Origin of the sequence: Pedobacter sp. MC2016-05 (assembly GCF_026239735.1) — a bacterium.
Classification (GTDB): Bacteria; Bacteroidota; Bacteroidia; order Sphingobacteriales; family Sphingobacteriaceae; genus Pedobacter.
The window spans coordinates 1-49,527 of the sequence record NZ_JAPIVT010000028.1; the positions used below are offsets into that span (position 1 = coordinate 1).

Genomic DNA, 49,527 nt, shown 5'->3' on the forward strand with positions numbered 1-49,527 from the left:
TATCGCGTTTTTACTGTTCAGTTCAGTTGATAGTCTTGCAAGGTCTTTGTCTTTTGGAAGGTCCTTATCAAAGAAATTACCAGCCCTGAACAAAGTGATATCGTCACCAATATTTTCTATACCTCTGATTTTTTTCTCTATAGCCCGTTTTTGCAGAATATCATTTTCAATAATCTTGATACTCTCTCTGTTACGACGGTCTAACATCTCCAACCTGAGATTTAAATAGGCTCCATCTCTTCTCACCTTTACATTTAAAGTCTCACCCTTTAAATTGCTAAATGCAAAAGTATCACCCCTGTCATTATTGGATGTACTTAACTCCCTGTACTTAACGGCATCATTGGAGGCAGGTAGCAATGCTCCTCTCTCTTTAAGCCAACCTTCCGTTTTTATTCCATTTATGGCGACAATCTCATCACCTGTTTTCAATGCGCTACTTTTTGCCAGAGAATCGTTTAAGAAATTTTTAACGATAATGCCTTTGCCCTCCGCTTTATAATCAAAGGGCGGATAATATCTGACTTTGAAAATATCACTGATCATTTTCAAATTGCCGTTTTCCATAAACTCTCCTCCGTGGGTATCATTAATTGCAACCTCTAAAATTAAAACACTCTTCTCATAGTCGGACCTGTTCTTGATCTCCCTGAATACAGGTACCATTGATGTCAAAACCTTTCTCCAGTCCTTATCCATAATATATTTATAGGGAAAAAGATATTCAATGGCATTCCAGGCCTTTGCAAGGGTCAGTAAATTCATTTTCTCCTCGTTAAACGCATAAGTGCTATAGGCAGCTTCATTTGGCAGATCGCTTTCATACCAAACTGCAGGAATATATTGATGTTTGGCACTCAGATTCACCTGATTGGACAATGCCCTTAATTGTTTTCTCAAAGCAGCCGCATACCTCTTGTCTTGAATCCAATTGTAGTCAACATTTTTAAGCAAATGCTGGTAGCTGTTTAATGCATCGTGGTCATAATGGTGTGCTTTTGCCGAGAACGCAGGATCAACTGATCCTATCATCGTTGATACCAACCGGCTGAACTGCTTTTCATCAGCATTTTTAACCGAATCAATCAGTGATAGAAACACTTTATCTGCATCAAATTTGCCAACAATGCTTTTTTGAGATTTGTACTTCACCAACCCCCATATCTGGATGAACTGCTTTATATTCTGATTTTGAATCTTCATGTTTTTTTCTTGTGCCTGTACATTAACTATCTGGAAAAACAGGCTAACGGATATGAAGCAATATTTAAGAGTTTTCATCTGCTTATTTTTGGTTTGACTCCTCAAATGTCTATAACTGAGCCTGCAGAAAGAAAAGCGATTGACCAACGCCAAATTTTTGCTGACAAGCAAGAAATGATGCGTAAATCAATCTTGTGTATGCGTTGACCCATCTTGTCAATGAAATTGACCCTGTAGTGTATTTACCTTCCTTACAATCTTAATTTAACATACTTTTAAACCATGAACAAACGATTATTTTTCTATCTGCATATCGGTTATTGGCTATTGGTACTGCTGCAGGTGTTGTTAGTAGCCCTGGGTACCGGGGTTCTGGGTACACATTTCGACTTGCGATTATTTCTATCCATTGTATTACCTGTTAAAGCCTTACAAACTGCCTGTTCAGCTTTGTTCTTTTATATAAACTACCTTTTCCTGATTCCGTATGTACTAAAAAAAGGAACCATCCTTAGATATATAGTTTCACTGGCATGCGTTATCATTTTATTAAGCCCGCTATACTACTTAATGGAACAGATTGTATATCCTTTAATCGGCTGGAAGAGCTATAACATGGATCTCGACTTATTTTTCGCTTTCATTATTACCTTGGGTGCCAATTTTCTGAATATCTTTTTGGGCCTGCTGTTGAGTTACCTAATGGATTGGCGCACCATCCGTGCCGAAAAAGAAGTAGTAGAGAAGGAACATTTAAAAACCGAACTGGCCTTTTTAAAATCACAGGTAAATCCACACTATCTGTTCAACACCATTAACGATATCTATTCGCTTACCCAACAACAATCTGAAGAAGCACCGGAAGCCCTACTTAAGCTTTCTGAGGTGTTGCGTTATATGTTGAGGGAAAGTGATGACCCTTATGTGCCATTGGCAAATGAAATAGATTATCTGAACAATGTGATCGACCTACAAAAAATTGGACAAAAAGGCAATTCACATATCAATTTCAAAGTAGTGGGCAAAATAGAACATCAGAAAATTGCGCCACTGATTCTGATCAATTTTATAGAGAATGCCTTTAAACATGGTGTTTTTAAAAATAGAGAAGAACCCATTCAAATTTTAGTTACTATTGATCAGCAGGCTTTTCATTTGCATCTTCGCAATAAAATAAATGTTGCCAAAAAAGACAGAACTGGCGGGATTGGCTTGGTCAATGTTCAAAGGCGCCTCGCGTTGATCTATCCAAACCGCCATAAGCTTTTGATTGACCCTCAAACTGATACCTTTATTGTTGATTTAAAAATTGACCTTTATGATTAGATGCATCGTTGTAGATGACAAACCTTTGGCCATTGATGTTTTAGAACATTATATCTCTAAAGTTCCATCTCTGAGTTTAACTTTTACTACTGTCAACCCTTTGGATGCATTAAATAAAGTAATTGAGGGTGAAGTAGATCTGGTTTTTCTCGACATACAGATGCCCGAGCTCAGTGGACTTCAGTTCATGAAGATCGTAAAAGGGAAATGTTTAGTTATCTTAACCACCGCTTATGCCGAGTATGCCCTGGAAGGTTTTGATAACGATGCTGTTGATTATTTATTAAAGCCCGTCTCATTTGAACGTTTTTATAAAGCTGTAGAAAAAGCCCGGCTCATCTTAAAAGGGTTGGCAGAGATAGCCAGACCAAGCGCCTCATTTTCTGTGAAGGAAAAAGAAATCAGCCATATTTTTGTAAAAACCGAATACAAGCTGGTTAGGGTTAACATAGCTGATATCCTATACATTGAGGGTTTGCAAAACTATGTGATGATTTATACAGCCAACGAAAAGATCACCAGTCTGCAAACCATGAAAAAAACCGAAGAGCAGTTACCTTCCATTCAGTTTATCCGAATTCATAAGTCTTTTATTATAGCCATTGATAAGATTACCAGTATCGAAAGAAACCGTGTGAGCATTGGAGAAAAAACAATACCATTGGGCGAAGTTTATCGCGAAGCTTTTTATAAGGCGATTGCGAATAATTAGCATTTGCTTAATATTATTATTTACTCATGTGGAATTAATAAAATTCAATAAGAAAGACTCTTTATAAGTTGTATAGGTGTATTTTTCCCACTCCGAAATTCTATTTTCTTTAAAGATTGCCCACGTCTTCTTGCAACTTTTATTTTTTTTTAAAACCTTTCTACCATTAGTAAACAAGATAGGTGTTTTAAGAATTCAACATTGTCTGTATTGAATGAATCAAGAAAAGAATGAAATAATGGAAAGTATATCATAAGTAAAAAGCAAAATCGATGATTGATAATTTAGCGTACTATTTGGAGTATATAGCTGATTACCCGATCAGAATTGTGAATTTTATCCTTCATGGATGGTTCAATCAGTATATCAGGAATTACTGCATGGCTGGTATTTGGATCACAATCTACACCTAGGTCAAAGGTAGTAGTGGTTTGAATTTTTAATTTACTGCTGGGCAGTTCCACTAGATAACCTTCACCAAAATCATTGGTATTTTCCCCGGTAGGCTGTCCTATAACTGTTGCCATGTGATATTCTTTTACCCCGTCAGCCAACATATTTGCACTTGAAAATGTCAACGGCCCTGTTATAAGATATACCTTTCCGGTAAATAAGAGTTTATTATCTACAAACATAGGGTCGTGTGGGCCACACTTCCTATAATCCAATACTGTATTATTTTCTTTCTTAAGATAAGATTGGGTTGAATCACCGTGACCAGTTAGAAAGTCTTTATATCGTTGGCTAACACGCCAAAATCGACCTCCGGAAAGTGAATATGGTTTAACATTGAAATAACTGATCAATAAATCAGCAATCTGCGAATTGCCACCCAAATTTTTACGCAGATCAATAACCATGGTATTAATATTTTTAGTTTTTAAAGCCGTAAAGCAAGAATCAAAAAATGCAGTGTATGCTTTAAAATCCGGCTCCATGGTATTTAAGGCCAGATAACCTATCTTGTTTTCCTTTACTTCAAACTTGAACCTCTGGTTATTTATCTGCGGTAATGCTTTTGCTAAACATTCTTTTAAGGGAATTCCCCCCTGAATAGTGATGAAGTTTTCCTTTCCCTTATATCGGTATCGCACCTTGAAAGGAGGCTTTACATCAGAGAGATACAAGAAGTTTCCGATAAGATTTATTGCCATTTCCTTTTGGTAAGAGGGCAATCCACCAATCATTGAGCTTGTTTTTTTATAGAAGCTTTTCATATCTAAATCATTTATAGAAGTGATTGATGCTCCGGTTGGGATGTTGAACTGCTTTTTCTGGACAGGCAAATAGACATTATAATTTTTATCAGCAACTAATTCAAATGGAAAGTATATATTTTTCTTAAAATCAGATTTAAAAATCTGCTGAACTATGGTGGGCATGGTGTGTCCATCCTTTATGCTTGATGTAAGATGACTCATGACCATTGTGAACGATTTCACTGATATGGAGTCACCAATTGAGTTTTTTAAGCTATCTGTTACCTTTCTGTATGACTCCTGACTTATATATAAGTACGGATTGTAATGAACTTCAAATAGCGCTTGGTTATAGTAATCAATATCTGCTATAGCCTGGGATTTTAAAATATATTGTGCGTTAAGCTTTTGTGTGAGTATCAGGCAAATCGTAAAAAGATATAAGCACTTCATTTATGTAATTTTTAATAAGATGTTGTTTCATATGCTAAGGTTGCAAGTGTTACGAAATAAACTTAATTGTACTGGATTTCGGTTTGGTGAATAACAATCAAGTGATAAGCATTCTATTAAAAAGCGGTGAATTTTTGATAGGCCTAAGATCTTTACTCTGCAGTATTTTTCAACTTCATTAACAGCGAATATGCGCCACGTAAAACGATCTTTTTCCCATTCAAACTGTTTCCAACCACAGTTTGATTATTTTCCGACACCCCTTTTTGCAAAGCAGTCATACGGAAGGTGGAATCGCTTTCTTTGATAAATACATAGTCCTTTTTTTCAAAATTGACGATGGCCTCATTAGGTATCGCTTTCTCCCTTTTGGCATTCAGCTGAATCTCAGCATTCATGTACATGCCAGGTGTTAAGCTTTTATCTTCCTGATCGAAGTGACAGTGCACCTCGGCACTTCTGTTTTCGTTTAAGGAATGGCTGACTAGAATAATGCTGGAGCTAAACTTCCTATCCGGGGTGTTATTGGTGTAGGAGGTCACCTTCTGTCCGATGGAAACTTTGTCCAGATCTTTCTCGTAAACCGTTAAGTTTAGATGAATATCCTCAGGGTTGATAAGCTCAAAAATCACATCTGATGCAGTTACATATTTACCGATGTTCATATTCACCTTGCTTACATAACCATTAATGGGCGAATAAACTCTGATTGTACGCGAGATGTTTCTGGCCGTCAGATTCCTGCTGTTGATTCCGATCATGCTGAGTTTAGCTGCCAACGCACTGGTTTCCACATTCAGGTTTTTCAACTCACTTTCTGCTTGCTCAAGCACCTTATCGCTACTGGCTTTGGTACTGTTCAGTTCGCGCTGGCGTTCATATTCTTTGATGGCAAAACCTTGTCTGTTGCTCGCTCGTAAATAATCTTGTTGAAGTTGTATGTATTGCGTATCTTCCATTATCGCCAATACCTGGCCTTTGCGAACCCTCGTTCCCGGCAACATTTCTGTCGATTTTAAATAGCCACCCAAAGGGATGCTTACCGAAACCAGATTCTGAGGTGGGACGTCTATCTGTCCGCTTAATTTTAGTACCTTGCCCAAATCCTGAAGTTTCGTTTCGCCAATTTCCAGGTTGATGTTTTTAGCTTCTTTCGCATTCAAATACACCAAATCACTATTCGTCGTTTTGGGTTCTTCCGTTGTTTTTTCTTCCTTCCTACTGCAAGCAACTAAGCATACTGACAAGGCTGCAAAGGCTAAGAACTGTTGATATAACTTAAAATTCATTGTTATTTTGATAAAAGATAATTTAAATTAATAATGCTGTTGTTCAGGTTTTTTACCGCATCAAAATAATCGAGCTGAACCTGTAAAGATTGTTGATTGAGGATGGTCCATTCCAGATAGTTGATCTCTCCGTTTTTAAGCTGTTTATCTAAAGTCAGCGTTACGGCAACTGCATTTTTTAATGCAGTGTTCTCATACTCTTCGACTACATCTTCATATTGATCTACCTGCATGAGTACGCTTTCAAATTCTGTATGCAATTGTTTGCTCCGGTAATCCGTATCGTTTTTCGCAATCAGCTCCTGCGTTTTGGCAGATTTTATCCTCGCCCTCTGGGCACCTGCAAACACCGGAATTTCTATGCCAAGCTGAACAGATTGGAACCTGCTTCCCCTGTTGTAACTAATGCCATCCTGCAAGCTCATATTATTGTAAGCCAAGGAAATATCAGGCAAAAGCTTTGCCCTTTCCGTTCTGATAGATGCTTCTGCAACCCGCTCCTGCTGGCGCTGCCAGTTCAAATAAATATGTGATGCAAGTGCTGAACTATCAGCTTGTGGTACATCTAGTTTTAACTTGCCTGAAATGGGCACAAGCTTTTCATTGGTATTCATCAAGAGCATCAATTCGCGTAAGCGCAAATCTTTTTGATGAACAAGGTTTTTCTCCTGAATTTTCAATTGCGACAACTGATTTTCGGCAGATGCCTTTTCGAGCATATTGGTTTCCCCAGCTTTTAGGCGCAATATAGCAACCCTTAGAAATGCAGTATAGGCCGAGTCCATTCTTTTCAACAGCTTGTCCTTTTCATCAATTACCAGCAGTTCATAAAATACAGACCTCGTGATTTTTTTAATCTCTGCTTCTTTCACATTCACCTCCATCAAAATAGCCTTCCACTCCTCGCTCAGCTGTTTGATTTGTCTGTTGTATACAGTTGGCAAGCTGAAACTTTGCGAGATACTGAACTTATCATCGGTAAGCGGACTATTGAAATTTCCATACTCTGCCCCAACGATAGTTTTCGGAAGATTACTTCCTGTCTTAATGAGTAGCTTGGCTTGTTCTGCTCTCAATTGACGGTTTTTGATCAATAAATTATTGGAAACGGCGGTTTCAATGGCTTCGTTAACAGAAATTCTTCGTTGAGCGCTGGCTGGCAAGAAAGCCATCAATACTAAAATTGTGGCAATAACGGGTTTCGCAACTTTTGCCTTGATGCCTTTTTCAAAGACAATGTAAAGAACAGGCAGAACAAATAAAGTAAGTAGAGTGGCAATCATTAAGCCGCCGATTACTACTGTAGCCAAAGGTCGTTGGACGGATGCACCTGCACCGTTGCTTAAGGCCATAGGCAAAAAACCAAGTGATGCTACGAAAGCAGTCATCAGTACTGGCCTTAAACGGGTTACCGTTCCGCTGGTTACAATTTTTCTTAAATCTGTTTCTCCGGAATTTTTGATCCGGTTGAATTCTGCCACCAATACAATTCCGTTGAGTACGGCAATTCCAAAAAGTGCAATGAAGCCTACACCGGCACTGATGCTAAAAGGCATCCCACGGATGGAGAGTAGAAAAATCCCTCCTATGGCCGAAAGTGGAATAGCAGTGTAGATCAGCAGGCCATATTTGATGGAATTAAAAGCAAAATATAAGAGTAAAAATATCAGCACCAATGAAACCGGTACCGCAACAGACAAACGTGATTTCGCCTCATTCAGGTTTTCAAATGAGCCACCAAAGCTTACGGTGTAGCCTGTGGGCAACTTAATTTGTGCTGCTACTTTCTCCTGAAGTTCTTCTACAATACTTTCCACATCCCTGCCGTTCACATTAAAACCAACCAGTATTCTTCGCCGTGTATCTTCACGCTGAATCTGGCTTGGACTATCGACCAATGTCACTGATGCCACCTGGTTTAAAGGAATTTGTATCCCCGCAGGTGTCGGGATCAGTAAATTCTGAACATCCTGAATTTCTTTCCGCTGATCGTGTTGCAACCTCACCACTAAATCGAACCGTTTTTCTCCCTCAAATACCACCCCGGTACTCTGACCAGCAAATGCTGCGTTAATATTTCTGTTGATTTCCGAGATATTCAAACCGTGCTGTGCGATAGCCGCCCGGTTGTATTTAATCACGATCTGAGGTGTACCCGTAATCTGCTCCACATACAATTCAGTGGTGCCATCTACAGTTTTGACCAGGTTCCCCAACTGCTTGGCAAAAATCCCCAGCGTATCCAGGTTTTCTCCAAAAATCTTACACACCACATCCTGCCTGGCGCCAGTCATGAGCTCATTAAACCTCATCTGAACAGGAAACTGAAAACTAGTGGTTACCCCTGGAACTTCGGCTGCGGCAGCTCCCATCTTTTCAGAGAGTTCATCGAAAGATTTAGCTGTTGTCCATTCCGATTTGGGTTTCAGATTGATGATCATATCACCCATATCCATTGGCAAGGGTTCGGTGGGTACTTCACTGCTTCCTATTTTGGTCACTACATTGATTACCTCCGGAAACCTCGATTTTAAAATACCTGCAACTTTTTTTACATTTTCCATCGTGGTATTCAGGCTACTGCCCGAAAGCATCCTGGTTTCAACCGCGTAGTCACCTTCCTCGATTGATGGAATAAATTCGCCGCCCATCCTGCTCAGCAGAAAAACAGCAATCACGAATAGAAAAACAACGAAGCCGATGATGACCTTAGGGATTCGCAATGCCCTTTTTAGTAAGGATTGATATCGATATTCGATTTTAGCCATTATCTGATCTGAAAAGTTTTGCTTGGTTTTAATCTTTTTGCTCAGGAAAACACTGCTCAGCATCGGAATGTAAGTTAATGAGAGAATAAATGCCCCAAGCAGGGCGAAGGCCACTGTTTGCGCCATAGGTTTAAACATCTTACCTTCAATTCCCTGTAAGGCAAAAATGGGCAGATAAACAATCAGGATAATAATTTGTCCAAAGACCGCACTGTTCATCATTTTTGAAGAAGCACTTTTTACTTGCTTATCCATTTCCTGCTGAGAAAGCATGGTTAGACCTGCAAACCGTTCGTTGTGGCTAAGCTGATGCATGACTGCCTCTACTATAATGACGGCTCCGTCTACAATCAAACCAAAATCCAAAGCGCCAAGGCTCATTAAGTTTCCGCTAACCCCAAAAAGGTTCATCATGATGACAGCAAAAAGCATCGATAGAGGGATAACAGATGCCACAAGCAAACCAGCTCTGAAATTTCCCAAAAATAGTACAAGCACGAAAACCACGATCAGTGCACCCTCCAATAAATTGGTCTGTACAGTACTGATTGCATTGGTTACCATATTGGTACGATCCAGGAAAGGTTCAATAACTACACCTTTGGGCAGGGTTTTCTGGATTTCGGCAATCTTTTCTTTGATACTTTTAATTACCACATTACTATTGGCTCCTTTTAGCATCATCACAATTGCACCAGAAACTTCTATCTGATCGTTATAGGTAAGTGCGCCATATCTGGTTGCAGAACCAATCACTACTTCTGCAACGTCTCTGATCAGTAAAGGCGCACCACCCTTGTTGCTCCTGATTACCACATTCTCGATATCTTCCTTATTGCCAATCAATCCCTCACTCCTGATGTAAAGCACGGTAGATTGCTTCTCAATATAAGCCCCGCCGGTATTCTGGTTATTGCTTTCCAGCGCATCAAAAATATCGGCGATGGTAATTCCATACGACTGCAACTTACCAGGACTGATAGCAACTTGATATTGTTTCAGTTTACCACCATAACTGCTCACTTCGGCAACACCTTTCACCCCAAGCAACTGACGGCGAACTACCCAGTCTTGAATAGTTCGAAGTTCGGTAATGTCGTACTTTCCCTCATAACCTTTTTCCGGCCTGACCACATATTGGTAGATTTCTCCCAAGCCAGTCGATATGGGCCCCATTTCAGGTTTTCCAATTCCATCAGGAATGGATTCCTGAACAACAATAAGGCGTTCTGAAACCTGCTGTCTCGCCCAGTAAACATCTACATCATCACTGAAAACCAGTGTAACAAGTGATAAACCGAACCGGCTATAACTCCTAATTTCTTTGATCCCGGCAATATTGCTGCTGGCCTGTTCTACAGGAAAAGTGACCAAGCGCTCAATATCAGTTGCGCCGTAAGAGGGTGCTACGGTAATGATTTGCACTTGATTATTGGTAATATCGGGCACAGCATCTATCGGCAATTTAAAGAGTTCAAAAACTCCATATATAATTAGGGCGATGGTAAACAACGCCACGATGAGTTTGTTCTTTACAGAAAACCCAATGATTCTATTAAGCATAAAAAATGAATATGATCTTTCTCAATTAAAAAAGGAATGACCACAAAAAGAGGGCATTTCCTGAACCTAGATTACGGAAATGCTTTTGGGAGGTTGCCAGATTTTAATTGTATCCGGACTTGGAATATAGCCTTCCGTATAATGGAAAGCATCATTCTTAACAATTATTTTAACAGCCTTTTCAAAATTGTTTAAATGCGAAACGGGAATTGCGGGTGTTAAAAAGCTACTCATATCAATGGTTTTGAACGGTAGCTGATCATCTCTTTCCTGATCATTATCGGTATGTGGTACAGAATTATAATGATCGTAAATGAAACCGAAGAAACTTAGATTACAGTTGAACTGCTTGTGCTCATTAAAATGTTGAAAAAGCACAGGAAGTTTCAGTATCTCCCTGAACTCCGTAGTAGAGAATAAATACAGCACCAGAATAGTAAAAGTAATGCGCTTTTTCAATGCGCTAAAGTTAGCCAAAAAGAGTTGATGACAAAAAATTTTGTGTAACAATATTCATTTCGATATTTCGAAAGTTATCAATCATGCTATTTATCATATCTCGGCTATTGGGTTATTTATATAATTACATCAAAGAGAAAACTATCTCAGAAAACGAATGAATAATAATTAATCTATGTTTGTTATGCATTTAACCTAAATATGAAAATAATAATAATTTTGGCGTATGGATGTAATCAGATCATTGGCAATATTTATTTTAGCAGGTTTCTGTGAAATTGGGGGTGGCTACCTTATATGGTTATGGCTGAAAGAGAGTAAACCTCTATATTTCGGAATAATAGGAGCAATAATTTTAATTGCCTATGGAGTTATTGCTACGTGGCAAACAGCAAATTTTGGTAGAGTTTATGCAACTTATGGCGGAGTGTTTATTGTTATGGCATTATTGTGGGCATGGAAGGTCGATGGATTTAAACCCGACAAATTTGATATAATTGGTGCAACCATTGCTTTGATAGGTGTCTGTATAATCATCTATGCACCAAGAGTATCCTAAAAATATTTTCTTATGACTTTTTAAAGAAAAGATGAAAAGCATATCTTTCTTACAAAAAACAGTGGATTTGCACTATTGCTATCCAATTTAAGTTACGAATGCTCTGATAAATTTGTTATTTAACGAGAACAATCGTAATATTGCAATATAAATTATGGGACTTACAAAAACCGAAATGTTTACCTCCGAGCAGAATCAGCTTGCGCAGCTATTAAAAGCAATGGCCCACCCTGCCCGTATTGCTATTCTGCAAAGAATACTAGTTTCCAATACTTGTATTTGTGGTGATCTTGTAGAAGAGCTGGGTCTTGCCCAAGCTACAATATCTCAGCATTTAAGGGAATTAAAGTCTGTCGGGATTATCCAGGGTACCATTGAAGGGGTTAGCGTTTGTTATTGCATAAACCCGGTAACATGGAAATTACTGGAAACCCAAATAGGTGCTTTCCTTGGATCATATAAGCTAAAAGCCGACTGCTGCTAGCTTTTTTTTAATCAATTCAATCGTTTAATTGCAATATAATAATACCTAGATATTTGATTATGAAACTATCAGAAATAAAAGCCCACTTGGCGCAAGCTGAAAGCGTAAACTTTCAGTTAGAAAACGGTACACCAGTTCCTGAACATTTCCATGTGACCGAAGTTGGTGTTGTTACAAAAGACTTTATTGATTGTGGCGGTACAGTACGTCATGAAAAAGTGGCCAACTTTCAACTTTGGGATGCCAACGATTTTGAACATCGTTTGAAAGCAGGCAAGCTGCTAAACATTATATCACTTTCTGAAAAAGTATTAGGGATGGAAGATCTAGAAATCGAAGTAGAATACCAGGCTCAGACAATTGGTAAATACGACCTTGGTTACGATGGTAAAAACTTCTTGCTTATTGCTAAGACAACAGCATGCCTTGCCCCGGATCTATGTGGTGTTCCTGAAGTAAAACAGAAAGTACAATTGCAGAATCTTGCTGTTTCCGGATCAGTGTGTACACCAGGTGGCGGTTGCTGCTAAATAAATTATAACATGTCTGCAAACAACTGCGCACCTATAACCGAAAGAAGAAAATTAAGCTTTTTAGACCGATACCTTACACTATGGATTTTCCTAGCAATGGGTATCGGTGTAGCAACCGGTTATTTTTTTCCGTCTTCCTCTGGATTCATCAATTCGTTTTCCAGCGGAACCACAAATATCCCCTTAGCTATCGGACTGATCTTAATGATGTATCCGCCACTGGCCAAGGTGAAATATGAAAAGATGGGAGAAGTGTTTAAAGACACTAAAGTCTTAAGCGTCTCGCTTGTCCTGAATTGGGTAATTGGCCCACTTCTAATGTTTTTTTTAGCAATCACTTTTTTAAGAGATTATCCGGAATATATGGTTGGACTGATCCTTATTGGCCTGGCAAGGTGTATTGCTATGGTGGTGGTTTGGAACGAGCTGGCGGAGGGTAACAGGGAATATGCAGCGGGTTTGATTGCACTGAACAGCATTTTTCAGGTATTGCTCTACAGTGTGTTTGCTTATATCTTTATTACCGTTTTGCCTCCTTTTTTTGGTCTGGAGAGTCTTGAAGTAAACATCACCATTTCTGAGATTGCTAAAAGCGTAGGAATCTACCTGGGGCTTCCCTTTGCAATGGGTATAATCAGTCGGTACGGACTTATAAAGCTGAAAGGTGAAGACTGGTTTCAAAACAAGTTTATCCCTCTGATTTCCCCGATTACACTTATCGCTTTACTATTTACAATTGTAATTATGTTTAGCCTGAAAGGAGAGCTCATTGTACAGATTCCTATGGATGTTGTGAGAATTGCTATACCCCTGGTTATTTATTTCTCGATCATGTTTGTGATCAGCTTTTTTGCTGGCCGTTACTTCGGAGCAGACTATCCAAGAAGTACCTCAATTGCTTTTACGGCCACGGGAAACAATTTTGAACTGGCCATAGCAGTTGCTATTGGTGTTTTTGGAATCAATTCGGGACAGGCATTCGCTGGTGTTATTGGCCCTTTGGTTGAAGTCCCGGCACTGATCGCTCTGGTCAACCTTGCTTTTTACTTCCGCAAAAAATACTATCCTCGGGAAACCTTAAACACCATACAATAATGAGAATTGCACTTTTTTCCGATATCCATGCAAATCTTCCTGCCCTGGAAGCCTTTTTTAAAGACGTTGAAACCAGAAATACGGACGCAATTTACTGCCTTGGAGATTTAGTTGGATATAACATCTGGCCAAACGAGGTAATAGATGAAATCCGCAAACGAGGCATACCAACTATCGCAGGAAATTATGACTGGGGTATTGGCAGGTCTAGTGATGATTGCGGTTGTGCCTATAAAACAGATGAAGAAAAAGCATTAGGTAAGGTTTCTATCTCCTACACCAATGAAGTGGTAAAGGACGAGCAGCGTGCTTATTTAAGAACCCTCCCTGCTCACATTAGACTGGAATACCAGTTGAACCACGATAAGCGCAATATTCTTTTTGTACATGGCAGTCCCCGTAAGGTGAATGAATACCTTTTTGAAGACCGTGATGAAAAAAGCATGCTCCGGATCATGGAACAGGCAGATGCTGATATTATGTGTTTTGGCCATACCCATAAGCCTTATCATAGAATATTAAACTCAGGCGCTGAAGGTGGAGATCATTTCAGGCATGCCATTAATATAGGCTCAGTAGGTAAGCCAAAGGACAGCGATCCAAGGGGTGGTTATGTTATTTTAACTATCAACCCTGATAGTGCAGTAACAGATAAAGAAAGCATTAAAGTTGAATTTATTCGCTTTGAGTACGACATAGAAAAGGCAGCTAAAGCCGTAGAGGATAGTCCCCTTCCGAATGAGTATGCAGTCATGTTACGTAAAGGATAAGGTATAAAAATAGCGCTATTTTCAGATATCCACGCCAATTTACCGGCATTTAAAGCAATGCTAAATGATATGGATGACCAAAAACCCGACGCTGCTTATTGCCTTGGTGATTTGGTGGGATACCACATTTATCCAAACGAAGTTATCCAGGAGATCCGTAGACGTGGAATCGGAACTTTGAAAGGCAATCATGATGAAAAGGTTGAAAAATTAATTACAACCTCGAATAGTCTACAGGAGCCAGGTAAGAATTATGCGTATCATTTAATCAGCCAGGATAACAGAGATTATCTGAAGACACTGCCTGCGCACATTAAATTGGAATACAAGCTACAATCCGAAACACTCAATCTTGTTTTTGCGCACGGCAGTACCAAAAGCATTGATGAATATATTTTAATAGATACGGATGAAAAGTATGTTTTAGATATGATGCTGAAAGCAGGTGCAGACATGCTCTTTGTTGGCCATTCTCATAAGCCTTACCATCGTATTTTAAAGGACAGTGATAATAAGTTCAAGCATGTTGTCAACCTTGGGTCGGTAGGAAAGCCTAAAGACGGAGATCCCAGGGGCTGCTATGTGATAATTACCATTACTCCGGACAGCTCCATATCAGATAAAAACAACATACAGGTAGAATTTAGAAAATTTGATTATGATGTCGAATCCTCAGCAAAAATGATTGAGAATAGCCTGTTGCCAGGTGAATTTGCAGTTGCACTGCGACTAGCCAAATAATACCAAAGCAAATGGAAGTCAATGCCAGAGACTATGAGCCAATAGAAAAGCAACTTGCAAAGTTCATGCGGACACTAGCGCACCCAGCCCGGATGACCATAATGATCCGGCTTGCCAGGCAGGAAGGTTGTATTGAGGGTATAATAAGCGATTTGCCAATTGCAAAGCACTTGAAGCGCTGGAAGTTGCTGGTCTTATAAAGGGGAATACCTCAAATTTTAGATCACGTTATTGCATTAACTGGTACGCCTTTTCGGATTTTTCTTAACAATTCAATTTGATATTTAAAAATTTTCCGGAGACAATACCCGCTGAAGGGTGCAAAACGAAGGTGTCTGTTTAAAAGTGTAATCTTTCATTCATCCGCAAGTTTACATGCGCCGACTATAGCATCGACCAAAAATATCTATTAAAGTCATCCATCTATTCAACGTTTCTCCGTTGCATGATCTTAAAACCACTTGAGCGAGTTATCACTGTAATAACTTCACTCAAACAGTCTAAAGTTAAGATTTATCTATTGCCACACGATATGTCGGATCTTCATATATGTTAACATCAATAACACCTTCAGCGTTTTTAAGTAGTAGCCTACAATCTTCGCTTAAATGTTTTAAATGAAGCTTTTTACCGGCGAGATGGTATCGTTCTGTTAACTTGTTTAATGCTTCAATAGCAGACATATCCGACACTCGGCTGTCTTTAAAATCAACAATTACTTCAGATGGGTCTTTATTGACTTCGAACTTTTCTGTGAACGCGGTAACTGAACCAAAAAACAAAGGCCCGTAAATTTCATAGTGCTTGGCACCATTTTCATCCACGAATTTCCTTGCACGAATCCTTTTTGCACTCTCCCAGGCAAAAACAAGTGCCGATATAATTACACCAATTAAAACTGCAAGGGCGAGGTTATGAAGCCAAACGGTGATAACAGCCACCAGTATGCCAATAAAAATATCCTGTTTTGGCATTTTATTGATGATCCGTAAACTGATCCATTCAAAGGTTCCCACTGCCACCATGATCATCACGCCTGTCAGGGCAGCCATTGGAACTAAGCCGATTATCGGTGCGCCAAACAGAATGATAAGCAAAATGGTGAGTGCCGCCACTATGCCCGACAGCCGGGCTCTCGCCCCTGCTGAAAGATTTACCAAAGTCTGAGCGATCATTGGACATCCTCCCATACCATAGAAAAATCCATTCAAAATATTGGCAATGCCCTGAGCTATTGATTCACGGTTACCATTTCCCCTTGTTGCCGTAATTTCGTCAACCAGGTTAAGTGTTAACAGCCCCTCTGTAAGCCCAACTCCTGCCATGATCGCGGCATAGGGCAATATAATTTGAAAGGTTTCCATTGTTAATGGAATCTGAGGAATATGAAATGGTGGAAACCCTCCGCTGACAGATGCAATATCGCTTACTGTTTTAGTATCGATGCCGAACCCAAGGACGACTAGGAAAACAACAATGATGGCAACCAGTGATGGTGGAACCGCCTTTGTTATCTTTGGAAAGAATAGTACGATAGCAATGGTGAGCGCAACCAACCCGACCATGATTAAAAGTGGGCTACCTGTCAACCAGGCCTCTTTCCCATTGATGATAGTTTTGAACTGTTCAACCTGGGCCATAAATATAATAACCGCCAGTCCATTAACAAAGCCGTACATTACCGGTTGAGGAACAAGTCTGATAAATTTCCCGAGTTTGAAAAGACCCACCAGGATCTGAAAGGCGCCGGCGAGGGCTACAGCGGCGAATACATATTCAATTCCATGCGCCTGCATCAAAGCAATCAGCACAACTACGACTGCTCCTGCACCGCCTGAGATCAGCCCAGGCCGGCCACCCAGAATTGAGGTAACAAGCCCCATAATAAAGGCTGCATAAAGACCAACTAATGGTGGAAAGCCTGCTAAGATTGCAAATGAAAGAGATTCAGGCATCATGGTCATGGCCACAGTGATGCCAGCCAAAATCTCGGTTTTGTAGTTGACTTTTTGAGAAAAATCAAAAAAACGTGTACGTAAGAACATACCAATAAAATTAAAGGTCAAAATTATAAAAAAAAGAGGCATTGCCTTAGCGATGGAATTAGCTAAGGAAGAAAAGAGTCACTGAAAGAACTCAGGGCTTTGTCACAGGGTTATATGAAACTTGTTTAACTTTTCTCATTTCGATTGATGCAAAAGTAAAAAAAAAATTAAACTATCTATATATGCCGTCTGTAAAAGCAATAAGTCATCCTAATTGAATTCTATCATATAACGGTGGCTTTGTGGTCGACGTAAAAAAATATGGATTAATTGTCTCAAAAAACGAAGAATAGTAAAAAAATATACTTTTAACCTGAGGAGTTCGATTAATAAATGAGGTAAAAAATTAGTCAATCAAAAGAAAAAACCTTATATTTAAGTGTCTTAAAAACAAATACTTAGATATAATTCTTTATGATTGACTACTCTAGAATTAGTGATATTTTTTGTCTTGTAGATGAGTTTTGCAAAGATTTCGATATAACTACTCGCTCTTTTCTTCTGGGCAAGCCCTCAAAACGACCTGCGGTAATGTCTAAGAACGAAATAATTTCTGTTTGCCTACTCTTTCATTTGAGTAGTTTGAGATGCTTTAAGCATTTCTATTTATTCTATAAATGATACGTCTCAAAAAAGGACATTTTATAGATATGCCAAAATACTTGATGCTCATATTAACTAGGAAATACAAAAAATGCAGAACAGTAAAAAATCATAAAAAATGAAACAAAATAATACTTTGTGTATATAATGTATATTTTATATATTTACTTAATGAAATTGCCGAAATGAAAAAGAATATAGATATTGACGAAAGCCTACTAACTAAATTAAAAATATTGTCTGTTTTTGAAGAGGTAAGTGTTAAAGCTGTTATGGAAAAGGCTGTTTCTTTTTACGTCGAATATAAAGAAAAAGAACGCTTGAAGACATTGTCTGAAGAAGATAAAGAGGACTTGGGTTTACTATTACTTATGCAACAAGCAGATAGAAATAATGTAGTAAGTCGTGAGGAATTAATGAAGGCTTTGGACTAATGGAAATTATTGTTTTACCAAGTTTTCTAAATGATATTAAGAAACTCAACGATAGAAAATTAAAAGATAAAATCAAAGAATTTATTTTAGAGATTGAAAATGCTGAAAGCTTAGAAGAGCTTGCAAATATTAAAAAAATGAAAGGTTTCTCTACAGCTTATCGTTGGCGAGTTGGGGATTATCGATTGGGATTTTATAAAGATGAAAACACAATTGAGTTAGCCCGTTTTGTAACAAGAAATGACATATACAAGATATTTCCTTGATCACAATTAAATGATATAAAATCTCAATAAGGATCAATTGGTCAACAGGCTGGACCGATTAAAAGATAAGAGATTTTGATCTTTGTAGCCCGATCTGGAGTCCCTGGGGTATGTAAAACAAACTGTGTCAATCTAAAATAATGCTCCTCAAAAAATCTGGTTCAAATCTAATATCATTCTATCAGGAAACCAAATGGCAAGCTTCTAAGCAATTGTAGCCCAATTGCTCAGAGGCATTAAATAGATGAATAAGGCTTCTTTTTCCAATATTAGGCTCGGTAATCAGACATAAAGTAGAGAGAAAACAACTTTATAATTTTTTATTATCTGTATTCAACGGTTAGCATTACATCGAAATCCGTTTATCCTTTTCGCAAACCTAGTTCGGATAGTAGTTCTTTTACATTTATAAGTCTAAAGCTACGTATCCATCCATCCGTTTGCAACTTAAAGATAACACAGCTAGTACAGTGTTTTTCAGGCTGAAAAGTGTTTTGAAATCATTTCTGGTAATTTTATTTTTATCAACGAGACTCAAAAAACGAATTGTTTTTGAGTCTTTTTGTAAATAAGTTACGTCTTTTAACAATGCTATCGATAAAATAAGATTTAGCCATTCTATTCAATCCCACGACATAATGTGCCTCATAATTTTGCAAACTGGTTACCTGTGCTTCAACCCGGTTTACATTCGGGTCGAGATTTCATAATATAATATTTCATTCCCATTAATTGGAAAACATTAGCTTAATTATATGAAATATCGCAAGGGAAAATTCCTGCCCCAGAACACCCATGAAAACTCGAATAGTAAATTATTGAGGATTTCATTTTTATATAATCATCATCTGTAGTAAATGATGATGACCTAACCTGTAGTCTAATTAACATTGTAATTCATTAGGCGATTGCAGCTGAGAAGTCATGGTTTAATTTCATTAATCATATTTTTTCCAGCGACAAATGCATCTGCATTCAAAAAAGTTGTCTCTGCGATTTGCTGCATTGCCTCACGAGTAAAAAAGCCCTGATGTGAGGTAATAAGTACGTTTGGAAATGATATCAATCTGGCAATCAGATCATCCTGAATTACCTCCCCCGAAAGGTCTTGGAAGAAAAGCGCAGCTTCCTGTTCATAGACATCCAGGCCAAGATAACCTAACTGACCAGACTTCAATGAATTGATTACTGCTGCTGTATCTACCAGGGCTCCCCTACTCGTATTGATTAACATTGCCCCTTTTGTGAAATATTTTAACGTGTTTTCATTAATCATATGGAATGACTCATCTGTTAGTGGGCAGTGCAACGATACCATTTCAGCATCGCTCAATGCTTCACGTAAATCCATATATTCCAGACCGTCTGCCACAAGCTCAGCATCTGGATAGGGATCATAGGCAGAAATCCTGCAGCCAAATCCTTTGAGAATTTTATATAACGCTTTCCCGATATTACCCGTTCCGATAAGGGCAACCTTAGCGCCGTGCATATTGAACCCCATTAAAGATTCCAGGGAGAAGTTTCCTTCCCTGACTCTGTTATATGCCTTGTGGGTTTTACGGTTAAGGGTCAGCATCATTGCCAGGGTGTGCTCCGCTACAGCCTCCGGTGAATAGGCCGGAACCCGGAGGATTTTTATACCCACCTCCTCCGCAAAGTCAAGGTCCACGTTGTTAAATCCGGCACAACGGAGAAGTATCACCTTAATCCCGTATTCAGCAAGCGATGAGAGAACTTCGGCATCAGCCCTGTCATTAACGAAAAGACAAACAGCTTGAAAGCCTTGCGCCATTGGCGCACTGTCAAGATTCAATGTCTGTTCAAAAAAGACAAGCTGATGCGAGGTGTTGTATTTTTCTAAAAATTCCTGATCATAATTGCAGGTGCTAAAAACAGCGATTTTCATAATGCCTATAGTTTTCGGTAAGGTAGTCATAATAAGCGTGATGCTTTTGTTTATTAAATAATCCGCTTCGCAAAATGTGCATCCAAGGCACTAAAAATTACCCTGTTAATTTTCATCTTCATTTACCATAATTTAAAATGAATCAAAGAACTTTTAAAGTCGAGTACCAGCCCACCATTCTATTCCAATCTGCTGTCGTTATGGTAATATGTAAATGATTCTACGAGCAGAAATCAAGAATTGAATCCTGAGTTTAAAAATTTATTGACGCCTTGACACCTACCAAATTTAAAAAGATTTCCTTTTAAATTATTGTCTCAAAAAACGAAGGCTATATACCATTTTACTATTTATTTCAATTATAAATACACTTTGGCAATTCCAGAAAACAAACGTATAATGAAACGAAGATTGAAATTACACATAAATAACTGATCAACAATGTACCTAGATCCAATTTTTTGGAAGCAAGTTTCCAATCTTATTATTCAGATATAAAAGCTTGCTTAATTTCTGCTTATGATGAAATCTCTTATTTGAAATTCCTTCCACCATGGAAAGCTTTTTTAGGCGCTTCATTCCTTACCTGGGCCCGCTTATTCTGCGAGGGATAGGGCGCAGTCTTTTCATCGCCTCTCGCCAAAGTCAATACCGGCAATTCATCCACTTCACGCTGTACCAACTTGCCCAGCATTTTTGTAAAATCGAAACACTTACTAACGATTACATGCACCACATTCCCCTCCCGCTGCAAACGCCCTTCTACCATTAGAAGTCTCGAATGCAGAATTTCCTTGCGGTAGGTTTCGAACAATTTTTCAAAAACCACCAGATTCGAATATCCCGTTTCATCCTCAATGGTGATAAAACAAACACCACCTGCAGTTCCGGGGCGCTGGCGCACCAGGACCAGTCCAGCAACTTTCACCAGTTGCCCATCTGTAGAATCGTTGTTGATATGATTGCAACTGCGGATATTTAGCATATCCAGTTGCGGCCGCACAAAACTCACCGGATGTGCCTTTAGCGAAAGGCCGACTGTTGCGTAATCCTGAACGACATGTTCTCCTTTTCCCATAAGGGGTAACTCTACCTGCATTTCAAGTATGCTTTCAGAAGCCTGTCCCTTGAACAGTTCGACGGGCATATCCTTTAAGGCCGAAATTTCCCAAAGTGCCTTACGCCGATCCATTCCCATGGAACGAAAAGCATCAGCATCGGCCAGTCTTTCAAGCGCTGCAATAGATATTCCCGCATCGCGAAGCGCAGTGATGCTTTTATATTTATCACCGCGTGCGTTAATCAAAATCTCTATCTCATCAACCCGAATACCACTGATTTGACGGAATCCCAGACGCAGGGTATGATATTTTCCCGATTTTTCTTCGAGTTTATTATCCCACAACGAATGGTTTACATCCACTTCACGTACTTCAACGGTATGCTTTTGGGCATCAATGACAATTTGCGCGGGCTGGTAAAAACCCATAGGCATACTGTTCAAAAGCGCTGTAGCAAAAACATCGGGATAGTAGTGTTTTAGCCAGCAGGATACATAGACCAGTAGCGCAAAACTTGCCGCATGGGATTCCGGAAAACCATAACTTCCAAATCCTTCCAGTTGCCTGAATATCCGCTTTGCAAATTCCAGTGTATACCCTTTGGCCATCATTCCATCGATAAGCTTCTGCTCATATTGATTCACTAATCCCTTGAACTTAAATGTTGCCATGCTACGGCGTAATCCATCTGCCTCAGCGGGCGTGAACCCAGCTGCAACAATTGCTATTTTCATCGCCTGCTCCTGGAAGAGCGGTACGCCTAAAGTTCTCCCCAAAATCTCTTCTAGTTCGGGTGAAGGATAATCTACAGGTTCTTCTCCATTTCGCCTGCGCAGATAGGGATGCACCATATCTCCCTGTATTGGTCCTGGGCGGACGATTGCCACCTCGATTACCAGATCATAAAACTCCCTTGGCTTTAGCCTTGGCAGCATCGACATCTGTGCCCGACTTTCAATCTGGAATACGCCCAAAGTATCAGCCAGACAGATCATATCATAAACATCAGGATCATCCTGGGGAATATTGGCCAAAGTAAACTGTTTTCCGTAATGATCCCGGCAAAGATCAAAAGCCTTGCGTATACAGGTGAGCATCCCAAGCGCCAGCACATCCACCTTTAAAAATCCCAGCGCATCGATATCATCCTTGTTCCACTCGATATTTGTGCGATCCTCCATCCGGGCATTTAAAATTGGGCACAGATCTGCAAGCTTTCCTTGAGTAACTACAAATCCCCCGGTATGCTGACCCAGCTGCCGGGGAAAGCCTATCATCTGCGAGGTAAGCTCTAACGTTTTTTTAAGATGCGGGTCGTTTGGATTTAACCCCTGTTCGGTAACCCTTTTACCCTCGAACCATTCATCGGTAAACTCCCAAATGGAACTCGATAAACGGTTAATTGTATCCACTGAAAGCCCCATTGCTTTTCCCACATCACGGATTGCACCTTTCTGGTGCTGCTGGGTAACCGTTGCGACGATTGCCGCCCGGTCACGGCCGTATTTGTTATAGATATACTGGATGATTTCTTCCCGGCGCTCATGCTCAAAATCCACATCTATATCCGGGGGCTCGTTCCTGGCCGGAGAAATAAAGCGTTCAAAAAGCAGGTCAAATTTCATCGGGTTAACTGAAGTAATTCCCAGCACAAAACAGATGGCCGAATTCGCCGCAGAACCTCGCCCTTGGCAAAGGATTCCCCGTGACCTGGCCTCACGCACGATATCTTCAACAAAAAGGAAATAATTCGCATAATCCATCTGCTTCACAAATTCCATCTCATGGTGGATCATCTTGATCACTTTCTCTGGGATCTTTTCACCGTAAAACTCTTGCGCTCCTTTCCAAGTGAGGTATTCCAGTTCTTCCAGTGGCGAGCGGCCACTTTTATTGATCTCTTCGGGATAAACATATTTGAGCTCATCCAGAGAAAAATTACAAGCCTCGGCTATCACCATCGTATTTTTGATAGCGCTTGGATATTTTCTGAACAAACGCTCCATCTCTGCCACCTCTTTCATATAGCGCTCGGCATTCTGGTGCAAGCGAAACCCAGCTTCCTGGATGGTGCATTTTTCCCTAACGCAGGTAAGCACATCCTGCAATTCCCTGCGCAAAGGCGAATGGTAATGGATATCACCTGTTGCCACCACCGGGATTCCATAAACCTTGGAAAGCTGGGAAGTGCGGAAAATCAGCTTATCATCATTTCCCATATAGGACCTGGTTGCCGCAAGGTACAACTGACCGCCTAATGCTTCGCGGTATTCCGCCAGTGCAGCTACAAAACCGGGGTCATACTCAAACCTGCGATTGAGCTCACCGGGCATCACCAGGTTAAAAATGATCCCCTTGCTATGTGCGTAAACATCTGCCCTGGAAATATGGCATGAACCTTTTTCCGCTCGCATATTGCCAAGAGTCAGCAGCGCGGATAATCTGCAGTATGCTTCCTTGTCAGTAGGATATGCAAGCAGACTAGGCCCATCCAATAAATCCAGCCTGCATGCGGGGATCAACTTTACGTTTTTTTCCCTGCATGCTGCATGTGCACGAACGATTCCCGCAAGCGTATTTCTATCGGTAATAGCTATTTTCTGATACCCAAAAATCTCAGCCTGTTCAACCAGCTCATGGGCGTGCGATGCTCCCCGCAAGAAGCTGAAATTTGAAGTAACCTGTAATTCACTGTATCCCATAACCCCTCTCCTCTATGCAAAAAATCCATGTATAAACCATTTGTACTTTTGTTCGCCGCCATAATGTCCTGAGCGAAACAGCCAATAGCGGCCGCCCAGCTCATCCTCTACCTGGTAATAATCCCTATGCTCACCCTGATCCAGCCACCATTCGCGCTCAATGCGCTCAGGTCCATCGGCCTTTGCCACCACATGCCGCACGCCTTTATAAATAAAAAACTTTGGCGGGTGATCGGGAATGATAGCCATTACCTCAATTGGCACTGGTGTCTTGAGCAGTTCAGTAGGCCTGGGCTTATCGATCCGCCAACTGGCCTGCGGTTTTTCTGTTACCGAAACCGCCCTTAGCACCGATCTCTCCGGCCAATATTTGGTTGCCGGAAGGTAGCGGTGGATTACCTGAAATCCTACTTTCCCTGCAACACGGTCCAACAATCGGATTACGCTTTTATCATCAAGCCCGGGGGTAGATGTCCACATTTCCTCCTGAGGCACTTCCACATCATCCACCTTTGGGGCATCCAGAACAAAAAGCTCAATGCCCAGGGCAGGGCGGATCTGATCCACTTTAAGCTGAAAAAGCTTGAACAAATGACTTGCGTTATGGGTAGCCCCACTGGTACCGATAGTCACCTGTACCATTTTTCCATCGATCCGGTAGCCCGTGAGCACGCCCGTCCGCAATCCTTTTCCCTCCGACTGCATCCGCTTACATAAACTTTCGAGCAGTTTATTAATAGCGATTTCAATTCCAACCTTGGTTTTTATAGGCTCCAAACAGGCCAGCCTTTCGCTAAATGCAACGGGAACCTGCAAGGGAACCAGCACCTCGTTCTCTGTTCCGATCGCCTGTGCCAAGCGTAACAGAAAATCCTCGCCAAAACGCCTGCGCAAGACCGACCTGGGCATCCCGATAAAGCTCTTAATCTGGTAAAACCCCAGTTTTCTAAGCTTTGCAAGCGTCTGCTCGTCCAGCCTAAGCGCGTCAGGTGGAAGATTTAGCAATGCCTCCACCTGTTCACCAGCAGGAATTAATGGAGTAATCTTGCCGTAATGCGAAACCGCCCAGGCAGCTCCCGGAGTATCGGCAATGCCCAACCTTACGGTATATCCCTTACTTTTTAGTCTAGAAAATATCTCTTTTAAATATCCTCGCTCTCCGCCCCAGAGATGCGTGCATCCAGAAACGTCGAGCAACAGAGCATCCATTCCAAACTCATCGATGGCAACTATCGGTGAATAGCGAATGCACCACTCGCCAAGGCCGCGCAACAGATTTCTTGGACGGCCAGGCTTATCATCCAGTACCTCAAGTCCCGGGCATATTGCCTTAGCATCAGCGGCACGCATTCCGACCTCTATTCCAAAACCAAATGCCAATGGACTAACGGCTGTGATCATCATTCGGCCATGATCAGGCGCAGCGAAAACAAAGGGCAGATCAGAAAGCTCAGGCCTGCGAATAATCTGCCAGTCAGCCAGTAGCTGGCTAAACCATATGGAAACAAAACGCCTTTGCATGATATCTACCCAATTTGCCTGCGCTCCAGATCAGACCAAATCGTTTGCTTATTCAATTTCTTGACTTCCTTAAATTTTTCTCCTGCCCACTCCAGCACAAAACTTCCAGGGTTGCCATTGCGCACCTTAAGCAGCTCTACCTGCCAGCGGGGAAATCCCAGCCCTGGCATTCCATCATGGCTTTCACTTGGCAACGGACTGATTTTCCATCTTGCGGTAGCTACCGTGCTTGCTGCTTTATTCCCGTCTTTGCGTAAGATAAATCCCGTAACCCCGCTGGACTCTACGGCAAGCTGCAACCTGCGCGATTCGATAAGGCTGACCTTATTTAATTCTGCTACCACCGCAGCGAGCCCTTCGCATTTAAGCGCTTCTTCTGCAATCCATAGCACATCCCTTTCGCTCTGCACATCTATAAAGATGATGCGCTCGGGCTCTACGTTGAATAGGCTAAGCGAGGCTGGGAATAATCTGCGTGAGGTACTAACCCACACGCATGCCGCACCGTTTTCCATTAGTACTGCCAGCAGGCCAGCAATAAATCCGTCGCTTGCCGCGGCATCTTCGGGGGCTATGGTTATAAATTCGTGGATGGCTTTTTTGGGGAATACACCGCCGGGAAAAGAATCTTCGATTCCACCAAGGCCTATGCGTTCAGCCTTGCCCGAGGATGTGGACTTAAAGCCCTGCCACAACAGGATATCCTGTTGCAGCTTTTGAAACAACTCCTTTTTAGCATCCATGATTGAAACAATTTAAATACTATTATTTTTAGTAACAAAAATTAAACAACAAACATAAAGCTAAAATTATTAGTAAATAGTGAAATGTGGAAAAGATTGTGTTTTTGGTGGATAAGTTGATCGCCGAGGCAAGTTTTGATTTCCATGAAAATCGAACTGATTATGTCAAAAAAATCGCCATATCAAGATGGAAATTACATATACCTCTGAAGAAAAAACATCAACATCCCTGAACAGGAAAAATAAATAGAATGAAAATTCACACTTTGGACACCACGAGTATCTTTCAGGAGTCCTTAAAGATAATCCCACGAGTTGAAACTACAAAAGTTGCATTTTCATATGTATAATTCATAACCATCCAGACCTGATCTTGGATATTAAAGGATTTTGTGGTACCAAGATCAGTATCCACCAAAACACCAGTAAATGCTATTTGCTTAAATTCGACATTTTCTTTGCGGCCTCAGATTAGCCTCCCTTCGATTGGATAGGATTTGGAATAGGTCTCCAGCAGCTTTTCCTGGTGTAGCTTATTTTAAAATGCGCTCATGTAGTTTCCAAATGAAACTCAGGCGCCAGAAGTATCTATTTTACGGCTATCCTTTTCACTTTTGGCACAAAGTTCAGCAAAAACAATACAAATTTCCTCAATTCGTCTTATCTGCCATCACTTCGTTAATTCGACCTTTATATTATAATTTAAAATCAAAAAAATGAGAAGGACAATCTTAATAACAGGAGCAAGCAGTGGGTTAGGAAAAGAGACAGCAAAACTATTTCAGCAGAAAGGCTGGAACGTTATTGCCACCATGCGTAAACCAGAGAGTGAAACTGAATTAAATCTCCTGGAAAATGTTATGGTAGCCAGGCTGGACGTCTTGGATTTAAATTCTATTGAAACCGCGGTAAATAAGGGGATCGAAACATTTGGAAAGATTGATGTACTACTTAATAATGCGGGTTATGGTGCCTATGGTCCTTTAGAATCTTTTTCTAGAGAGAAAATCATCCGTCAGTTTGATACAAATGTGATTGGCCTTTTAGATGTTACCAAAGCATTGTTACCACATTTTCGTGGAAATAGAAGCGGCACGATTATTAATATTTCTTCTATTGGAGGCAAAATGGCGTTTCCCTTGGGAGCGCTGTACCACGGAACCAAATTTGCTGTGGAAGGTATTTCTGAATCCCTGAAATACGAAGTTTCAGAATTTGGAGGTAAAGTAAAGATTATTGAGCCAGGTGCTATTACTACTGACTTTACGGGGCGTTCCCTTGATTTTAGCAACAATGAATCTTACACAGAATACCAACCCTTTATCGAAAAAATCATGTCAGCAATGCAGTTCTTGTTTCAACATGCTTCATCCGCAAGTGTTGTTGCTAATGTAATTTACCAAGCAGCCACCGATGATACTGCGCAATTGAGATACATAGCAGGCGAAGATGCGGAATTTATGATCGGAAATCTTAAGCAGAGTGACGATGAAACTTTTGAGGCAGGAATAAAAGCCCAATTTGGAATTTAATCCCTTTAACCCGATTACTGGAGCCATTGCATTGTAATGGTTTCAATAATCAGCATATTTACAAAAAAACCTATGATGAGGAGTAAAATTATTCATTTACAAACGATCTCAGAGATGTTTTTACTCTTCGGGCTGGCTCACGATATCCATCATCCTTTAGTTGGTGTGGTAGACTTTAGCAAAGTGGATCAGCAGATAGACTGTGAAATAAAATTGTCTGCAGATTATTACTCCATTATGTTTAAGAGCTACCCTGATAATAAAATCAAGTATGGGCGAAAAATCATTGATTTTCAGGACGGTAGTCTAATCTGCATGGCACCCAATCAGATTATCGAAATTGACAATAATGAGCAAGCGTCCGAAAACATAATGGGTTGGGGATTATTTTTTCATCCTGATCTAATCCGGGCAACGTCCTTAAATGATAAAATGAAGGAATACAGCTTTTTTTCCTATCAAACTTCGGAAGCACTTCATTTCTCCGAAAAGGAAAAACGTGTTTTATATGACTGCGTATCCAAAATTAACACTGAACTGGAAGAAAACATAGACGTGCATAGCCAAAGTATAATAGTTTCCACAATCGAATTATTGCTCAATTATTGCAGCCGTTTTTACGGGCGGCAATTTATAACAAGGAGGAGTTCCAATAATTCAGTGCTCGTTCAGTTTGAGAAAATTCTCACCAATTATTACTCGCAGGAAAATAAGCAGGAAAAGGGCTTGCCTACTGTGAAATATTTATCCGAACAGGTGAATTTATCACCTGGATATTTAAGTGACTTACTTAAAAAAGAAACTGGTAAAAATACTCAGGACCATATTCATCTATATTTAATTGAGGAAGCTAAAAACAAGCTGATAGGTACAAATAAATCTGTTAGTGAGATCGCATATGAGTTAGGCTTTGACTATCCTCAATACTTTAATAAACTTTTCAAGCAAAAAACAGGGCAAACTCCTGTCGAGTACAGGAATATGAATTGACGCCAAAAAATAAAAGAGAAATGATATGTTAAAAAGTAAGTATCTGGACTACTATATGAATAAGCTATATTTTAACGTAAATAATTTACTGGAATAGCCAATAGAATTGTTATCACGAATGCGGGTTTTCATAGGATGAGAAAATTCAATTCAGTTATTGTCTCAAAAAGCGAACAATTTTTATTACAAAAGAGAACTCTGGAAACAACTCTCATCATCATTTAAATTAATAGTGCTCACTCAAAGATTATGAGTCTTCTAGCCTAACCGCCCTTATATGAGGTAAAATGTGCTTTTCTGACTTACAGAAGCAATTTACGAACTATTTTTGAAACTGCAAAATTTTGCTCCGTTACGTATTTGTTACGGTTTTATTTAAAGTCTATTGCATTGAACTTTCTGAATTTGTTATGCCATTTCACTTTGAGCTACGCTATAGAACCACAGCAAAGGCCACAGAGTGTGATCTGTGGCCTTGACTTAAAGTGGCTATTGCTGATTTATTTCGGCAGGTTTTGATGAACCCACAGTCATTAATGATTCCGTCTAATGTCTTAATTTTTTGGCTGCCATTTAAAAACCATACATACCGCCTGAAACTGATATTTGCTCACCAGTAATCCAGGCTGCATCATCAGATGCGAGAAACACTGCGGCTTTCGCAATATCCCCGGGCTGGCCTCTTCGGCCAAGTGGTGTATTGGCAATAAACATTTTTTCATAATCACTCCCCTTGGTTACACCCGCACTGGTTGCTCCTTCTGTTTCTGTAGCACCAGGCAAAATAGAATTGATCCGAACTTTTTTTGCACCCAGTTCTTTTGACAAAGCGATGGTGAACGCATCTAGTGCGGCCTTAGTTGAAGAATATAATGAGGCATTCGGTAATGGATACTTGCTTGCACCCGAACTGATATTAATTATGTTGCCTCCCTCATCACCGAAAAGCTTCAATGCTGCCTGGATAGTTAATACAGGTCCTAATACATTCACATTAAAACTTTGGTGAAATGCCTCTACCGAAATCTGCTCAATAGGTGCATAGCCTTGAGATACTGCATTGTTAACTAAAACATCTAATGTTCCGTAAGCTTTTTCCGTTTCTTCAAACAGCCTGATCACATCAGCTTCTTTAGATACATCTGCTTGCACGGCCATGGCTGTGCCACCATTATCCATTATGGTTTTCACCACTTTTTCTGCGTCTTCTTTACTCGATGCATAATTCACTACAACTTTTGCACCTTCTGCAGCAAAATGTTTGGCTATAGCTGCACCTATTCCTTTTGAAGCACCGGTAACAACCGCAACTTTATTTTTTAATCTTTCCATTTCGAATTATTTTTTTACTTAGATAAATAAGTCATGCCACCATCAACAAGGAGTTCGGCACCCAACATGAATGAAGAGTCATCAGAGGCCAGGAATACCGCTGTTTTACCGATATCAGATGGTTGTCCTATTCTGCCAATCGGCATTACACTGGCAAAGTGTGTTTTCAAAGCTTCAATTTGTTCCGCAGGTACGAATTTGTCAAATGCTGGCGTATCAGTTGTTCCCGGTGTAATTACGTTTACTCTTATTTTTCTATCTGTAAGGTCATTTGAAAACGCTTTTGCCAGAAAGATCACAGCCGCTTTTGCGGCACCATAAAGCCCAAATGAAGGGTAGGCACGATGTGCTGCATTTGATCCGATCAGAATAACAGAACCTCCATCATTCATATACGGCAGCGCTTTTTGCAGAGTGAAGTAAACACTCTTTAAGTTCAGGTCTATGGCTTTGTCAAAGTCGGCTTCGGTCGTATCTGCCACGGTTCCGGTAGTTCCGGCACCAGCGTTTGCTACAACCACGTCTATCTTACCAAATTTCTCAGCGGTTTCTTTAAATACGCGCTCCAGATCGGCCAGGTTGGTTACATCTGCATTGATGGCTATAAAATCATCACCGAGCTGTACCGCAGCATTAGCTAGGGTTTCCTTGTTTCTGCCAACAATGGTTCCAACTGCGTCTTCATTTTTAAATGCTTCCGCAATACCAAATCCAATACCGCTATTACCCCCTGTGATTACGGCGACTTTATTTTTTAACTTATTCATGATTTTTGCGATTTAATTAATACCCAAAGATGCAGCCTCATAAGGGGCTGGATCTTGACTTTAGTCATTAAATGCACATGATAAAAATCAATTTATTTTAAGGCGTTCTTCCTTATCCTGCTTAAAGTCTCGGGGGATAATCCCAGGTAAGATGCAATCATGTTTTGTGGAAACCGCTGTAAAAAGTGTGGATATTCATTAACCAATTCCTGGAAACGCTCTTCCCCTGATTGGCTTATAGCAGACTGCATCCTTTTCTGTGCTGCAATGGTGTAATTTTGATTAATAATGTTCTGCATTGCTGCAAAAGCTGGAATAGGCTTTATAAACTCATCCACAAGCGCATTCGTTATCTGAAGAAGTTCCATGTCCTCCAGTGCCTGGATATTAAACCGACTTGGTGTTAATTGGTAAAAGCTTTCAAAGTCGTTCAGCCACCAATTCTCGACACTTAATTTTAGAATATGTTCGTGCCCTTTTTCATCAACTGTAAACGTTCTAGCCGAGCCTTTTACAATAAACCCTGTATACTTACATACATCTCCTTCTTGTAAAAAATATTGTCGCTTTTTTAGTTTCTTTGACTTGAAGTGCCTAATAAAAACTTGTTTCTCGTCAGCTGAAAGTACCTTGCCAGAAAGTCTCTCAACATAATCAAAAAGCGGTGTAAAATCGGACATCATATAAATACCTATAGAAAATGAGATCAAAAATAGCCTTTTTTGATCTCATTTCTATAGCCTTCTGTCAGGTGTTAAACAGTACCCCGAAAAATTCACTTTTGAAAACTTGAAACATCGAACCCCTAAAGTGAGTTTCTTGCCCGCTCTTATCTTCTAGATTAACAGCAATTTACGGAATAAAAAAGAAGGCAAACGAACGTTTTACAGTACTTGCCAGTTGTGGCTCCCGAGACTGTGTACTTTTCTGAAATTTGCTTGATGATTTGAAGAGAATTGCAAAGATTGGGGAAAGATCCTTTAGAATAATCTAATCATTTCAAAATAACAGCAAAAAAAGATTCTAAGTCTTCTAGTCTCAAGCACTCTCATATCCACAAATACGTATCTATCGAGTTATTTCACAAAATTTCGTAGCATTGAGAATTTACTTCATCACCTATATATTACGGTTTACATTTTCATTAAAATCAAATTTTTAATTCAGTTATTAGTTTAAATGTTTGATACAGCTTATTCTGTTGAACCGTTTCAAAAAACGAAAATTATAGGAAACTCATCGAATATGCTAGTAACTGAGACATTATCATAAATCAAACTCTTCCCCTCCTTTTACTTTCCTTAAATTCCGATAAAAGGTCACTCTTATAAAACTTATCTCCTCCGGGAAGCTTCATAGGCTTTAGCCTACCCTGTCTAACCATGCGTTTATAAGTACTCTCACTAATCCCAAGGTAATCCATAACCTCCTGTCGGTTCATTTGTGGATCCTCATCAAAAGCAAGGTTACCGTGGTATTTACTGTTGTAAACCAGTACCAAAATCTGATATATCTTAGATAAGATATCCAGAAGAGCATCAATCTTATTCATGAATCAAAGATTTAAATGTTAACATTTAAGCTTAATTCGTTCCCATATATTCTTTAAGCGGAACATGCCACAATGCAGTCAATCAGACCTCCGTCAAACAACAACACTGTAAAGGCAACAGAAGCATCCATTACTGCAAATAAAATATATTAATCTACACCAGTCAAGTGGCTGCAGGGTTGCTAAAACAAGCAACCCTTAAGTTCAATCTGAAAAGGAATACACCAAGCCGCAGCTGCAACAAAAATTTCTTCGCACAAATCATCCTTTCGCCACGGAAAAAAACCAATTGGCCAAGGAGAAGAAAAAAGGAAATCACTTAATTTTATCTTAAGTGAGCAAAAAGGATTGAAAATGAATTACGAACTCCTGCATTTTATGCACATTTTGGAAGCAACAGTTGCTGAAAAAAATCCAAAAAATATCAATAAAGAAGAACTGAAAATTGAAATCAGGCAGGAATCACTGAGAATTATCAGCGTATTAAAAAACGCAGTCTGCCATCTTAAGCCTCAAAGAGCCAAACATTACATTGCCCAACATCAGCACTCACTAGAGGTACTTTTGCAAGAAACTCAAATCATCACAGCAAATGAGTCCACAAATGAAAAGGAGAATACTCCTGGATTAATTCAAATAACTACCCTGGGAATAATCAATATCCTTCAGGATATCAAACGCTACTTCCCTGAATATTTTAACTATGAAAGCTTTCTCCCAGAAAAACAATGGCAAACAGAAATTGAAAATCTCAATAAGCAAACTAACGAGCTCATTGAAACACTAACTACGCAACAGAACGGCAAAGAAATCATCAAATTCTTGGAAAGCTTACTAAAATCAGCCTTCCAGCCGGATAAACCACTTACCTACAAACAGCTCAGTTACTGGCAAATTGTTCTAAAAGAGCTTTGCTGCAAATTGAAGCAGCAGAACGAAAAGAGCACTATCTTAGAGCTCATATCGACCCTGATTTCCCTCAATCTAAACCACAAAGACTTTTTTCAATTCTGTTGCAACTATATCAACACGGAATTACAAACCTGCGAAGAAATGTCAGCCCAGCACAAAACGCTATCACTGATCAGAAAAAGCATTCTACAAATTTATCCTCTTACAAATACCCACTACGATCCGGGCCTCATTCCCATCAAGCAGTCCCTACTAAAATTCGTAACGTCTGAAATGCAATACCTGCAGTCCATGGAACACATTGCAAACGACCTCTATCAACATAGCCTGTTGGACAGCAAATATAAAGTAACCTTCACCGTAAAGCAACTCGCAATATTCATTCACCTGCAAGTAACCGCAAAAATCATCATGCCAGGTAGCCCAAAAATACTTCATGAATACATCGCCAAACATTACAGCACCAGCGAAACCAGCCGCATCTCGGTAAAGAGTTTCAAAAACGCCTACTATAGTGCCTCCACAGAAGACCTTGAAAAAGTAATCGACAAAATCGTCACCATGCTGGCCATCGCCCAGGAAAAACTTTGATTCTCCAGAAATAGTGGAAAGCGTATTGACAAACCACTTAGGGATTTTGAATCTAATGCTTAGTAAAACGGTGTGATCGGTTAAAATAGAACCAATATCAGATCCTTCATTTATAGTATCATTAAATGTAGAATCCTTTACAGGAAGCGGCGAAGAACCGCCCAAAATACATAGACTAACTGCAAACGGGAAATTTCCCACTCCAAAAACGACCAATTTTCCGTATAATCAGACTGAACATGATTCTAAATTTGGAAAGACATCCAAGGCAGGTTATTGCTTTTTAAAAGTAAATTTTTCCTCAGAAATTATTTATCATAAAAATCAAAGACAATGTACAATTCATGTTCTTATCGTGTATGGCAGCCCTGCTGCTGATTTCGGTCCTGTTTTTAATCTTGGGCGAATACACCATTTCTACAATACCGGATATATATATATATCCATTTGTATGATTATATTTATATTCTTTTGCTAGAGTCAGATTAATAACTGGCTGCTATCGTTTAAAACCATTATAAAAGCATCCACTCTCGACAAAGTCAGTAGCACATTACTACCTGTTGCTAAATACAGCGTTTGATTGGATATTCCACTCTAAAATTTGCGCCTAACAATCACTTTAAGAGCCTATAGTCAAATGGGTCAGCTCCAAAAAACATCAACCATCCTTATTCCTTTTGTCCCACTAGATTTTACAATCTCTTTTTTTGTAGTTTTTAAATGGCCTTTTTTAACAGCATACCTTAATCCTTTCGAAAGTTCTTCACTGGAAAATTCTTTCTTGTAAACCTCTCTACTGTGAATTCTTATTTCAGAAACAGAACGTTTATCTTCCATGAATTCAGAGGGTATGAGCACATTAACTAAGAAGAAGTCAATACTTTGCTCATTTCTTTTACTAATAAAATACTCTAAGTTATTACTATATTTTCTTCTAAAATCTATCAACTTATCACTCTCAAGCAAAGAAGGTAGTGGTCTATTAAGATTAAAAATAACTCCGGAATCAAAATTTAAAATAGCCCCAATTTGATTTGCAAATGAATTGCTTAGCGGACGTGAACCGTTGACAACTCCATAAATGTGAGATTCTGATTTCCCTACTAATTGAGAGAAACCCGAAACTTCCAAATCACAAAGTTTTAGGATCATTTTAAATCTCTTTGCTAATAATGAACTGTACTCCTTATTTCCATAATCGATCATGAATAAAATAAATCATACAGTTATGCTATAAATTATCATTTTTTCACTACTTTTGAATTACAAACAGGTATTAATAAGAGTCTTGCAGTTACAGAATCTCACGCCGTTGATGCAGGACAGCAGATTAATCCCATATCTATATGTAGTTGTGCTATATTTGTACATCGAAATAGATGTGGGGCTGCTGTAATTCCATTTCAACCTAAGGCGTGAGAACTTTAATGTAGCAATGGTAGGTAGCCCCACATGTATTATTGTCAGGGTGCTCACAAGACTCGTATCCATACGAGCAATGAGAAAACAAAGAATCAACCGGAACAGCAACCAATCACTCCAAAATGAGCGAGTAAGTCGCCCTACATTCTTCTTTTCCATACTTGATTTTCAACACTTATTAACCCTTACTCTATCGTCCTGTCCCTTTGATCGGCTCTATGCCCTCAAACCGAAAAACCCTGTATAGCAATTCGGCAAAGCCTGCCTGTATTTAAAAAATAGGTTCTTTAATTAATGGTTAAAGGCAGGCTTTCCCTCTCCTACTAAATTTCAACTATCACGCTCAAAACAACTCCAAATGAGAAATAGAAATAACAAATCCTTCATCCTCATTATTTGCCCACCTGAATAAAATTCAGCATCAGCTATAGGCGTACCTAACAACAATACTTAAGCTTAGGTCTACCTAACCCTCTATCCGACGATCGCCGGTAATTCCTATTCATCAAACAAACAACCACATGAAAAAAATAATCATATTTCTTGTGCTGGCCACGCTTTGCCTTTTTACAACCCTCCAGTCACAAGGCCAGATCACGGTGACCGGACAGGTCAGATCCCAAAGCAATGGGCAGCCGTTAGCAGGTGCCACCGTATCCATATCTGGAACTACTCTTAGCATCACTACTGCCGAGAACGGCACATTCACCATCCGGCAGGTGCCACCGCAAGGCACACTGCAAATCTCCTACACGGGATACCTTACAGCCATAAGGCCTTTCAGCGCAGTAAAAAACAAGCTTCATATTACTCTTGAAGATAAGGACAACGCCCTAGAGGAAGTAAAGATAAATGCAGGATATTACAGTGTCAAAGACAAGGAGCGAACAGGAACAATTGTTAAAATAGACGCAAAAACAATCGCCAATCAACCCGTAAGCAATCCCCTTGCCGCACTGCAGGGCCGAGTGGCAGGATTAATCATCACCCAAAGAAACGGACTGCCAGGCTCAGACTTCAACGTACAGTTAAGGGGACGAAGCTCTATCCAATCGGGAACCTCACCACTTTACCTGATTGACGGCATACCTTTTCCATCCGAAACACTTGCCCAGAATAGCGCCATTTTCGCAAACAGTCCACTCAACACCATCAACCCCGCGGATATAGAAAGCATTGAAATCCTCAAAGATGCCGATGCAACCGCAATTTATGGTTCGAGGGGTGCAAACGGTGTGATATTGATCACAACGAAGAAAGGAAAAGAAGGTGGTATCGCCGCTGATTTCCGCCTATCCGGAGGTATTGGATCAGTGACCAAAACACTGGAACTCATGAACACCCAGGAATACCTACAAATGAGACGTGAAGCATTTGTAAATGACAAAGTCAGCCCCACTAATGCCAACGCCCCTGATCTTTTATTGTGGGACAACAACCGTTACCAGAACTTCCCCGAACTATTGACCGGCGGAACATCGAAAACCCAAAATGCCCAATTGAGACTGTCCGGAGGAAACAACTCCACGACCTACGCTTTTAGCGCAAATTACTATAGAGAGACGACAGTTTTCCCGGGTGATAACGGCCTTGCCAGAAAAGACGCGTCGATAAATCTCAATCATCGCTCTCCAAATAAAAAATTTAGTTTCAATCTTTCCGGCAGCTACGGAATATCGCAAAACAATCTGTATGCCACTGACCTTACCGGATCCGTAACCACAGTTCCCAATGCGCCTACCGTATACGATGGAGACGAGAAACTAGTCTGGGTAGATCAGGGTGTTTCCTTCGCTAATCCATTTGCCGGGCTGTTACGTACAAATAGTTTTAAGGGTAGCCGGTTTAATGGAAATTTTGTTATGGGCTATCAGTTCATCAAAGGACTGGAATTCAAAATTTCAACAGGTATTAATACCAATAACATCAACCAGACTAGTTTGACACCAATTGCCGCACAAAATCCAGCGAGTTCACCTACCGGATTTGCAAGCTTTGCAGATAACCTGGTTGAGAATTTTTCGGTAGAACCACAAGTCAACTATACCCTTAAGACCAAATCCTCTGGAGAGATCAGCTTTCTTGTTGGAAGCACCTTTCAGGGGACAAGTTCCCGCGGAACATTTACCTCTGCTTCGGGCTACACCAATGACCTTTTGATTGGCTCGATTGCAGGAGCCCTGACTAAAGACCCAACGAATACCGTTTCAGAATATCGGTATCAGGCATTTTTTGGACGCGTGAACTACAACCTCCACTCCAAATACCTAATTAACCTCACAGGCAGAAGGGATGGATCCTCGAGGTTCGGACCTGGCCGGCAGTTTGCAAATTTTGGCGCAATAGGTGCTGCGTGGGTATTCTCTCAAGAAGAATTTATTAAGGAAAAACTTGGTTTTCTAAGCTTTGGAAAAATTCGGGGAAGTTACGGCATCACCGGCAACGATCAGATTAACAACTATCAGTATCTGGACAGCTACCTGCCTACCACGGCCTACGGGGGACAATCAGGTCTTTTCTCCACCAGGTTGTTCAATGAGAATTACGGATGGGAAAATAACATCAAGCTTGAGGGCAATCTGGAGTTGGGTTTTATTAATGACCGGCTTCGAATGAATGTAGGATGGTTTAGAAACATCAGCGATAACCAACTCGTGTCATATTCTTTACCCGGACAAACCGGTTTTTCTTCTGTGCTACAAAATCTTGATGCCAAAATAGAAAACCAGGGATTTGAATTTGAGGTCAATACGGTTAATTTTAGGACAAACCAGTTTAACTGGTCAACATCCGCAAATCTAACGATTGCCAGAAATAAGCTGCTGGCTTTCCCTGGTCTGGCTGCCTCCAGTTATGCAACAACCTATTTCATTGGCCTGCCGCTTAATACAGTCCAGGGTTATCAATACACTGGGATCAGCCCGCAGACTGGGGCGTATCAGTTTCAGGATTCCAACGGGGATGGCCTAATCACCATAGCTGACTATCAAAAACTAGGCACATCGGACCCAAGCTTTTATGGAGGAATTTCCAACACCTTCCAATACAAGGGACTTAGCTTGGATGTTTTTTTCCAGTTCTGCAAACAAAAAGGAACAGATCCGGTATACGGCAGTGCCGCACTTGTTGGAAGCCGGGTAAATGTGCTAAAAGTCCTCATAGACCGTTGGACACCGGAAAATCCAGATGCACAATACCAGGCCTATTCACAGGCAAGTAGTGGACCTATCAATACTTCAAGGCTATTGATCCGGACTTCAAGCGCATCTTTTGCGGACGCATCATTCATCAGATTAAAAAACCTCGCCATCTCCTACAGCCTTCCTTATCAGCTGATCAGCAAGATCAAAATTAAATCAGCGAAAATATTCCTTCAGGGACAAAACCTCTGGACAATTAGTCCATATAAGATCACTGATCCAGAAAGCCAAAGTATTACAGCCCTTCCCCCTTTGAGGATGGGTACAATAGGAATTCAATTAATGCTATAATCTATACTATTTAATATGAAAAATTTGATTCGCCAACGAATACTATTGCTCGCCACCTTTCTGGTGACTATAGTGTTAATGTCCTCGTGCCAAAAATTTGTAGAAATTCCCGCACCAGTTGGACAGCTATCTTCAGTTAACACATTTGAAAACGATGCCACGGCCAGCTCAGCAATTACCGGAATTTACAGCCGGTTAAGCGAGAGTCCGATTATCCAAAGCATTACCCCTCTTAACGGACTTTATGCCGATGAGATCATCAATTTTACCGATAGCTATCAAAGTGAATTTGCCATCAGCCAGCTTTCCCTTAACAGCTCTCCGGCCATCAATGCCAATTTATGGAACTCAGGATATCAGTTCATCTATCAGGCGAATGCCGCCATCGATCAGCTTTTCCTCAGTCAATCAGTTTCCCCAGAACTGAAATTGCATTTAAGCGCAGAGGCTAGATTCATCCGGGCTTATATATACCTAAGTTTAGTAAACCTTTTTGGGGATGTTCCGCTGATCACCTCAGGCAATTATCAAATCAATATGAGTAAGGCCCGCAGCCCCCATCAAGAAGTGATCGGATTTATTGTCGCTGATCTTGAGTTTGCCATTACACATCTCCCCGAACAGCCAGCAGTAGAAAAAATTCGGGCGGACCGCTATTCAGCTATGGCCCTTCTGGCACGCATACAGCTATATCAGAAAAACTACGAAACGGCCAGACAGCTTTCAAATACAGTCATCGAAAGTAAAAAATATAGTCTGGTTACTGATCCCTCCAGAGTTTTCCTTCGAAACAGCAGTGAAGCCATTTTTCAACTTTATCCCACCAAGGTAAACCAAAATACTCCAGATGGACTGACCTTCCTTCCTGCCAGCAGTACTGAAGTACCAAAATATTTGCTGACAGTAGATTTGCTTAATGCCTTTGAACCGGGCGATCTCAGAAAAACAAGCTGGACAATGACAAGAAGCTATCTGGGACAAAACTTGACATATCCGGCCAAATACAAAGTACTCAACACCTCAGCCTTGAGCGAATACCTGGTTCTGTTAAGGCTAAGCGAACAATATCTGATCAGGGCTGAAGCAAATATCAATCTTGGGAATGTGACATCCGGCATCAGCGATATAAACCTGATCAGAAAAAGAGCCAGACAGGCTCCTAGTCCGCTGGTGAAAGACCCAATACCTGAACTCTCTCTTCAGCTGGATAGAGAAAGTGCATTACTTGCTTTAGAAAAAGAACGAAGGATTGAACTCATGTTGGAAAACGGGCACAGATGGTTTGACCTCCGAAGAACAAGCAGAGCAAATACAGTTTTGCAACAACTCAAACCCGCTACCTGGAAAACCAATGCAACGGTATGGCCGATACCAATTGAGCAAATCAGGTTAAACCCATTTCTAACACAAAACGCAGGCTATTTCAATTAATCATCATGAAAAATACATTCTTTCCCATAATTTTCCTGGTCCTGTTAGGTAGCCAGGTGAGCGCCCAGAAGCAGCAATTTAAACGCCTGGAGATTGGCGATACGATACCAGAGCTCCAGTTGGAATATTCCAGCGATGGAAAAAAGCAAAGCATCAATACCCGGGAATGGAGAGGCAAGCTCATCATACTGGATTTCTGGAACATCTGGTGCACCAGCTGCATTGCAGCCATGCCTGAAATGTCACGTTTGCAACAGCGATTTCCAGCTTCCCTTCGTTTGTTTCCAGTTACCAATAACAGCCAGAAACAAATTGATGAGCAGTTCCAAAAGATCGCAAAAAGATCCGGCGGAGAACAAAATCATACCGGTGTACCGGATAATTTAGCGTCTATTGTTGGCGATACCGTCCTTCACCAGTTGTTTCCACATCGTTCAGTTCCTCACCATGTCTGGATTGATCAGGACGGCAAGGTCAAATACATTTCAGATGGCCAGAACTCAACTACGGAAAACGTAGAGTCTTTTCTGCAACATAAGGAAATTAAACTGACATTGAAAAAGGATACGGGCACTTTCGATATGCAGGCACCATTGTACCGCGAAGGCGGCGGAAGGCAACTATCCAACCTCCAGTACTATTCCATGATCTACAGGGAAGCCGGAGAATGGTCAAACAGAAATATAGTTCAGCAGCATGATACCGCAAATTTTGTTTACAGGTTCAGGATGATCAATAGTACGCTACTCGAGCTTGCCAGACAAACTACTATAACAAAATACAAAACCAAGTTTTTCGCTAAAAACAGATTAGTGCTTGATGTGGCAGACTCAAGCAAATTCTACTGGCCAAAGGACAAAAATGAAAAATCGGCCTGGAGAGAAAAAAATCTTTACTGCTATGACTTGGCGGCACCACTTTCCAGAGCGGAGGAAAGAAATGAGATCATGCTTTCAGACCTTAACCAATTGCTGCCCTACTCATTTGCCATAGAAATCCGAAAAGTGAAATGCCTGGCATTGGTAAAATCAAAAAAAACCAGGATAATTCCCTCGACCCAGCGCAACACCCCAAAAGCATATTATACTGAAGGAGGCGAATTTATCATGGAAAATGGGACAATAGATGATCTAATTACTCAGGGGCTGTCTGCACTGAATGCAGGAATCGAAACACCTATTGAGGATGCTACAGGGTATGGGCGCAGGTTAGATATCAGATTGACGGAAGTAAAAAACCTTAACCAGATAAAAAAAGAACTGAATATGCACGGATTCGATCTAGTTGAAAAGGAAATGAATGCAGAAATGCTTGTGATAGCAGACCATGAATGATCTCATTTAAGTAAAAAAACCTTAACCTAAAACGTAGCTTTCAAAACAAAAACACTTTTCAGTTCAGCCTTTCTAGTCGGTTTGATTTTAAATTTTCAGAAACGGGGTTATGATAAACAAATTCTCATCATGACATAATAAAAAGTGGCTGTCCAAGTACCAAGGACAGCCACTTCCATTTAATTTTTATTGTGAGACTCTGTTTGAGAATTCACGATAGGTTGATTTGGATTTGCCGGATTTGGCTCGGCCAAGATCGCGCAAAGTGTCTCACCACCACTACATTCATCCGGGAATGATGTGGTCGCGGTGTAGCTTCCAGGTAACGTCTCATCGCCTCCTTCATATCTGTACCATTGAGGTACGTTTTTACCGTTACCACTTTTTAATTGTGAAGCGTAAGTGGCAACGCTTCCGCCCACAGCCACTATGGCTACAAGCATTCCAAAAAACATTTTTTTCATGATTTTTTTAATTTGGTATTATGTTTAAGTATGCCATATTTATTTCAAAAGGCTACGGCTTCACCTGCTTCCTTGCAAGAATATCTTTACATTGTGACCAGTCAGCCATGAAGTGGAATGGCTACAGCTGGTTCTTAATTATTATTTAGTGAAAAAACGATCATAAAGGGTTATCTATTTATCCCCCTATTCATAATAAATAGTCTATGTTATAGTGTTAAATAAGGCTTCTCCTGATCATCCAGACTAGGCTCAGCCAGAATTGCGCATACATTTTAGCCACCAGCACAATGTGGAGCCGTAAGGATCGCCCCATAATTTAAGGGGTCCTGTGGATCGCCTCCAGTATATTCGAACCATTTTGGAACTGCAACAATATCACTCGCAAAAGTATTGCGTCAGACAAAAATGCACCGCCTATTGCCAGAAAAACAATCACCGTTTTAAATATTAACTTCTTCATCATTTTTGAGATTTTGATTTTTATCAAAAAGGCCACAGTTCTTTATACAGGCCATGACATTGCCTGCTTTACTGCTAGCTATATCTACTGCTTCATCCGCCTATCAGCCATAATCCCAGCCACCGCCAGCAAAATAAACCCCACATTGAAAGCCACATGCTGAGGCCAGGTCATTCCCGAAATCACCCCGCCACAGCTGCAAGGCAGCTTACTTCGAAGCATCACATGATAGCCCAAATAGAACGTAAAAAGCATCATCAGTCCAAGCGACATCCACAATCCTTTGATCCGGCCCCCCGGAATAACCAGCAGCACACCAAACAATACCTCCAGAAAAATCACCAGCATCGCAATTGCCTGATGCCACGCGCCAATCAGCGGGAGATCACTTAACACCTTCAAAAATGCACTATAGGTAATCAGCTTACTAAAAGCGGTATAGAAAAAAAGCAGAATGTAACTATAAACCGCGAGGTCCACAATCAGTCCCATCCATTTAAGGGAGCTGTTTTTTTGCGGACTGTTCTGAAATTTCGTATCCATGTGATTCAATCTTAAGTATTTTATCTTGCAATATTGTTTGCCAAATCAAACCAGAACTTACCCACCATCACTTTCATGTCAATCACCTCTGGCCGGCGCGCCGGATCGCTGTTCATTCCCCGCGCGATCATTTTAGCGACCGCCTGGTCATTTGTTTTTTTCATGATAAAGGCCCTGATCGTCCTTTTTTCTCTTGGTGTTACTTCCCTTGGTTTCAGACCGGTAAAAAAAACGACCATTAACGCCGATAAACCATAAATATCTTCCTTCACCGTCGGCCTTTTACCGAGGTTTTGTTCCGGCGAGATAAAGCCCGGTGTTCCAAAGCCAAATGGAGGCAACGGATATTCATTCTTCAGATCAAAGGCCAGTTCCCAGTCAATCAGATACACATCCCTCTTTTTATCCACTAGAAAATTTGCAGTACTCAGGTCACGGTGCACCAGCCCATTTTCATGTACCTTTCCAACCATCTCCAATACCTTCAAGGCCAAGAAAGAAGCTTTAATTTTTCATCAACCTTTAATCCCAACCAATCCCTGCCTCGGTAAACTTTTTCAATCAACTTACCTAGAGGCTCCCCATTGATGCACTCGGTGATGAGATAAGTGTTGCCATCCGCCTGGAAACAATCAATGATCTTGGGTACAGCAATGACATCTGATAACCGCTTGGAAACCACTACCTGCCATTTGAGTCTATCGGCCATATCCTGCCCGGCAGCATCTGAGATCATAAAAGCTTTTCCCTCTTTAACAATGCACCACCTTGGCATCAGGAATCTGGAGAGATACAAAGCTTGCAGCACTTCCCCTTTGGGATCATTTTTCAGCGAAGAAACCAGAATATACTTTCCACTAAGTATCTGCGTCCTGTGTTTATGACGCTTGAGCTCTACAGGGGTCGGATCCAAATAGATATTTTTTGACATGCACTTTTTCCCAGGGACTAAAGGGCCATCAAATTTCGAAACAAGCGGAGCTATAAGCGCTATTCGGCTTTCCAGGTTTTGCCCAACCTGGATCATTAACACCTTACCCACATGCTGTACCCCGGCAACTCCGTTAAGTATCCTACCCGCTGATTGCGCATCCTTTACTACCGCAAAAGCAAAACCCAAATCCGCAAGCATCGGAACTAAACGTTCCAACAGCAAGGGAATTTGGCTCACCACTACCGAGACATACATCCGATGATTGGAAGCATCCCCCATTTGCCCGCAAACCAGATAATAACCATCCTCCTTCCAGTCCAGTCTGTTTTCCAACAGAAACCGGCTATAGTCAGCATTCGAAATGGAGCTTGATAATGATGGTGCTAATTGCATACTTAATGATTTAGATTCCTAAGTCCGCTCCTTAAAGGAGTACAGAATCAAATTTCGGGATCAAGTGCATAACATGGGCTCCTAAAAAGTACATCACAACACGTTAATTTTCAGATACTTAATAATGAGTATTAGAATCTGCCTTCTCTGTACAATTTCATACGCACATTTCGAAGCGTCTGCTCCCCGATCAGCAGGTAAGAAGAGATATCCAGATCCAGTAATAATCTGTGCAATAAAAATTCAGGATAAGTCGCATAAAAATCCAGGATCACCTTATCCGCTTTTTCACTCAATCCCAAAAGCCGGACGTGCTCTCTTTGCGAATAATCTGAGATAATGAGCATCGCCAATAGCCCCGCATCCTCAAAATAACGGAGCGCATACATCATCTCTGCATGATCCAGCAAGATCACATAGGTGCCGGGCAAAGCAATGACTTCCACAGCCGTGGGGCTTTGATGAATAAAGCTCCTGTTGAGCAAAATGGAACCGGCAGGTAATACCTGCAACAGTTGCCGGTGTCCACGCGAATTAAAACCATACGCTAAAAGAAATCCTGAAGAGACATATGCCAAATCGCTGATTACAGAACGATAAGGGAAAAGAACTTTACGGCTCGCAAAAAAGGACGCACGCATGTTCTCGAGTAAAAACGCATGAAGTTCCTCCGGCTGATCTTTATAAGTGCACAGAAGTTTGTAAAATCTACGGACCGGTTCCTGGATATCCTTCATTATCGCAAGCATTAATAGTTGACATTTTCTTTCCTATGTTGTGGAATACCAGCCGATTATAACGCTCCGGAATCAATAACAAGATAAAACGTGCCCAAATGGTGTTTTCCCGTGGCGAAAGGCAGCATTACACAAAGAACTGAAAATGAATGCCCTATGAAATTCACAGGCAATACCCCATCAGATCCGCGCATTCCATCCCTGACCCCAAAAAATATGTAGGGGTGGCAAAGGGTTGCTAAACCAGCAACTTGACAAGCCTTCGAAAGCCGCTTACTTTGCTTAAAAAAAATATCAACATGGAAAAAGAACACTACACCCAGGCTCTATCCCGCCATCACGAATTACCGATTGGCTTTAGAAACTATTTAGCGATCGCCCTGGAAGAATTTCAGTTCGAGGAAGACCGAACAATGGGGTCGCAGCAGCTTACAACACTTTATCTCTCCTATATCCATAATGGACTAGCTATGCTTTATGCGGAAAATTTAAAAAGTCAAGCACTAATGGTTGTTGATTTTTACGGAGAGGGAGATTTTCTGCCCGCAATCCCAATATCAGACGGGGAAACTCATCAGCTAAAAATATTATTTCTCGAAACAACCACCCTGCTTGCCCTAAATGAAAGGCATTATACCTTTCTCCCAAAGATATTCATTTCCACCAGTTTGCTTTATCAAAAGATTGGTGCGCTAACCATCGCTCATCAGCTTAAAAAAGAATTGATCGGCAGAATAAAGCCAGCGAACAAACGTCTGGCAGCATTGCAGCAATGGCGGCCACAGCTCAAAGGCCGAATCCCAGAAAATTACCTCAAAAACTATCTAAATATGCGAATTGATAAATAAAGCCAGACCAAATGAGCATGATTATTCCCCAACAGAAAGTGGGTATAAATGATCTTAGAATCCAGAAGGCAAAACAGGGCAGGCCTGGTTAATAATAGCCTAAATCATTGAACACCTGCCTAAAGGCACCTGCCCTTGTTTGATCAGTAAACTTATCTAAAAAAAATCAAAATGTCAAGCAATTACGTGACACCTTCAAATGAATAAAATTTGACATTGGACGACTCAAAAGTTATCCATGATCAGTGAGAAAGAAAAGGAAATTCTGAAAAAATTCGGAGCGCATTTAAAGAAACTTAAAGAAGCCAGAAACCTTTCTTACCGACAATTTTATGCACAAAGCGGGGTCAATACAGGAGATATTATCAAATACGAAAAAGGAGAAACCGCCCCGGATCTAATCACCATTAAACGTCTTGCCGTGGGGCTAAAAGTCCATCCCAGTGAATTGAATAATTTTGACTATGGAATTGACTTTGAAGCAGGTCTGGAGTAATTAAGCATGGCTGCTCACCACTAATGAAGATAAACTTGTACTGTTGTGAATTGTTTATTCCCAGAAAAGTAAACTTATTACACTCACAAAAATAGTAAGTTAATGCTGGAAACCATCTAAATCTACTTTTTCTTCCCCATCCGTTCTCGAAGCTGCGAAACCCGCAAACTAAAAAGATTATGAAGCATCATTTCACACTGGACATCAAAATTACGTCATAGGGAGATTGCGCTCCGCTAGCTGCGACTACGAAATGCTCAATCCACTTACCAGGACCAGTCTCAAAACCCATCTCATTTATCTTTGGATTAAAATCCTAATCATACTTATATATCAGTAAAAAAAGGCATTTAACCTATCAATTTCATTACATTAAAAACCCTTTTAGGAATATTTCAATATCTTGGGATTAACCTAAATCATTGAACCTTATGAAAAAACCTATCCCAATCATTATTGTGGATGATGAAAACGGTGCGATCAATACCCTCACCGACTACATATCCGAACTGCCCAATCTTGGGCTCCAGAAAACATTTACCAAACCACTTGTAGCACTGGCTGAACTCTCCAGAGAAAAAATACCACACTTAATTTATATGGATATCGATATGCCGGGAATGTCCGGAATAACCCTTGCCAACAGCTTGAAAGCCACACCGCACCACGTGATCTTTACCACCTCACACCCGGATTATGCAATTAAAGCCTTTGATTTAAGGGCCCGGCATTACCTATTAAAACCTTTCGATCTTTCAGAATTTGCCGATAAAACTACTGTGGTAGTAAACGAATTTTTTCAACCGCACCATTTAGATAACGAAACCGACGATGCATTCCTGCTCAGAAAAAAACAGGACAGCAAACGTCTTATCAAAGTTTTAAAAAGAAACATCATCTATATCCAGGGCGCCAATAATCATATCCACTTTTTCACCACTCATGGTGATTACTCGGTATACATGACATTTAAAGAAATTACCGAACGTCTAGTCCGCGACCCAAATTTTTTCATGGTTCAGCGATCTTATATCATCAACCGAGAGCAACTCGACGAAGTAGAGGGGAACACTTTATACCTAAAAGAATATCAGGTTCCTATGTCCCCCAACTATAGCCAATCATTCATGAACTGGTACAATCATGTGCACTTGAAGACGTGCCGGAAATAGTCCCTACTTTTTGCTCAGATCACCATTATGTGTGGTGGTGATCAGGGTTAATGTAGTAGTTGTGGGATCAGTCGTTCGAGAATCCCGCTGCGCTACAGAGCGGAAGATAAACACAGTTTTCTTGCTCAATTTAGATGTATAATTTGCTTTCATATCGGAAAACTAGCCGCATAGACCATCTGAAAAGAGCCTCCGTGGCCAAGCGTGCCATTCCCGTGGAGAAAGCTTTAGAACAACAATTAATATGAAAACCTTTATCAGAAGATACCGCTGGCATCCTTTACTTTGGATATTGTTTGCAGCCTACGAAATTATCTCACTCTATACCGTACATGGGATAATGGCAAACATGGAAAATTATGTTGTGCATTATTTTATAAATATATCCCTGGCCTATGTCCTCTCGAGTTGGATACTTCCCTACAGTGTTGGAGGAAATAATCGTAGAATTTTTGTATTATGCATCTCGCTGGCATTCTTAATGATGCTTTTTCTAATGGCGAGCAACTTTGCTGACCGGCTTCTCGATTTTATCAGCGACGCAGACTTTTTTGGAACTAGCGGGCTGGATGAGATCTTTATAGCGGTTACGATCTGGCGGGGAATACATTTTATGGGAATCGGCTTTACAATTTTTCTCTTCGAAAACCGAATCAACATGCTGAAACAAAGCGCAGATATGCAAAAAAAGGCATCAGAATCAGAAATGCAAAAGTCTAATCTGGCCCTAGAACTCGCCAATGCCCGAAATGCATATCTTCAGGCGCAGATCAATCCTCATTTTATGCTTAGCAGCCTGAGTTATATTTATGACAATACACGAAAATTAGCACCCAGCATCTCAGAAACTGTCCGATATCTTTCCAAACTCCTCAGATATGCCTTATCCAGTGAGCGGGGACCGAAAAAAATCGACATAAATATTGAAATTGAACAGGTGGAGAACCTGATAAGAATTACCCAGCTTAAAAAAACAGACTCTTATATCCTTTTCCATTGTAAACCTGAATGTAGACGCGCTAAGCTTATTCCCTTTGTACTGCTATCGCTTGTTGAAAACATGCTCAAACATGGAGACCTGAGCAATCAGGAAGAGCCTGGCACCATCAAGATTTTCAAAAGCGAGGCAGCATTAATCATCGAAACCACAAATAGAAAAAGCGATGGAGTCAATGACACCGGTCTCCATACCGGGCTAAGCAATATCCGCCAACGCCTGATTAATATCTACGGAGATCACGGTGTTATACAATATGTAACTTCGGGCGAAGCCTTTCGCACTAGGGTGAGCCTGCCTTTTGAAGAATGTCTTTCACAGGATGGTGAGTGATCGGTATTGGCAAAAAGCTTTTTAGAAAAACTTCCAAAGACTCCAACATAATATGGTAGCTACGGATTACATCTTATTATATTTTCAATAATAGTAAATCAACCTCTGTCTCCAGGTCAAACTGCCCCAATTTGGCTGTTGGATGATGTACATTGATTAAATTAAATTGGCCTATTGTAGTATCCTACCTCTTCTGTAACTTATTCTGCTATGTGTTATTCCTTTAATTTTTTCAAAAATTTTGAAAGACGAAAAGGAATCCGATTTACAGCGATGGAAGCATTACTTCCCTCCACAAGTTTTGGTATTGAACCGACTTTAACCCTATAGTCGATTGCCATGCCCGGCGCAC

The 49,527-nt window shown here is 40.5% G+C and carries 40 protein-coding genes; 20 read left to right on the forward strand and 20 right to left on the reverse strand.

Annotated features, from left to right (window positions below; all coding sequences use genetic code 11):
- A partial coding sequence (locus tag OQZ33_RS22595; protein ID WP_265801777.1) for a PDZ domain-containing protein occupies positions 1–1,281 on the reverse strand: 1,281 nt, incomplete at its 3' end.
- A 204-nt stretch (positions 1,282–1,485) separates the two neighbouring features.
- Between OQZ33_RS22595 and OQZ33_RS22600 the strand changes: the two genes are divergently transcribed.
- Entirely contained in the window at positions 1,486–2,529 is a 1,044-nt protein-coding gene (locus OQZ33_RS22600; RefSeq protein WP_265801778.1) for a sensor histidine kinase, read from the forward strand.
- Positions 2,522–3,241: a LytR/AlgR family response regulator transcription factor gene (locus OQZ33_RS22605; protein WP_265801779.1), complete on the forward strand. Its 720-nt coding sequence runs from the start codon at positions 2,522–2,524 to the stop codon at positions 3,239–3,241. The genes OQZ33_RS22600 and OQZ33_RS22605 overlap by 8 nt, the downstream gene beginning before the upstream one ends.
- Before the next feature lie 284 nt (positions 3,242–3,525).
- Here OQZ33_RS22605 and OQZ33_RS22610 read toward each other — a convergent pair whose 3' ends face one another.
- The 4 genes from OQZ33_RS22610 to OQZ33_RS22625 form a co-directional block, all read right to left on the reverse strand.
- The gene (locus OQZ33_RS22610; protein WP_265801780.1) at positions 3,526–4,893 is read right to left on the reverse strand and encodes a S41 family peptidase; all 1,368 of its coding nucleotides are present in this window, start codon (positions 4,891–4,893) and stop codon (positions 3,526–3,528) included.
- Positions 4,894–5,045: 152 nt separating this feature from the next.
- Positions 5,046–6,182, reverse strand: coding sequence for an efflux RND transporter periplasmic adaptor subunit (locus OQZ33_RS22615; RefSeq protein WP_265801781.1), 1,137 nt, complete (start codon positions 6,180–6,182; stop codon positions 5,046–5,048).
- Positions 6,183–6,184: 2 nt separating this feature from the next.
- Complete coding sequence (locus OQZ33_RS22620; RefSeq protein ID WP_265801782.1) at positions 6,185–10,513, reverse strand: CusA/CzcA family heavy metal efflux RND transporter; 4,329 nt, start codon at positions 10,511–10,513, stop codon at positions 6,185–6,187.
- A 66-nt stretch (positions 10,514–10,579) separates the two neighbouring features.
- A complete protein-coding gene (locus tag OQZ33_RS22625; RefSeq protein ID WP_265801783.1) occupies positions 10,580–10,972 on the reverse strand; it encodes a hypothetical protein in 393 nt (130 codons plus the stop codon).
- 226 nt (positions 10,973–11,198) lie between these two features.
- On the opposite strand from OQZ33_RS22625, the gene OQZ33_RS22630 reads away from it, so the two are divergent.
- The 6 genes from OQZ33_RS22630 (at position 11,199) to OQZ33_RS22655 (ending at position 15,154) form a co-directional block, all read left to right on the forward strand.
- The gene (locus OQZ33_RS22630) at positions 11,199–11,531 is read left to right on the forward strand and encodes a YnfA family protein (protein WP_265801784.1); all 333 of its coding nucleotides are present in this window, start codon (positions 11,199–11,201) and stop codon (positions 11,529–11,531) included.
- 154 nt (positions 11,532–11,685) lie between these two features.
- Entirely contained in the window at positions 11,686–12,015 is a 330-nt protein-coding gene (locus OQZ33_RS22635) for an ArsR/SmtB family transcription factor (RefSeq protein ID WP_265801785.1), read from the forward strand.
- Positions 12,016–12,074: 59 nt separating this feature from the next.
- A complete protein-coding gene (locus OQZ33_RS22640) occupies positions 12,075–12,545 on the forward strand; it encodes a DUF6428 family protein (protein WP_265801786.1) in 471 nt (156 codons plus the stop codon).
- A gap of 12 nt (positions 12,546–12,557) precedes the next feature.
- Positions 12,558–13,643 carry an ACR3 family arsenite efflux transporter gene (gene arsB / locus OQZ33_RS22645; protein WP_265801787.1) on the forward strand — a complete coding sequence of 362 codons (1,086 nt, stop codon included), beginning with the start codon at positions 12,558–12,560 and terminating at the stop codon, positions 13,641–13,643.
- Positions 13,643–14,413: a metallophosphoesterase family protein gene (locus OQZ33_RS22650; protein ID WP_265801788.1), complete on the forward strand. Its 771-nt coding sequence runs from the start codon at positions 13,643–13,645 to the stop codon at positions 14,411–14,413. Before arsB ends, OQZ33_RS22650 begins: the two co-directional genes overlap by 1 nt.
- 9 nt (positions 14,414–14,422) lie before the next feature.
- Positions 14,423–15,154 (forward strand): metallophosphoesterase family protein, encoded by a 732-nt coding sequence (locus OQZ33_RS22655; protein WP_322975128.1) that lies wholly within the window; start codon positions 14,423–14,425, stop codon positions 15,152–15,154.
- 506 nt (positions 15,155–15,660) lie between these two features.
- Here OQZ33_RS22655 and OQZ33_RS22660 read toward each other — a convergent pair.
- A complete protein-coding gene (locus OQZ33_RS22660; RefSeq protein WP_265801816.1) occupies positions 15,661–17,199 on the reverse strand; it encodes a SulP family inorganic anion transporter in 1,539 nt (512 codons plus the stop codon).
- Positions 17,200–17,987: 788 nt separating this feature from the next.
- On the opposite strand from OQZ33_RS22660, the gene OQZ33_RS22665 reads away from it, so the two are divergent.
- Positions 17,988–18,236, forward strand: coding sequence for a hypothetical protein (locus tag OQZ33_RS22665; RefSeq protein WP_265801789.1), 249 nt, complete (start codon positions 17,988–17,990; stop codon positions 18,234–18,236).
- Positions 18,236–18,502 carry a type II toxin-antitoxin system RelE family toxin gene (locus OQZ33_RS22670; RefSeq protein WP_265801790.1) on the forward strand — a complete coding sequence of 89 codons (267 nt, stop codon included), beginning with the start codon at positions 18,236–18,238 and terminating at the stop codon, positions 18,500–18,502. The genes OQZ33_RS22665 and OQZ33_RS22670 overlap by 1 nt, the downstream gene beginning before the upstream one ends.
- 922 nt (positions 18,503–19,424) lie before the next feature.
- On the opposite strand, the gene OQZ33_RS22675 is transcribed toward OQZ33_RS22670, so the two are convergent.
- From OQZ33_RS22675 to OQZ33_RS22690, 4 genes are all read right to left on the reverse strand, one after another.
- A complete protein-coding gene (locus OQZ33_RS22675) occupies positions 19,425–20,441 on the reverse strand; it encodes a 2-hydroxyacid dehydrogenase (protein WP_265801791.1) in 1,017 nt (338 codons plus the stop codon).
- A 502-nt stretch (positions 20,442–20,943) separates the two neighbouring features.
- Complete coding sequence (locus tag OQZ33_RS22680) at positions 20,944–24,174, reverse strand: error-prone DNA polymerase (RefSeq protein ID WP_265801792.1); 3,231 nt, start codon at positions 24,172–24,174, stop codon at positions 20,944–20,946.
- Between the two features lie 12 nt (positions 24,175–24,186).
- Positions 24,187–25,695 carry a Y-family DNA polymerase gene (locus tag OQZ33_RS22685; protein WP_265801793.1) on the reverse strand — a complete coding sequence of 503 codons (1,509 nt, stop codon included), beginning with the start codon at positions 25,693–25,695 and terminating at the stop codon, positions 24,187–24,189.
- A gap of 5 nt (positions 25,696–25,700) precedes the next feature.
- Positions 25,701–26,438, reverse strand: a complete 738-nt coding sequence (locus OQZ33_RS22690) for an ImuA family protein (protein ID WP_265801794.1) — start codon at positions 26,436–26,438, stop codon at positions 25,701–25,703.
- 716 nt (positions 26,439–27,154) lie between these two features.
- Between OQZ33_RS22690 and OQZ33_RS22695 the strand changes: the two genes are divergently transcribed.
- Both OQZ33_RS22695 and OQZ33_RS22700 read left to right on the forward strand, forming a co-directional pair.
- Positions 27,155–27,970, forward strand: a complete 816-nt coding sequence (locus OQZ33_RS22695; protein WP_265801795.1) for an SDR family oxidoreductase — start codon at positions 27,155–27,157, stop codon at positions 27,968–27,970.
- A 72-nt stretch (positions 27,971–28,042) separates the two neighbouring features.
- Positions 28,043–28,960, forward strand: coding sequence for a helix-turn-helix domain-containing protein (locus OQZ33_RS22700; RefSeq protein ID WP_265801796.1), 918 nt, complete (start codon positions 28,043–28,045; stop codon positions 28,958–28,960).
- Between the two features lie 573 nt (positions 28,961–29,533).
- Here OQZ33_RS22700 and OQZ33_RS22705 read toward each other — a convergent pair.
- The 4 genes from OQZ33_RS22705 to OQZ33_RS22720 form a co-directional block, all read right to left on the reverse strand.
- Positions 29,534–30,292 carry an SDR family NAD(P)-dependent oxidoreductase gene (locus OQZ33_RS22705; protein ID WP_265801797.1) on the reverse strand — a complete coding sequence of 253 codons (759 nt, stop codon included), beginning with the start codon at positions 30,290–30,292 and terminating at the stop codon, positions 29,534–29,536.
- Positions 30,293–30,306: 14 nt separating this feature from the next.
- The gene (locus OQZ33_RS22710; protein WP_265801798.1) at positions 30,307–31,059 is read right to left on the reverse strand and encodes an SDR family NAD(P)-dependent oxidoreductase; all 753 of its coding nucleotides are present in this window, start codon (positions 31,057–31,059) and stop codon (positions 30,307–30,309) included.
- Between the two features lie 92 nt (positions 31,060–31,151).
- Positions 31,152–31,742 carry a Crp/Fnr family transcriptional regulator gene (locus OQZ33_RS22715; protein WP_265801799.1) on the reverse strand — a complete coding sequence of 197 codons (591 nt, stop codon included), beginning with the start codon at positions 31,740–31,742 and terminating at the stop codon, positions 31,152–31,154.
- Between the two features lie 590 nt (positions 31,743–32,332).
- The gene (locus OQZ33_RS22720) at positions 32,333–32,611 is read right to left on the reverse strand and encodes a helix-turn-helix domain-containing protein (protein ID WP_265801800.1); all 279 of its coding nucleotides are present in this window, start codon (positions 32,609–32,611) and stop codon (positions 32,333–32,335) included.
- Positions 32,612–32,965: 354 nt separating this feature from the next.
- Here OQZ33_RS22720 and OQZ33_RS22725 point away from each other — a divergent pair, with 354 nt between their 5' ends.
- Positions 32,966–34,114 (forward strand): hypothetical protein, encoded by a 1,149-nt coding sequence (locus tag OQZ33_RS22725; protein ID WP_265801801.1) that lies wholly within the window; start codon positions 32,966–32,968, stop codon positions 34,112–34,114.
- Between the two features lie 645 nt (positions 34,115–34,759).
- Here OQZ33_RS22725 and OQZ33_RS22730 read toward each other — a convergent pair.
- Positions 34,760–35,269: a hypothetical protein gene (locus OQZ33_RS22730; RefSeq protein WP_265801802.1), complete on the reverse strand. Its 510-nt coding sequence runs from the start codon at positions 35,267–35,269 to the stop codon at positions 34,760–34,762.
- Between the two features lie 791 nt (positions 35,270–36,060).
- Here OQZ33_RS22730 and OQZ33_RS22735 point away from each other — a divergent pair.
- The 3 genes from OQZ33_RS22735 to OQZ33_RS22745 are packed head-to-tail and all read left to right on the forward strand — an operon-like array spanning position 36,061 to position 41,795.
- Positions 36,061–39,030 carry a SusC/RagA family TonB-linked outer membrane protein gene (locus tag OQZ33_RS22735; RefSeq protein WP_265801803.1) on the forward strand — a complete coding sequence of 990 codons (2,970 nt, stop codon included), beginning with the start codon at positions 36,061–36,063 and terminating at the stop codon, positions 39,028–39,030.
- A gap of 15 nt (positions 39,031–39,045) precedes the next feature.
- Positions 39,046–40,461 carry a RagB/SusD family nutrient uptake outer membrane protein gene (locus OQZ33_RS22740; protein WP_265801804.1) on the forward strand — a complete coding sequence of 472 codons (1,416 nt, stop codon included), beginning with the start codon at positions 39,046–39,048 and terminating at the stop codon, positions 40,459–40,461.
- A gap of 5 nt (positions 40,462–40,466) precedes the next feature.
- Positions 40,467–41,795 (forward strand): TlpA family protein disulfide reductase, encoded by a 1,329-nt coding sequence (locus OQZ33_RS22745; RefSeq protein ID WP_265801805.1) that lies wholly within the window; start codon positions 40,467–40,469, stop codon positions 41,793–41,795.
- Positions 41,796–41,974: 179 nt separating this feature from the next.
- Here the strand turns inward: OQZ33_RS22745 and OQZ33_RS22750 are convergent, their stop codons facing one another.
- From OQZ33_RS22750 to OQZ33_RS22770, 5 genes are all read right to left on the reverse strand, one after another.
- Complete coding sequence (locus OQZ33_RS22750) at positions 41,975–42,238, reverse strand: hypothetical protein (protein WP_265801806.1); 264 nt, start codon at positions 42,236–42,238, stop codon at positions 41,975–41,977.
- 568 nt (positions 42,239–42,806) lie between these two features.
- Positions 42,807–43,265 (reverse strand): MauE/DoxX family redox-associated membrane protein, encoded by a 459-nt coding sequence (locus tag OQZ33_RS22755; RefSeq protein ID WP_265801807.1) that lies wholly within the window; start codon positions 43,263–43,265, stop codon positions 42,807–42,809.
- A gap of 20 nt (positions 43,266–43,285) precedes the next feature.
- Positions 43,286–43,759 (reverse strand): protein kinase domain-containing protein, encoded by a 474-nt coding sequence (locus tag OQZ33_RS22760; protein WP_265801808.1) that lies wholly within the window; start codon positions 43,757–43,759, stop codon positions 43,286–43,288.
- Positions 43,750–44,592 (reverse strand): hypothetical protein, encoded by an 843-nt coding sequence (locus tag OQZ33_RS22765; RefSeq protein ID WP_265801809.1) that lies wholly within the window; start codon positions 44,590–44,592, stop codon positions 43,750–43,752. Before OQZ33_RS22765 ends, OQZ33_RS22760 begins: the two co-directional genes overlap by 10 nt.
- A gap of 131 nt (positions 44,593–44,723) precedes the next feature.
- Positions 44,724–45,329 carry a hypothetical protein gene (locus OQZ33_RS22770; RefSeq protein ID WP_265801810.1) on the reverse strand — a complete coding sequence of 202 codons (606 nt, stop codon included), beginning with the start codon at positions 45,327–45,329 and terminating at the stop codon, positions 44,724–44,726.
- Between the two features lie 299 nt (positions 45,330–45,628).
- Between OQZ33_RS22770 and OQZ33_RS22775 the strand changes: the two genes are divergently transcribed.
- The 4 genes from OQZ33_RS22775 (at position 45,629) to OQZ33_RS22790 (ending at position 49,175) form a co-directional block, all read left to right on the forward strand.
- Positions 45,629–46,177 carry a hypothetical protein gene (locus OQZ33_RS22775; RefSeq protein ID WP_265801811.1) on the forward strand — a complete coding sequence of 183 codons (549 nt, stop codon included), beginning with the start codon at positions 45,629–45,631 and terminating at the stop codon, positions 46,175–46,177.
- Between the two features lie 238 nt (positions 46,178–46,415).
- Complete coding sequence (locus tag OQZ33_RS22780; protein WP_265801812.1) at positions 46,416–46,673, forward strand: helix-turn-helix domain-containing protein; 258 nt, start codon at positions 46,416–46,418, stop codon at positions 46,671–46,673.
- Positions 46,674–47,104: 431 nt separating this feature from the next.
- Positions 47,105–47,845, forward strand: a complete 741-nt coding sequence (locus tag OQZ33_RS22785) for a LytR/AlgR family response regulator transcription factor (protein ID WP_265801813.1) — start codon at positions 47,105–47,107, stop codon at positions 47,843–47,845.
- A gap of 244 nt (positions 47,846–48,089) precedes the next feature.
- Positions 48,090–49,175 carry a sensor histidine kinase gene (locus tag OQZ33_RS22790; RefSeq protein WP_265801814.1) on the forward strand — a complete coding sequence of 362 codons (1,086 nt, stop codon included), beginning with the start codon at positions 48,090–48,092 and terminating at the stop codon, positions 49,173–49,175.
- The last annotated feature ends 352 nt before the right edge of the window (positions 49,176–49,527 follow it).

What these genes read in the sequence shown, in the direction of transcription:
- OQZ33_RS22725 (WP_265801801.1), top strand. Translation starts at nt 32,966, where the DNA reads ATGAATTACGAACTCCTGCATTTTATGCACATTTTGGAAGCAACAGTT.
- OQZ33_RS22640 (WP_265801786.1), top strand. Translation starts at nt 12,075, where the DNA reads ATGAAACTATCAGAAATAAAAGCCCACTTGGCGCAAGCTGAAAGCGTA.
- OQZ33_RS22680 (WP_265801792.1), bottom strand. Translation starts at nt 24,174, where the DNA reads ATGGGATACAGTGAATTACAGGTTACTTCAAATTTCAGCTTCTTGCGG.
- OQZ33_RS22715 (WP_265801799.1), bottom strand. Translation starts at nt 31,742, where the DNA reads ATGATGTCCGATTTTACACCGCTTTTTGATTATGTTGAGAGACTTTCT.
- OQZ33_RS22790 (WP_265801814.1), top strand. Translation starts at nt 48,090, where the DNA reads ATGAAAACCTTTATCAGAAGATACCGCTGGCATCCTTTACTTTGGATA.
- OQZ33_RS22620 (WP_265801782.1), bottom strand. Translation starts at nt 10,513, where the DNA reads ATGCTTAATAGAATCATTGGGTTTTCTGTAAAGAACAAACTCATCGTG.
- OQZ33_RS22765 (WP_265801809.1), bottom strand. Translation starts at nt 44,592, where the DNA reads ATGCAATTAGCACCATCATTATCAAGCTCCATTTCGAATGCTGACTAT.
- OQZ33_RS22745 (WP_265801805.1), top strand. Translation starts at nt 40,467, where the DNA reads ATGAAAAATACATTCTTTCCCATAATTTTCCTGGTCCTGTTAGGTAGC.
- OQZ33_RS22700 (WP_265801796.1), top strand. Translation starts at nt 28,043, where the DNA reads ATGATGAGGAGTAAAATTATTCATTTACAAACGATCTCAGAGATGTTT.
- OQZ33_RS22710 (WP_265801798.1), bottom strand. Translation starts at nt 31,059, where the DNA reads ATGAATAAGTTAAAAAATAAAGTCGCCGTAATCACAGGGGGTAATAGC.
- OQZ33_RS22735 (WP_265801803.1), top strand. Translation starts at nt 36,061, where the DNA reads ATGAAAAAAATAATCATATTTCTTGTGCTGGCCACGCTTTGCCTTTTT.
- OQZ33_RS22615 (WP_265801781.1), bottom strand. Translation starts at nt 6,182, where the DNA reads ATGAATTTTAAGTTATATCAACAGTTCTTAGCCTTTGCAGCCTTGTCA.
- OQZ33_RS22755 (WP_265801807.1), bottom strand. Translation starts at nt 43,265, where the DNA reads ATGGATACGAAATTTCAGAACAGTCCGCAAAAAAACAGCTCCCTTAAA.
- OQZ33_RS22720 (WP_265801800.1), bottom strand. Translation starts at nt 32,611, where the DNA reads ATGAATAAGATTGATGCTCTTCTGGATATCTTATCTAAGATATATCAG.
- OQZ33_RS22610 (WP_265801780.1), bottom strand. Translation starts at nt 4,893, where the DNA reads ATGAAGTGCTTATATCTTTTTACGATTTGCCTGATACTCACACAAAAG.
- OQZ33_RS22695 (WP_265801795.1), top strand. Translation starts at nt 27,155, where the DNA reads ATGAGAAGGACAATCTTAATAACAGGAGCAAGCAGTGGGTTAGGAAAA.
- OQZ33_RS22750 (WP_265801806.1), bottom strand. Translation starts at nt 42,238, where the DNA reads ATGCTTGTAGCCATAGTGGCTGTGGGCGGAAGCGTTGCCACTTACGCT.
- OQZ33_RS22650 (WP_265801788.1), top strand. Translation starts at nt 13,643, where the DNA reads ATGAGAATTGCACTTTTTTCCGATATCCATGCAAATCTTCCTGCCCTG.
- OQZ33_RS22630 (WP_265801784.1), top strand. Translation starts at nt 11,199, where the DNA reads ATGGATGTAATCAGATCATTGGCAATATTTATTTTAGCAGGTTTCTGT.
- OQZ33_RS22770 (WP_265801810.1), bottom strand. Translation starts at nt 45,329, where the DNA reads ATGAAGGATATCCAGGAACCGGTCCGTAGATTTTACAAACTTCTGTGC.
- OQZ33_RS22775 (WP_265801811.1), top strand. Translation starts at nt 45,629, where the DNA reads ATGGAAAAAGAACACTACACCCAGGCTCTATCCCGCCATCACGAATTA.
- OQZ33_RS22660 (WP_265801816.1), bottom strand. Translation starts at nt 17,199, where the DNA reads ATGTTCTTACGTACACGTTTTTTTGATTTTTCTCAAAAAGTCAACTAC.
- OQZ33_RS22665 (WP_265801789.1), top strand. Translation starts at nt 17,988, where the DNA reads ATGAAAAAGAATATAGATATTGACGAAAGCCTACTAACTAAATTAAAA.
- OQZ33_RS22600 (WP_265801778.1), top strand. Translation starts at nt 1,486, where the DNA reads ATGAACAAACGATTATTTTTCTATCTGCATATCGGTTATTGGCTATTG.
- OQZ33_RS22705 (WP_265801797.1), bottom strand. Translation starts at nt 30,292, where the DNA reads ATGGAAAGATTAAAAAATAAAGTTGCGGTTGTTACCGGTGCTTCAAAA.
- OQZ33_RS22730 (WP_265801802.1), bottom strand. Translation starts at nt 35,269, where the DNA reads ATGATCCTAAAACTTTGTGATTTGGAAGTTTCGGGTTTCTCTCAATTA.
- OQZ33_RS22685 (WP_265801793.1), bottom strand. Translation starts at nt 25,695, where the DNA reads ATGCAAAGGCGTTTTGTTTCCATATGGTTTAGCCAGCTACTGGCTGAC.
- OQZ33_RS22635 (WP_265801785.1), top strand. Translation starts at nt 11,686, where the DNA reads ATGGGACTTACAAAAACCGAAATGTTTACCTCCGAGCAGAATCAGCTT.
- OQZ33_RS22690 (WP_265801794.1), bottom strand. Translation starts at nt 26,438, where the DNA reads ATGGATGCTAAAAAGGAGTTGTTTCAAAAGCTGCAACAGGATATCCTG.
- OQZ33_RS22675 (WP_265801791.1), bottom strand. Translation starts at nt 20,441, where the DNA reads ATGACTACCTTACCGAAAACTATAGGCATTATGAAAATCGCTGTTTTT.
- OQZ33_RS22780 (WP_265801812.1), top strand. Translation starts at nt 46,416, where the DNA reads ATGATCAGTGAGAAAGAAAAGGAAATTCTGAAAAAATTCGGAGCGCAT.
- arsB (WP_265801787.1), top strand. Translation starts at nt 12,558, where the DNA reads ATGTCTGCAAACAACTGCGCACCTATAACCGAAAGAAGAAAATTAAGC.
- OQZ33_RS22785 (WP_265801813.1), top strand. Translation starts at nt 47,105, where the DNA reads ATGAAAAAACCTATCCCAATCATTATTGTGGATGATGAAAACGGTGCG.
- OQZ33_RS22740 (WP_265801804.1), top strand. Translation starts at nt 39,046, where the DNA reads ATGAAAAATTTGATTCGCCAACGAATACTATTGCTCGCCACCTTTCTG.
- OQZ33_RS22670 (WP_265801790.1), top strand. Translation starts at nt 18,236, where the DNA reads ATGGAAATTATTGTTTTACCAAGTTTTCTAAATGATATTAAGAAACTC.
- OQZ33_RS22605 (WP_265801779.1), top strand. Translation starts at nt 2,522, where the DNA reads ATGATTAGATGCATCGTTGTAGATGACAAACCTTTGGCCATTGATGTT.